The sequence below is a fragment of the Roseateles sp. FW305-36 genome, from assembly GCF_058787015.1.
The window spans coordinates 1-57671 of record NZ_JBYSZK010000003.1 but is presented as its reverse complement, the minus strand read 5'-3'; the positions used below and the strand labels follow the sequence as shown (position 1 = coordinate 57671).

Genomic DNA, 57671 nt, shown 5'->3' with positions numbered 1-57671 from the left:
CAGTCATTGTGCCGCCCGCGCATCCCCCGGGAATGGGGTCGTTGGCGAGTGCCCCCATGCTAGAGTGATCCGCGCTGTCTCCACCCCCTCTTTCAACTGATAGCTAGACGCCCGCAGTCAATGCCCTTCACGGCCCTGCGCCTGACCTTGGCTGGCGCCCTCACACCCGCTCTGGCACTGCTGCTTGGCTTGGCGCCGGACGCCCAGGCCCTGGGCCTGGGTCGGCCGCAGATCCATTCGGGCCTGGGCAAGGCACTGGATGCCAGCATCCCGCTGACGCTGGCCGAAGGCGAACAACTCCCGGATTCCTGCCTGCGTGCCGAGGTTTCGGCCGGCGATGCCCGCGTTCCGGCCGGTTTGTTGCAACTGCGCATCGAGGGCGAACCCGGTCAGCAACGCATCCGCCTGCAAGGCCTGGCGCGCATCGACGAGCCCGCCCTGCGCATGACGCTGGCCCTGGGCTGCCCGCTGCGGCTGACGCGCGAGTTCAATCTCTTCATCGACCCGCCGGGTGGCGTCACCGTGCCGCCGCCGGCGCCCACCACGCCTGTCCTGGCTGCCCCGGCCCCGGTCGCGCAGGCGCAGGCCGATGCGCCTGCACCGGCGCCCCGCCCGCGGCCGCGCCCCAAGCCGCGTGCCAGCGGCCCGCGTCTGGTGCTGGACAGGCCGGAGGTGCTGATGACCGAGGCGCCGCGGCCCGTGCAGCCCGCTGCCAGCGCCGCCGAGATGGAGCTGACGCCCGAGCTGGAAGCCCAGATCGCCCAGCTCGAGCAGACCGTGGCGCAACTGCGCGCCGAGATGGAGGCGCGGCTGCAGGCCGAAGCCGCGGCAGCCTCGGCGGCGGCCACCGAAGCCATTCCCAAGGCATCGGCGCCTGCCGTGGTGCCGCCGGCCGTGCCGGCGCCGCTCGTGCACGCGTCGCCCTACCGCGATCCCATGACCTGGCTGTTCACGCTGGGGCTGAGCCTGCTGGCCGGCGCCGCGGCCTTTTACGGCAGCCGCTGGCGCGACGACCGCGCGCGCCGTGAGCTGGCGTATTGGCGGGCCCTGCACGCCGCAGAAGGTGCGGCGGTGCCCATGGCGGCGCCGAAGCAGCCCTCGCCGGGCATGGCCCCCCCGGTCGTCAGCCTGGCCGCGTCCCTGCCGGACGAAGGCCAGCATCAGGTCACGCGACCCCAGCCTCGGCCCATGCCCTGGCCACCGGCGCCACTGGTGTCGCCGCCCCATATCGCGCCACCGATGGACATGCAGGCGACGCAGCCCATGGCGCCCCAGTCCGTGGCCGCGCCGGCGCTGGCCAACGAGCTGACCGTGGCGGACGAGCTGCTGGATCTGCAGCAACAGGTCGACTTCCTGCAGCTGCTCGGCCAGCACGAGGCGGCGGCCGACCTGCTCGCCACCCGGCTGGCGCGCGGCAATGCCGGCGCCATGTCCTATCTGATGCTGATGGAGCTCTGCCAGCAACGCGGCGAGCCCGAGGTGTTTGCCGAGCTCGTCAAGCAGTTCGAGCAGCGCTTCCGGGTGCTGGCTCCGTCATGGTCGCAAAGCCTGACGCGCGGGCGCAGCCTGGATGCCAGCGCCAGCGTCATCGCGCATCTGCAGGTGGTCTGGTCCGATCCGGGCTCCGCCATGCAGATGCTGCAGGACCTGCTGACCCGTGGCAGCGGCCCGGGCGTGCCCAGCTTCGAACTGCCGGCCTACCGCGACCTGCTGACCCTCTACAGCGTGGCGCGCGACCTGTTCGAGGCGGGCCTGCGCGGCGAAGAGGTCGATCTGATGCTGCCGATCGACTCCCGCTTTGGCAACAGCCAGCTTTAGCGCTGGCAGTCGCTACAGGTCGAAGTCGTCGGCTTCGCCGTTCATGGCCTTTTCGATGAGCCTGCGGCTCAGCCGGTCCGACAGCAGTTCGGCAAAGGCATAGACGTAGTTGCGCAGATAGGCGCCGCGCTTGAAGGCGATGCGAGTCACGTTGCTGCCGAGCAGGGCGCCCAGCGGCTTGGCGACGAGGTCGCTGCCGGCCGGCTCCTCGCGCATGGCCATCTCGGCCACGATGCCCACGCCCATCCCCAGGCGCACATAGGTCTTGATGACGTCCGAGTCGATGGCCTCGAGCACGACGCTGGGCGTCAGGTGGCGCGCGGCGAAGGCTTTGTCGATGCGGGTGCGGCCCGTGAAGCTGGGGTGGTAGGACACCAGGGGCTCGCCGGCCAGTTGCTCGAGGCTGATGCGCTCGGCGCTGGCCAGCGGATGGTCGCGCGGCACCACCATCACGTGCTGCCACTCGTAGCAGGGCAGGGTGACGAGCTCCGGGTACTGGGCCAGCGACTCGGTGGCGAGGCCGAGGTCGGCGGTCTCGTCGAGCAGCATCTTGGCGACCTGGTCGGGGCTGCCCTGGTGCAGGCTGATGCGCAGCTGAGGCAGGTTCTTGCGCAGCTGGGCTACCGGCGCGGGCAGCACATAGCGGGCCTGGGTGTGGGTGGTGGCGATCGAAAAAGTGCCGCTGTCCTGGCGCGAATACTCCTCGCCGATGCGCTTCAGGTTGCCGACCTCGCGCAGGATGATCTCGATGCAGGCCAGCACCTGCTGGCCCGGCTCGGTGATGCGGCGCAGCCGCTTGCCGTGGCGCGAGAAGATGTCGACGCCGAGTTCCTCTTCCAGCTCGAGGATGGCCTTGGACACGCCCGGCTGCGACGTGAACAGGGCCTTGGCCGTCTCGGTCAGGTTGAGGTTGCGGCGGGCGGCTTCCTGGACGAAGCGGAATTGGTGCAGATTCATTCGAGGACGGCCAGGCAGGCCAGGCTGATGGCGTGGAGCACAGCTTCTTGTTCGCCGAGAGGGGCGTGCAGCCGCCACTCGACGGCATGGCGTTCGCGCAGGCGGTCCAGCAGCGGCGGGATGTCGCGCCGCACATGGCCGCCGGTGCCGAGGAAGAGGGGCAGCACATGCACGAGCGTGCAGCCGGCGGCGACCAGCTGTTCGGCGGCTGCCTCGATGCCGGGCGACATGAACTCGAGATAGGCCACCACCAGCGGCGTGCCAGGCCGGGCCGCGCGCAGCCTCTCGGCGATGGCCTCGAAGGGCCGGGCCCAGGCTGGGTCGCGCGCGCCGTGGGCGAAGAGCAGCAGGCCTTCCATCAGCGGTATCTGACCAGCCAGGTGAAGGCGGCCATCGACAGGCCGAGGTAGAGCAGGCTGGGTGTGGCCGCGACGACCCAGGGCGTCCAGTTCTTCAGCAGGCCGAGATGGCCGGCCACGTTGTTCAGCAGGATGAAGCTGATGCCCAGCATGATGCCGCCGAAGACCTTGATGCTGATGCCGCCCGAGCGGCCGTGCAGATAGGCGAAGGGCAGGGCCAGGGCCACCATGACGAAGCAGGCGAAGGGATAGAAGGCCTTGCGCCAGAACTGGATGTTGTGGGCCTGGGCCGACTGCTCCTGGGCCGACAGATGCTTGGTGTAGCGGTAGAGCTCCAGCGTCGACATCGACATGGCCGGCAGCACGGCCGCGGCGATGACGCCGGCATGCAGGGAACTCTGCCAGTCGAGCTTGTCGAGCTGCTGCTCGCTGACGACGACATCGCCGACGCTGCCGCTGGCCGTCGCCGTGCCCGGGTTCCAGACCGTGCGCTTGACCGTCTGCAGATGCCACAGGCCCTGGGCATCGACATCGACCTTCTCCGCCTCGGTGCGCGACATCAGCCGGCCCTCGGCGTCGAATTCGAAGATGCGCACATCCTCGAGTTCACCGCCACCGCCGACGCGGCCGACCTTGACCGAATAGCTGCGCTCCTGGCCGTCGATCTTCTGGTGGTCCTTCAACCAGGCGCCGCGCTTGGAAGGGCTGTTGTCGTGGGCGAAGTTGGCGCGCATCTCGTCACTCTCGCGCTCGAAGCGCGGCGCCACGTAGTCGCCGACGGCGAAGGTCAGAACGGCGAACACCGCGGCCAGGCCGGCGAGCAGGCCCAACGCCCGCGCCGGGCCGAGGCCACCCGTGCGCAGGATGGTGAATTCGCTGCTCTGCGCCATGCGGGCCAGGGCGACGATGGCGCCGATCAGCACGGCGATGGGGAACATCTCGTAGAAGCGGCCGGGCAGCTCCATGGCGGCAAGCAGGGCGGCCTTGCCCGCGCCGGCGCCGATGCGCGTCATGCGTTCGATCTCGTCGACGAAGTCGATGAAGAAGAACAGCGACAGAAAGGCCAGTGCGACAAGCAGGACGGCGCCGGCGATGTCCTTGTAGAGCAGGGCTCGGACGGTTCTCATGGGTGCTCCCCGGTCGCCGGGCACAGCGACCGACCCTCCGAGAGGGCAGGACCTGGCTCGGGGCGGCCCAGCGCGTCGGCCCTCATGCCGTGGCCTCCTTGCCCGTGCGGCGGCGCAGACAGAAGCGGTTGGCGTTGTCGCGCAGCCAGATGATGGCGAGGGCGAGCAAGAGGGCACTGCCGTGCACCGTCACCAGGCCGCGGGCCAGGTCGGTGCGGCCATTGCCCACCCAGGACTGCGACAGGTTGATGAGGTTGAAGTAGACGATGAAGGCCAGCAGCGCGAACAGCAGGTTCCAGTTGCTGGCTCGGCGCGGGTTGGAGGCCGACAGGCCGACGCCGAGCAGGGCCATGTTGAAGCCGCCCAGGATCATGCCGAAGCGCCAGGCCAGCTCGCCCTGGTTCTTGGGGTTGGGCTGGCGCAGCAGGTCCAGCGTCGCCATCGCCTTGGGCGGCAGCTGGTTGGCATTGGCCAGCACCTGGGTGTCGGTCATGACCTTGTACTGCTCGAAGCGGGCCAGGCTTTTCTCGCCGGTCTTGCCCTGGGTCTCGTTGCGCTGGCCATGGTCCAGCACCAGGAAGCGGTCGTCGCCTTCCATTTCGAGACGACCGCGGGCCGAGGTGGTCACCGATTCGCGCTCATGCAGATTGGCGAGGATGAAGACATTGCGGCCGGTGGCGGCGTTGTCGCCGTCGCGCTCGATGAAGAAGACGCGGCTGCCGTCGCGGGAAGTCTGGAACTGGCCCGGCGCCACGCGCGAGAGATCGCCGCGCTTCTGGTAACGGTCGCGCAGCTCGGCGCTGTTCTGGTTGCCCCAGGGCCAAACCAGCAACTCCAGCACGACGACGCCCAGCAGCACCGGCCAGGCCATGCGCAGCACCGGCCGCACGAAGCGCGACAACGGCACGCCGCTGGCGAACCAGATCGTCATCTCCGACTCGCGGTAGGAGCGGCTCAGGGTGATGACGACGGCGACGAAGAGCGACAGGATGAGCATGGTCGCCAGGTGGGAGATGGTGGCGTAGCCCATCAGCAGCACGACGTCCTGCGGCGCGACATTGCCGCCCGCGGCCTGGCCCAGGGTGCGGATCAGGGTCGACGTCAACATGATGGTCAGGATGACCACCAGGGTGACGCCGAAGCTCTTGGCCAACTCCGATCGCGTGGATGAATCGAATAACATCAAACGCACTTCTATCTACTTCTAGTCATTATGGACTTCAAGATTCAAACCGCTGAGCTCGATGCGCTCGCGGGCGCAACGGCCGACGCCCTGGTCGTCGTGCTTGGCGGCGAAGCTCTCCCCAAGGGTCTGGATGCGGTGGTGGCCAAGCACGCCCAGGCTGCCATCAAGCTCGGCGACTTCGCGCTGAAGGGCGGCCAGGCGCTGACGCTGACGCACGCCGAAGGCATCAAGTCGCCTCGCCTGGTGCTCGCCGCCAGCGGCAAGACGTCGCTCGCCGCGGCGCGCGCCGCACTGGCCGCCGGCCTGGCCCAGATCAAGTCGCGTGGGGCGGTCAGCGCGGCCGTGGCTTTTGCCGGCTTCGACGCCGGCATGGCCGAGGCTCTGGCCGAGCAGGCGGCACTGGCTGCGACGGACGCGGTCTATCTCTACCGCCACACCAAACCCAGCGCACCCGCCGCATCCAAGCTGGCCAGGCTGGCGCTGCTGGTGGGCAAGGCCGATGTGAAGGCGGCCAAGGCGGGCCTGGCGCGCGGCGAGGCCATCGCCGCCGGCGTCGAGCTGGCGCGCGAATGCGCCAACCGCCCGGCCAACTACGCGACGCCGACCTATCTCGGCCACGTCGTGCAGGGCCTGGGCAAGACCCATGGCCTCAAGGTCGAGGTGCTGGACCGCAAGGCCGTCGAGAAGCTGGGCATGGGCAGCTTCCTGGCCGTGGCCCAGGGCTCCGACGAGCCGCTGCGCTTCATCGTCGCCCGCTACGAAGGCGCGGCCAAGACGGTGGCGCCGGTCGTGCTGGTCGGCAAGGGCATCACCTTCGACACCGGCGGCATCTCGCTGAAGCCGGGGGCCGAGATGGACGAGATGAAGTTCGACATGGGCGGCGCGGCCAGCGTCATCGGCACGCTGCGCGCGGTGGCCGAGCTCAAGCCCAAGCTCAACCTCGTCATGATCGTGGCGGCCTGCGAGAACATGCCCAGCGGCCATGCGGTCAAGCCGGGTGACGTCGTCACGTCGATGTCGGGCCAGACCATCGAGATCCTGAACACCGACGCCGAAGGCCGCCTCATCCTCTGCGATGCGCTGACCTATGCCGAGCGTTTCAAGCCGGCCGTCGTCGTCGACGTGGCGACGCTGACCGGCGCCTGCGTCATCGCCCTGGGTGGCGTGCGCAGCGGCATGTATGCCAGCGACGATGCGCTGGCCGCGTCGCTTGCCGCCGCGGGCGATGCCGCCCTCGACCCCTGCTGGCGCATGCCGCTGGACGACGACTACGCCGAAGGCCTGAAGAGCAACTTCGCCGACGTGGCCAATATCGCCGGCCGCGCGGGCGGCTCCATCACGGCGGCCAAGTTCCTGCAGCGCTTCGCCGGCAAATACCGCTGGGGCCATCTGGACATCGCCGGCACGGCCTGGAAGGGCGGTGCCGCCAAGGGCGCCACCGGTCGTCCGGTGGGCCTGCTGACCCACTTCGTGTTGAGCCACGCCAAGTAAGTGCCTATCCAGGTCAGCTTCTACAGCGACGCGGCCGACCCCCTGCAATACGCCTGCCGGCTGATCCGTCGCGCCCTCGCGTCGGGCAAGCCCGTGGGGGTCTGCGTGGGGCCGGCCCAGGCCACTCGTCTAGACGAGTTGCTGTGGAGCTTCGATGCGGCCGAGTTCATCCCGCATCGGCGTTGGGACGGCACCACGCCGCCCGCGCCGGGCGAGGTCCTCTTGGTTGATGACGCGGCGCGCCTGCCGCATCGCGGACTGCTGTTGAATCTGGGCGACGACATGCCTTCGGACGCGCTTGCATTTGAACGCGTGTTGGAGGTCATCGGCCAGTCGCCCGAGCGCGTTCAGGCCGGGCGTGCGCGCTATCGCGTCTATCAACAGGCCGGTGCCAAGCTGGACCACTTTTCAGCGGCGGGTTGACAACGCTGCGTCCACGCTTTCCCGAATGAGAGCCCCCCGGATTTGGGGTATGTTCAATTGGTTGAAAAATCAACAGTTGTCTGTTTGTTCCTTTCCATTTCAAACCGGAGTTGATCCATGCAAGTCAAATTGAATGTGGTGGTCGGTGCAGTGGCAGCGCTGCTCAGCGGTGCCGCAATGTCTCAGGATCTGGTGGTCAAGATCGGTCACGTCGGCCCGACCAGCGGCGCCATCGCCCACCTGGGCAAGGACAATGAGCTGGGTGCTCGCCTGGCCATCGAGGAACTGAACGCCAAGGGCGTCATGATCGGCGGCAAGAAGGCCAAGTTCGAACTGCTGGCCGAAGACGATGCCGGCGATCCGAAGCAAGGCACCGCCGCCGCCCAGAAGCTGGTGGACTCCAAGGTCAACGGCGTCATCGGCCACCTGAACTCGGGCACCTCCATCCCGGCCTCCAAGGTCTACAGCGACGCTGGCATCCCCCAGATCTCGCCGTCGGCCACCAACCCCAAGTTCACCCGCAACGGCTACAAGACGACCTTCCGCGTCGTGGCTGACGACGTGCATCTGGGTGGCACCCTGGGCCGCTACGCCGCCAAGGACCTGAAGGGCAAGTCCATCGCGGTCATCGACGACCGCACGGCCTACGGCCAAGGCGTCGCCGACGAGTTCGAAAAGGGCGTCAAGGGCGCGGGCGGCAAGGTCGTCGGTCGCGAGTTCACCAACGACAAGGCCACGGACTTCACCGCCATCCTGACCTCCCTGAAGGCCAAGAAGCCCGACGTGGTCTTCTTCGGCGGCATGGACGCCGTGGCCGGCCCGATGCTGCGCCAGATGAAGCAGCTGGGCATCGAAGCCAAGTTCCTGGGTGGCGACGGCATCTGCACGGGCGAACTGCCCAAGCTGGCCGCCGGCACCATGGGCGACGGCCAGGTCGTCTGCGCCGAAGCCGGTGGCGTCGAAGGCGAGGCCAAGAAGTCGATGGACGACTTCAAGGCCAAGTTCAAGTCCAAGTTCAACGTCGACGTGCAGATCTACGCGCCCTATGTGTACGACGCCGTCAACGTGATGGTTGCCGCCATGGCCAAGGCCGGCTCCGCCGAGCCGGCGAAGTACCTGCCGGTGCTGGCCAAGACCGCCGGCTACAAGGGCGTGACCGGCACCATCGCCTTCGACGAGAAGGGCGACATCAAGAACGGCGCCCTGACGCTGTACACCTACAAGGGCGGTGCTCGCGAGCAGCTCGCCGTGGTGCGCTGATCCAGCGACGCCGCAGAGAACGTCCGCCGCGGCGGACGTTGTTCGCGCCCAAGGGCCCGCCTCCGGCGGGCTTTTTCTTTTGCGGCACGCCGTTTTGAAATAGGCTATTCAAGGACGACAAATGCCGCGCTACTGCGACAGGGCTTTTGCCGGATTCGTGAATACTGCCCAGATGGATTTGCCGCAGTATTTACAGGCGGCGGCGTGACCGTGCTGGCGATGCACGGCCCATAAACCGGTTTCGTCGGATTTCAAAGGAGGGCGTGTGCGTTTCGCACGCTTTGAAGCGCAGTCGTCCACCTTGTCATGGTGCTGTCGCCCGCTTTCGGTTCTACTGCCGCCCGTTGTGAAAATGACCGTCGCGGCGCGCCGCGGCGGCGGCGGCCGCGACACGGATTCAAGGGGCAAGCCCCCTCTAAACGGGGGGCTTTCAAGCCTGGGGGGCAGAGGCATGATGCCGGCGCGATCAAGGGCTGGTCGGATATGTCCGTTGCTGCGTCAAGCCCGGGACTTCCACAGGCCAGTCGGGCGGTCTCCGAGGCAGTCCGCGACTGTCGGGCTGCCGCAAGGTGGTGATGCGACAGGCGGCCTGTGTGCGAGGGTGAATGGAATATCGATACTTTTCGAATTTCGTTAATCGGATTGCAAATGCGGAAAACGCCAGGCAGTAGTGATCGGGGATGCAAATGATTCGAATATTCAACCATTACCTGCACAAGCAGACCTTACTTCAGGTCTTCTTCGATCTTGGCCTGATTGTTTTTGCAGTCATCGCTGTCGTTCTCAGCCAAGGCGAGTCGGCGCAGACGGTGCTGCCCTTCGCGGCTTCGCACGGCCTCTCGCTGGCCGGTTGCATGTTCGTGATCAATTCGGCTACGGGCTTCTACCAACACGTTCACAACCGCTCGATCACCGAGTCCTGTGCCCGCGCCCTGTTCGGCCTGCTCTTCGGTCTGCCGCTGGCCTATGCCATCTTCAGCCTGGTGCCTTCCAACACCAGCCACCGCGACCTGCTGACCGTGGTGGCCATGATGGCCGTGGCCGCGGTGATGGTGCACCGCGTCTACGCGGCCCATTCGGGCGCCCAGGCGCGCCTGCGCAGTCGCATCCTGGTCTTCGGTACCGGCGTTGCGGCCCGCACCGTTGGCAATACCCTGCGCGCCTCCGACCCGCATGCCCAGATCGTCGGCTTCTACGCCGGTCCCAACGAGGACCAGCCCGAAGTGCCGCGCGACGAGATCATCAATGACGGCGCCAACCTGACCGAAGCCGCGCTGAAGCACAACGTCGATGAGATCGTCGTCGCCCTCAGCGAGCGCCGTGGCGGCAGCATGCCGCTGCGCCAGTTGCTGGACTGCAAGCTGTCGGGCGTGCGCGTGGTGGACATCGCCACCCATTTCGAGAAGACGCTGGCCCAGATCAATATCAAGCACGTCAACGCCGGTTGGCTGGTGTTCGGCGATGGCTTCAGCCAGGGCATGCTGCGCGCGGCGATCAAGCGCGTCTGCGACATCATCTTCGCCGCCCTGATCCTCGCAGTGACCTGGCCCATCATGCTGGTCACGGCATTCGCCATCCGCTTCGAGTCGCGCGGCCCGGTGCTCTACCGCCAGGAGCGCGTCGGCCTGAATGGCGTGCCCTTCAACGTCATCAAGTTCCGCAGCATGCGCACCGATGCCGAGAAGGATGGCAAGCCGCGCTGGGCGACCAAGAACGACGACCGCGTGACCCGCGTCGGCCGCTTCATCCGCAAGGTGCGCATCGACGAACTGCCGCAGCTCTTCAATGTGCTGTGGGGTGAGATGAGCATGGTCGGCCCGCGTCCGGAGCGCCAGTTCTTCGTCGACGAGCTGATCAGCAAGATTCCGTACTACGCCGTGCGCCACAGCGTGAAGCCGGGTGTCACCGGCTGGGCCCAGGTGCGCTACGAATATGGCTCGACGATCGAGGACTCGGTCGAAAAGCTGCAGTACGACCTGTACTACGTCAAGAACCACTCCCTCTTCCTCGATCTGCTGATCATGCTGGAGACCGTGGCGGTGGTGTTGACCGGCAAGGGCGCTCGCTGAGCGCGACGCCCCTTCGGCGTAAGCGCCGATGCCCGCCGGTCAGCGGCATGCTTGAATGACGCATGTCTTTTGTCTCCACTTTGGACTCTGCCCCCGGCGCCATGGTTGAGGCGCTGGCTCCTTTCTTCCCCTTGAGCAGCCTTGGCGATCTGATCTGCTGCGTGGCCTACGGGCTGTTTGCGCTCTATTTCGCGCTGCGCTTGCTGCGCGGCAACCTTCCCATCTCCCCGCTTGCCGTCGTTTTCCTGGCGGCGCTGGCGTTCAGTTCGATCTGGGCCGGGACGGCCCTGGTGGACGAGCAGCGGCACTGGTCGGATCGCCTGCCGACCTGGGTCGTGCCCAGCCTCGATCTGCTGCGCTTCGGCCTCTGGTTCGCCTTCATGCTGATGCTGCTGCCGCCGCCGCGGCGGGGCGGTGGCCTGGGCTGGATACGCCCCATTGCCGTCGCAGCGGTGCTGACGCGCCTGACCCTGATTGCCTTCGGCGAGTCGCTGCCGTCGGAGAGCATGGCCCGGCCCCAGGCCTTTGCCGCGCTGGGCCTGGCGGTGCTGGGCCTGGTACTGGTCGAGCAGATGCTGCGCAACGCGACCCCCGACGCACGCTGGAACGCCAAGCCGGTGTGCCTGGGCTTGGGCGCGATCTTCGTCTTCGACCTCTTCATCGGCTCTCAGGCGGCGCTGTTCCAGCGTTTCGACGGCGATGCCATCAGCGTGCGCTCGCTCGTCCACGCGGCGGCGGTGCCCTTGCTCTATGTGGCTTCCCGCCGGCATGCCGACTGGCTGGGCAAGTTGCATGTGTCGCGCGCGGCGGTCTTCCATTCCGCCACGCTGCTGCTGGTCGGAGCCTATCTGCTGGTCGTGGCTGGCGTGGGCTATTACGTGCGCTACACCGGTGGTGAGTGGGGGCGTGCCCTGTCGGTGGCGCTGGTGTTCGTGGCGCTGGTGGCGCTGACGCTGCTGATCGGCTCGGGCTCGATGCGTGCGCGGCTGCGGGTCTACATCAGCAAGAACTTCTTCAGCTACCGCTACGACTACCGCGAGGAGTGGCTGCGCTTCACGCAGTTGCTGTCGGGCAGCGCGGAGCCCCAGCACACGGCTGAGACGGTGGTGCGGGCGCTGGCCAACCTGGTCGAGAGTCCGAGCGGCATGCTGTGGCTGCAACGCAGCGCGGGAGGCGATTTCGCGCAGGCCGCCCGCTGGAACCTGCCGGCCCATCCGGTCGTTGAGGCGCGTGGCGGCCCGCTGGCGACGTTCTGGCGCGAGCGGGCCTGGATCGTCGACCTGGACGAATACCGCCAGCGGCCCGAAGCCTATCCGGGCCTGGAGCTGCCGGCCTGGCTGGCTGAGGAGCCGCGCTGCTGGCTGCTGGTCCCCCTGCTGGTGCGTGAAGCCCTGATCGGCTTCGCCGTGCTGGGGCGGCCGCGCGCCGTGGTGGAGCTGAACTGGGAGGTGCGCGACCTGCTGCGCACGGCCGCCAGCCAGGCTTCAGGGTATCTGGACCAGGCCCAGGCCACCGAGGCGCTGCTGGAGGCGCGCAAGTTCGATGCCTTCAATCGCATGTCGGCCTTCGTGGTGCACGACCTGAAGAACATCGTCACGCAGTTGTCGCTGATGATGAAGAACGCCAAGCGCCTGCGCGACAACCCGGAGTTCCAGCAGGACATGCTGGACACCGTCGAGAACTCCCTCGAAAAGATGCGTCAGCTGATGCTGCAGCTGCGCGAGGGCGACAAGCCGCATGGCGTGACCAGCGGCGTTGACCTGGAACAGATCGCCAAGCGTCTCGCCGCGGCAGCATCCAGCAAGGGCAGGGTGCTGGAACTGGAGCTGCAGCCGGGCGTCAGCACGCGCGGCCATGCCGAGCGCGTCGAGCGGGTGCTCGGCCATGTGGTGCAGAACGCCTTCGACGCCACGCCGGCCAGCGGGCGCGTCCTCCTGATGCTGGATGCCGAAGGCAGTCAGGCCCGCGTTCGCGTGGAGGACAGCGGCTGCGGCATGAGCGAGGATTTCATTCAGAATCGACTCTTCAAGCCGTTCCAGACCACCAAGGCCAGCGGCATGGGCATTGGCGCCCACGAGAGCTATCAATACGTACAGGAACTGGGAGGCAAGATCAGCGTGCAGAGTGAATTGAACCGGGGCACCACGGTGACCCTGCTGCTCCCGCTGTTCCATGCGCAGGCGGACGTACCCCTGACGGCCCTGGACGTCCAATGAGCACGCCCCGCCACGCGCCGCTGCTCATCGTCGAGGACGATCTGGCGCTGCAGAAGCAGCTCAAGTGGTCGCTGGACCGTTTCGAATCGGTCACGGCCGATGACGTGGCCAGTGCAGTGCTGCAGTTCCGCCGCAACAGCCCCGCCGTCGTCACGATGGACCTCGGCCTGCCGCCCGATCGCGACTCGGTGTCCGAGGGCTTCAAATGCCTGGAGAAGCTGCTCGAGCTGGACCCCGGCGTCAAGGTCATCGTGCTGACCGGCCAGAACGACCAGGACAACGCCCTGCGCGCCATCCGCATGGGCGCCTACGACTTCCTCGCCAAGCCCGTCGATCCGGACGTGCTCAGCCTGACCGTCGAACGGGCCTACCGCCTCTATGAACTGCAGCAGGAGAACCGCCGCCTGCAGATGCAGCAAAGCAGCGATGTCTTCTCGGGCCTGATCACACGCGATCCGGGCATGCAGCGCGTCTGCCGCATGATCGAGAAGGTTGCGCCCAGCGATGCCACGGTGCTGCTGCTCGGCGAGAGCGGCACCGGCAAGGAAGTGCTGGCCCAGGGCCTGCATGACGCCTCCAAGCGCAAGGGCCGCTTCGTCGCCATCAACTGCGCGGCCATCCCCGAGACGCTGCTGGAGAGCGAGCTCTTCGGCTACGAGAAGGGCGCCTTCACCGGTGCCACCAAGTCCACCCTCGGCAAGATCGAGACCGCCCATGGCGGCACGTTGATGCTGGACGAGATCGGCGACCTGCCCATGCCTTTGCAGGCCAAGCTGCTGCGCTTCCTGCAGGAGCGGGTCATCGAGCGCGTGGGCGGCCGGCAGGAAATCCCGATCGACGTGCGTGTCGTCGGCGCGACCCACCAGGACCTCAAGGCCCGCATCGCCGACGGCCGCTTCCGCGAAGACCTCTACTACCGCCTCGCCGAGATCGTCGTGGAGATCCCGCCGCTGCGTGAACGCCTGGGCGACCCGGTGCTGCTGTCGCACGCCTTTGCGCGGCGCTTCGCGACCGAGATGCGCCGCCCCGTGCCGACGCTGGCCGACGATGCCGTGCGCGCGCTCGAGGTGCATCGCTGGCCGGGCAATGTGCGCGAATTGCAGAACATGCTCAAGCGTGCCGTCATCATGTGTGAGGACGACCGCATCGCCGCACTGGACCTCGGCCTGCGCGCCAGCCCTGAGCCGACCGACGACAACGCGACGCTGGACCTGCGCACTGTCCGGGAAAACGCTGAGCGCCAGGCTGTCATCACTGCGCTCGCCCGTACCGATGGCAATATCGTCCGTGCGGCCGAATTGTTAGGCATCAGCCGCCCGACCCTCTACGACATGATGAACCGGTTGCAGATCAAAACATGAGCAATATTTTCAAGCTGGGTCTGTTGCCTTGTGCCCTTGTCGCATCCGCGTTGCTGTCGGGATGCTGGGGAAAGAGTCCGGCTCAGTTGATCGAGTCCAGCAAGGTCCTGATGCAGAAGAAGGACTACGGGGCTGCCGCCATCGAGCTGAAGAATGCGTTGCAGCAGGACGCCAACAATGCAGAAGCGCGCTTCCTGCTCGGCAAGAGTCTGCTCGAGGCTGGCCGTGCGTCGGAAGCCTTGATTGAACTGTCCAAGGCTCGTGAGCTTGGGTATCCCGTCGCGCAACTGGCCGCACCGATAGGCGCAGCAATGACGGCCAACGGCGAGGCCGAACAGTTCATTACCGAGTTTGCGGGCCTGCAGATCGACGAGCCCAAATTGCGTGCCGAGCTCAAGGCCACTTTGTCGAGAGCCTATGGCGTGCAGCGCAAGTACCAGCTGTCTCGTGAAGCCGCCGATGCCGCATTGCAGGCGGATCCGAAAAACGTCACGGCGAACCTGCTGGTGGCGCAACTGCTGCATGTCGCCGGGGACGATGCCGGTGCTCTGGCTCAGATCGAACGAACGATCACGTTGGCGCCGGAATCCGGCGACCCCTGGGTGGCCAAGGCTGAACAACTGCTGGCCTCCGGCAGGGATTCGGCGGCGGTGCTGGCCGCTTATCGTGAGGCACTTCGGCGCATGCCCGACAACGCGCAGGTCCACGTCGGCATTGCCCAGGAGCTGATTCGTCAACGGGACTTTGATGGTGCGCAACGTGAACTGGCCCAGTTGGAGAAGGTGCAGCCCAGGAGCGTGCAGGGCCGCTACTTCTCGACGATGATCGCTTACGAGCGGAAAGACCTGAAGACCGCCTTCGAATCCGCCCAGGAACTGCTGCGCGTCGCACCGAACAATCCGCGCTTCCTGCATCTGGCCGGCGCGATCGAGTACGAACGAGGCAACTACCTGCAGGCGGTCGCTCATCTGGGCAAGGCGCTGGCCGATTCGCCGGCGCCGGATGCCGTCCGCCTGCTGATGGCTCGCGCTCAGATGCGGGCTGGCGAGCCGGCCAAGGCGCTGAGCTTCCTGCAACCCCTGCTCGACGGCAGTCGGCGTGTGCCCGCGGAGGTCTATTCGCTGGCCGCAGAGTGCTATCTGCAGAAGGGGGACAGGGAGGCCGCGAAGAAGATGTATGCCAGGGCGGTGGCGAGCAACCCGGCAGACGAGCGCGGGCGAACCGCAATGGCGTTGTCCGCACTGGAGGAAGGTCGTGCCGAGCAGGGCATGTCCGAGTTGAAGTCCATTGCTGGCTCTTCCCGTGGCATTGACGCCGAGATCGCCATGGTCATGGCCCATGCGCGCAACAATCGCCTGGATGACGCCCTGGCGGTTCTGGATGACGTGGAACGCAAGCAACCCGGTGGTCCTGTTGCTCCCTATCTGCGCGGCCGTATCGAACAGACGCGCGGGCACCGCGACAAGGCGCGCGAGTTGTATGAGCAGGCCGTCGCTCGCCAGAGCTCCTATTCGCCCGCCGTCATTGCGCTGGCCGTGTTTGATCTGGATGACGCCAAGCCGGCCAGTGCCGTGGCGCGCTACGAGAAGCTCGTCGTTGCGGCGCCGAAGGACGTCGGCGCTCGGCTGGGCCTGATTGCGGCCCGGGCGCGGGCGGGTGCCAAGCCGGAGGAAGTCCGCGCGCAGCTCGAAGAAGCCGTGAAGCTCTTCCCTGACTCCGAATCGGCTCGCGTCACTCTCGTCGGCACCCTGCTTGACCAGCGCGATTCACAGGCTGCACTGAAAGCGGCCCGGGATGGTCTGGCGCGTTTTTCCGACAGTGTGGGCCTGATCGAAGGCCAGGGGCTGGCGGAACTGTCGCTCGGCAATTACAACCAAGCGGCCCAGTCGTTCTCGAAAGCTGCCACGTTGAAGCCGAATGCAGTGGAGCCCCTGATGTATTTGGTGGACGTGGAAATGGCTCGCAAGGACCTGCCTGCGACCATTGCCCAGTTGCGCAAGGTGATCGCACTCAAGCCCGACTACATGCCTGCGCAGGTGCGGCTGGTTTCGCTGCTGGCCCGTTTGAGCAAGACAGAGGAGGCCATGAGCGTCGCGAAGGGTGTGCAGAAACAATTCCCGAGCGACCCGACGGGCTGGTCTCTCGAGGGGGATCTGCTGACGATCAAGGGTGATCGTGTCGGTGCCACGGCGGCATTGAAGGCGGCATTCTCCAAGCGCCCTTCCGATGAAGCCGTCGTCAAGTTGTACAAAGCCATGAAGGCTGCTGGCCAGGCGGCGGAGGCCGACAAGCTTGCCAACGATTGGCTGGACAAGCACCCGGACTCGCCCATGTTCAACGTCTATCTTGGCGAGTCGGCCGTCGGGCAGGGGGACTATGAGCGCGCCGAGAAGCATTTCCGCAAGGCGGTCGCGACTCAGCCGGCAAACGCGCTCGTGCTGAACAATCTTGCCTGGGTGATGTACCGCACCGGCAAACCCGGGGCGCTCGAGATGGGTGAGAAGGCTCTGGCCCTTGCGCCTGATGTGGATGCAGTCCTCGACACGGTGGCTGAGATCCAGGCGGCTTCGGGGCGGCTTGACAAGGCTTTGGCTCTGCAAAAGCGAGCGTTGGAGCGCAACCCCAACATGCCCATCCTCCGCCTGCACTTGGCGCAGTACTTGATCAAGAATGGGCAGAAGCCTGAAGCGCGTGCGGAGCTCGAGCGCCTGGCCGCATTGGGCAGCAACTTTGAAGCGCAGGACGCGGTTCAAAAACTCCTCGCCTCCCTGTAGCAGATCTGGCGCGCGCACCTTCGAAAGCTGAGTCGAATGCAGATCAAGCAAGCGAGTTTTCGCAAGCGGATGCACCAGCTGATGCGTCGGGCATTTGCTCGGCTGCCTCGGGATACGCGCCACGGCATCTATCGCGCCATGATCGACTGCGATCCGGCGCCGGATGCGCGGCTGGAACTCAAGGTCGCCGAGACCCGCGAGGAACTGGAGGATTGCTTCCGCATCCTGCACGACGCCTATGTCGCCAGCGGCTTCATGAAGCCCTCGCCGTCGGGCCTGCGCGTCACGATGTATCACGCGCTGCCGACGACGACGACGCTGTGCGCCAAGTACGACGGCCGCGTGGTGGGCACGATGTCCATGATTCGCGAGGGCGTGTTCGGCTTTCCGCTGCAGTCGGTCTTCGACCTCAGCGAAGTGCGTGCCAAGCAGGGGCAGATCGCCGAGATCTCGGCGCTGGCGGTGCATCCGGACTTTCGCAAGACGGGCGGCGCCATCCTGTTCCCGTTGATGAAGTTCATGTACGAGTACTGCACCGAGTACTTCGATACCCGCCACCTCGTCATCGCGGTCAACCCGGACAAGATCGAGCTCTACGAATCGCTGCTCTTCTTCGAGCGGTTGCAGGAAACCGTCGTCGACAACTACGACTTCGCCAATGGTGCGCCCGCGGTTGGCGCGACGCTGGACCTGCCGGTGGCCAAGGAGATCTTCCGGCGCGTCTATGGCAAGCGCAAGGAACGCAAGAACCTCTATCACTACTTCGTGCAGCTGCGCCTGCCTCACATCAAGCTGCCCAAGCGCCGCTACTTCACGACCAACGACCCGGTGCTGACGCCCGCCATCCTGGACCACTTCTTCAACCAGCGCAGCAAGGTCTTCGAGGAGCTCGATGACCGGCGCAAGGCGCTGCTGTGGTCCATCTACGACCAGCCCGAGTTCCGCGCCGTGCTGCCCATGATGAGCGGTTCGGCGACGGGCTTTCATCCCATGCGCCGCCATCAGCGCTTCTCGCTGCGCTGCCCGGCCGAGCTGCGCTTGCGGGTGGACGGCGGCGAGCGCTCCATCGTGATGACGGTCATCGAGATCTCCCTGTCGGGTTTTCAGGCCCAGTCCAAGCTCGACATCCCGGTCGGCGTCGACGGCGCGGTCTGGGTCGAGCTGGGCGTTCAGGACAAGGCCTCCCTCGATGTGAAGGTGATGCGACATCACCACAGCGACACGGGTGAGTTCTACGGCTTCCGCGTGGATGAGCCTGACGAGGTCTGGCGCCGCGCCGTCAGCGCGCTGGAGACTGAATACGTCGCTGGTGAGCTGTGACAAGCCTTGACCGCAGATCATTGCTCGTGCTTGCGGCTTGCTGCGCTGGTGCGGGTGCTTCGGCCGCAACATTGCCGGAGTTGGTGGTTCGGACCAAGCCTTCGGTCGTTCTCGTTGGCAGCTACGGCCTGATGGACAGTCCTCGCTTTGGGTTTCGTGGCACTGGGTTCGCTGTGGCGGATGGCTTGCACGTACTCACCAACGCGCATGTGATTCCGCCGGAAGAGCCGGGCCGTATCGACCGCAGCGTCGCCGTTCAGGTGTGGAGCGCGGCTTCGCAGTGGCAGCTTCGCAGTGCCAGGGTGATCGCCAGGAGGCCGGAGCGAGACTTGGCGCTGCTGCAGATTGATGGGCCGGCGGTGCCGGCATTGCGATTGGCGGTCCAGGAGGCCCCGGAAGGGCTGCCGATTGTGCTGATGGGCTTCCCGCTTGGGGGTGCCCTGGGCTACTCGCACGTCACACACCGGGGTATCGTCTCCGCACGTACTGCCATCGCACCCCCGGCAGTTGGCGCCCAGAGCCTGAGTGAGCGGTCCGTGAAGCAGTTGCGTGAGGGCGGCTTCGACGTGCTGCAGCTCGATGCCACGGCCTATCCTGGCAACAGCGGTGGTCCTGTGCTGGATGCTGAAACCGGCGAAGTCGTCGGGGTGATCAGCATGGTGCTCGTCAAAGGCACCAAGGAGGCGGCCCTCAGCTTTCCGAGTGGCATCTCCTATGCGATTCCTGCCCGATTTGCCGCCGAGTTGCTGAAGGACGTCGCGGCGCCCTAGTCGCTGCTTCGCGGGACTCTGTTGGATTGTTGCGCTCGCGGCACTTCGCCGTGTGCTCCTCCGTCCGCCCGCCAATCGCGCCTCGCCCAAGGATGTCGAAATACTTTACAGCGATGCAGGTTGGTGACTTCGTCGAATTTGAATAGCTCTTTGTTTTCAATGAGTTAGCAGTCTCAAGATGGGTTGGCATGGGGTTTACTAACTTACAGCCGAGTCCAACAATTCCCTCCAAGGAGTTCACCATGTCGATCCTGAAGCAAAGTTTGAAAGCTCTCGGCGCGGCCATCGGCATCGCCGGTGCCATGTCCGCCAACGCCTACGTGGTTGGTGGCGTCGATTTCGGCACGTCTCTGGGTGCCGCCCACCTGGAAACCGCGACGCTGGCCCAGACCTTCGTCAATGGCAACGGCCAAAACGCCGTCAGCTATGGCTACGTGTCGACGGTGAACGGCAACAACAATTACTGCGCTGGTGGCGGCAACTGCGGCCTGTACTACATCACCACGCTCAACACCTCGCAGAATTTCACGGGCGCCTCCGTGGAATTCCTGTCGGCAACCACCACGATCTATTTCAACAATAGCTTCGTGAACCTGCTCGGTCAGAACTCTGTTGCCAACCTGGCTCAGATCTCGAGCATGTCGGCATGGTTGACCCTGTCGGGTCACGGCAGCCTGGGTGGCGGCGCTTCCTCCAACGCCGTTCAACTGATCGGCAATGGCGCCCTGACCGGTGCTGTGCTGAACGGTTTTGGCCGCGGTCTGTTTGACGTCAATCTGGGTGGCGCTGGTCAGGCGGCTGTCAAGACGGCCTTCGACACCAACACGGTGGGCGATGCTGGCGGCGGCTTCGCTGACGTCGAACTGAACTCTTCGTTCAGCAACTTCGTCCTGAATGCCAACGACGTGTCTGGCGGCCTGGCCAATGGTTGCAAGAACGGCACCGCTGCCGTCGGCGCCTGGTGCTATCAGGGCACGACGAATCTGCGCGGCGAAATCCTGACCGTTCCGGAGCCGGGTTCGCTGGCCCTGGTTGGTCTGAGCCTCGGCCTCACCAGCCTGGTGGTTCGCCGCCGCCGCTCGTCCAAGTAAGCTGGACAGCGCAGTTGTCGCCGACAAGGTGACAACGTCTCAAAAAAGGCGTCCCGATGGGACGCCTTTTTTATTTTCCGGCGATCTTGCGCCGGATGTGACAAGGCGAGGGGATGGGACGGAGCGAGCTGAGTTTTGTCAGGCGCTATGGATCGTTGCGGCGCAGGGCTGCTTGAGGTCTCCAGCAAGCGGCTGCGGTCAACCGGCGGACCGTTTTGCTGCGTGGCGTCGGGCGCGGCTCCTTTGCCCCGATCCGTGTGGCGCTGGTGTAATGACCTGACTGTGGAGCGCCGTCAAACGTAGCGGTCGGGCGAAAGCAGGTTGTGCGGATCCAGCGCATGCCGCAACCGCTGGACGAGACGGGCGGAATGCGGATGGCGTTTTGCATGCGCCTCCATGCCGTCGATGTGGAGGCGATACGGATAAAAGCCAAGGGCCCGCCCGCCTTCGGTCAGTCGCGCAAGGCATTCACGTGCCGCTTCGCTGGCTTTGTCGTCTTTCAGATCAAACAGCAACGGGATGGTGCTGTCAAAGAGCCGATCGCCCTGGCTGGTCAGCGTGATGAGGGGTTCGAGGCTATGTTTGACCAGCTCCGCGGTTGCAAATTCAATGAAGCGGCGGACATCCTTGGCGCGCATCGGCACCAGCGGCGCATACCAGAGCAGGCCGCAGCCATCACGAGCGGGATTGCGTCCTTCGCCAGGCTGCGCGGTGTTGGAGCGCCAATATGCCAACGGCAAGGCCGTTTCGTTGGGCCGTCCCTCGACGAGTTGCAGCGACGAGCTCAGGGTGCGGGCTGTCTTGCCCAGGCGTTCGCCCAGTTGCCCTGGCAGGCGGGCGGCGATCAGGGACAGCCAGCGTGCCTGTGTCGATGACAGGAACACGAGGCGGGTTGCAACGCCCTTGAGGGCGCGCCGAATTTCCTTTTGGGCGGCGGAGACGACGCGCTTGCGGCCGTATAGCGTTGCGTATCCGGTCCATGGGCCAATCTGGTATTGCTTCCCCAGGGCGGCTACCAATTCGGGGGGCATCAAACCCTGCGCATCACGCTGTTCCACAGGTGGGTAGGGCGCCGACATGGCCAGGACGCGATGCCGATTCATCAAGTTGATGCCGCCCAATATGCCGGGCAGTCCCCTGAGCAGTTCTCGAATACGGGTTGCGGCTTCGTCCAGAAGATCGTCGCTGGGCAGGTTGAAAACGCAAACTTTGCAGCACTCGGGGCGAGGGGCCAGTTGGATACTGACTTGCGTGACGACGCCGAAGCCGCTTTGGGAAAACAGGCCGTTCACGTATGGGCCGATGCCCCACCGGAAAAGTCGGGCCAGCTCCTTGCCGCCGGCCTCCTGCAATGCGCTCTGGTAGATGCTGCCGTCGGCCAGCACGGCTTCGAGATCGGTGACGGCACCGAAATGATCGACATAGGGCGTGATGCCGTAGCCACGTTCCAGTGCGTTTGCGAGCAAGCTGGCACTCGGACCGGCGCCCGTCGTGGGCACCATGTAGTCATGCTTGTTCCGATCCAGAAACTCGGCCAGCTTGCCCTGGGTGACGCCCGGCTCCAGGGTGACGATGCCAAGATCTGCGTCGAAGTGCAGGATTTTGTCCAGTCCACTCAGATCGAGGATGGCGGCGCCACTGACCGGGGGGAGTGCGCTGCCGTACCCCCAGTTGTTCCCTGTGCTGATGGGGTGAATGGGAATGCCGTGTGCTTGTGCGATGCGAAGCACTTCAGGGACTTGCTTGGCCGTGCTGACCTTCAGCACCGTGGCCAGGTGGCGAGGGGTCCTGCTCGTATCGGCCGTGAAACGCTGGGGAATATTGCCCTCCAGGTGCACGTGTTCTGCCCCGAGCAGTTGCTGCCAGGCCTGCTGGGCGGCGGCCATGGATGGCGTAGGCATGGAATCCCCTGTGTGCGATCGGCTCGCGTGATTGTCATTCAGTCGGAGCTTCCATTCGTCAAACCAGCACGCCTCAGAGAGGACGGGGGGCAATCTGCTGTTTGATGGCGGCGACTTGGTAGCTATTGCCACCGTGCCATGGCTTTGGGGGCGGTATTCGATACGGCCAATCTCATGGCGCTGGGTCGCTTGAACCTGGCTCAAGCCCCCCTCGGCTGAGTGGGGTTTCGGGCCTGCAAGGCCCGTGTGAAAGTCCGCGATACGGGGGGCGGCCCCCGATTTAGGTTGCCTGACATCGGGTAGGCCTATGGCATCATTCCAAGGCTTTGGCCCTTGGTGATGGCAGGTTTTGCCGTTCCCTCTCGATTGCAACGGTTTGCGAGGGCCTTCGATGAACAGACCCACAGAGGACTCGCCTTGAACGCTTCGAACACCCGTGATGCGCAATTGACGTCGGCAAGAGGCTCGCAGAAGGCGGGCAAGGCTGCCGGATGGCTGGGGCGTGCGTTGGCGGCTCTGGCCATCGGCGTGCTGGCCGGTTGCGCCAGCACCAGCTACCCGCCGGCACCGCCCGCGGTGGCCAGCGACGACTACAGCTACATCATCGGCGCGGGCGACAGCCTGAACATCCAGGTCTGGCGCAACCCCGAGCTGTCGATGTCGGTGCCCGTCCGCCCGGACGGCAAGATCGCCGCACCGCTGGTCGACGAGATGGTCGTGCAGGGCAAGACGTCGGTGCAGGTGGCGCGTGAGGTCGAGAAGCAGCTCAGCAAATATGTGCGGGACCCGGTCGTGACCGTCATCGTCACCAGCTTCATCGGCCCCTACAGCGAGCAGATCCGCGTTGTCGGCGAGGCTGCCAAGCCGCAGTTCCTGCCCTACAAGCAGAAGATGACGGTGCTGGACGTGATGATCGCCGTGGGCGGCCTGACGGACTTTGCTTCCGGCAACAGCGCCACCATCCTGCGCACCGCGGAAGGCAACAAGCAGTATTCGGTGCGCCTGAAGGACCTGATCAAGCGCGGCGACGTGTCGGCCAATGTCGAGATGCGCCCGGGCGACATCCTCATCATTCCGCAGAGCCTGTTCTGAATTGAAGGGGAGGGCGCAGGCCTGCACTCGCTCCCTCCTTGCGATAGCTTTAACCGAGACTGTTCTCCATGGAATTGCTGATTGGTCAGCTTCTGATCATCGTCCGGCGGATGTGGAAGTACCGCTGGGTCGGCCTGGTCGTCGCCTGGGTGGCCGGCCTGGTGGGTGCCGTGGTGGTGTTCGTGCTGCCCGACCGCTACGAGGCCAGCGCGCGTATCTATGTGGACACGCAGTCCATCCTGAAGCCGCTGATGTCGGGCCTGGCCGTTCAGCCCAATGTCGAGCAGCAGGTGACGATGCTGAGCCGCACGCTGATCAGCCGACCCAATGTCGAGAAGCTCGTGCGCATGGCCGACCTGGACCTGAAGAATCAGTCCAAGGCCCAGCAGGAAGCCACCATCGAGACGGTGACGAGCAACCTGTCCATCCAGAGCAGCGGGCGGGACAACCTCTACATCCTGGGCTATCGCGACAGCGACCCCGAAACGGCCAAGCGCGTCGTGCAGGCGCTGGTGTCGATCTTCGTGGAGTCCAGCCTCGGCCAGACCCGGCAGGGCACGTCGACCGCGACGACCTTCATCAACGAGCAGATCAAGGCCTACGAGGCCAAGCTGGAAGAGGCCGAGACGCGGCTGAAGGAATTCCGGCTGAAGAATCTGTCCAATGTGGGGGGCGGCGACGGCAAGGATTCGGCATCCCGTATCGCCGAGCTCGGAACGCAACTCGAGCGTTCGCGCCTTGAATATCGCGAGGCCGTGAATGCCCGCGATGCCGCCAAGGCGCAGCTGGAGGCCGAGAAGGCCCGCGGCGGTGGTCAGACGACGGTGCAGAGCCTGATGCAGGAGTCCAGCGCCAACGTCAGCACGCCCGAGCTGGATGCGCGCCTGGCGGAACTGCGGCGCAACCTCGACGCGCTGTTGCAGCGCTACACCGACCAGCATCCCGACATCATCTCGACGCGCAAGCTCATCAAGGACCTGGAAGAGCAGAAGAAGCGCGAGATGGCCGAGCTGCGCAAGCAGGCGATGAACGTGCCGACGGCTTCCGTGGGCCAGAACAACGGTGGCAGCCTGGCTGTGCAGGAACTGGTGCGCATCATGGCCACTGCCGAGGTCCAGGTCGCCGCGCTGAAGGCGCGCGTGGATGAATATTCCAGCCGCTACGGTGCCGCCATGGCCGCGATGAAGACGGCGCCGCAGGTCGAGGCCGAGGCGGCCCAGCTCAACCGCGACTACGCCATCCACAAGCGCAACTACGAGGATCTCGTGCAGCGCCGTGAGCAGGCATCGATTTCCGGTGAACTCGACGTGGCCTCCGGTGTGGCCGACTTCCGCGTCATCGATCCGCCGCGGGCCAATCCCAAGCCCGTGGCGCCCAACCGCCTGCTGCTGCTGGCCGGTGCCATGGCCGCCGCGCTGGGCGTGGGTCTGTTCACGACCTTCGCCGCCAGCCAGCTGCGCCCGGTCTTCCATGACGCCAACGACCTGCGCACTCGCGTGGAGCTGCCCATCCTGGGCGTCGTGACGCGCCTGGTGACCGACGCGGATCGTGCCCGCCAGCGTGTCGAGCTGATCCGTTTCTCCGCGGGTGCCGGTGGGCTGCTGGCGATGTTTGCCGTCGCATTGACGGTCTTGGCTGTGCAACTGAGCCGGCAGGTGGTTTGACATGACGAGCTTGATTGAACAAGCCGCCCAGCGGCTCGAGCAACTGCGCCAGGCCGGCGTGGTGCTGCCCGGCGACGAACAGGCCGCGCAGCCGGCAGCGGATCGGCCGCCCGTCGCCGCGCAGCCAGTGGCGCCCGTCGCCACGGCGGCCCAGCCCGCGCCGGCAGATCCCGCCTCATCTCGGCCCCATGTCGGCATCTCGATCCAGGACGATGGCCATCATCCGTCGTCCAAGAAGGTGGAGCTCGACGTCGTGGCCCTGGCGGCCCAGGGCTTCCTGATGCCGCATACGCCGCGTTCCCAGACCGGCGACCAGTACCGCGTCATCAAGCGCCCCCTGATCAAGAACGCGATGGGCAAGGGTGCGGCCACCATCAATCATGCCAACCTGATGATGGTGACCAGCGCCCTGGCAGGCGAGGGCAAGAGCTTCACGTCCATCAATCTCGCCCTCAGCATTGCGGCGGAGCTGGACAACACGGTCATGCTGGTCGATGCCGACGTGGCGCGCCCCTCCGTGCTGCGCATGCTGGGCCTGCCGCAGGGCCCGGGCCTGTTGGACGTGCTGGAAGAGCGCGTCGACATGTCCGAGGTGCTGCTGCGCACCAACGTCGAGAAGCTGACCATCCTGCCGAGCGGCACGCCGCATCCGCGCGCGACGGAACTGCTGGCCAGCGACGCCATGAGTCATCTGCTCGACGACATGGCCAAGCGCTATCCGGACCGCATCATCATTTTCGATTCGCCGCCGCTGCTGTTGACGACCGAGTCGCGCGTGCTGGCCTCCCACATGGGCCAGATCATCATCGTCGTCCATGCCGAAAAGACCGCCCAGAGCGCCGTCCAGCAGGCCTTGGCCGCGATCGAGAACTGCCCGGTGAAGATGATGCTGCTCAACCAGGCCAGCCCGAACGCAGCCGGTGGGTATGGCTACGGATACGGCTACGGATACGGCTACGGCTACGGCTACGGTTATGGCAGCAATGACTCGGCTCAGACCTGAGCCGCGCCATCTGCCCCTGGCCCTTGCGCTCTGTGCGCTGGCGGCCCAAGCCCAGCAGGGCGAAGGAGGCGGTGCGCCTCCCTCTCCCATCCAGCCGCGCATCGGTTTCTCGCAGACCTGGACCGACAACCTGCGGCTGAACGATCGCGAGAAGGATGCTGCACTGATCACCACGGTGTCGCCCGGCATCAGCATCATCCGCAACACCGGCACGCTGCGCGGCAGTCTGGACTATTCGCTCAATGGCATCACGTATCTGAAGACCACCTACGGGTCACAGGTGCAGAACGCGCTGACCGCCAACGCCCAGGCCGAGATCGTCCCGCGCACCTTCTTTGTCGACGCCCAGGCCAGCATCGGCCAGCAGAACCAGTCGGCCTTTGGCGCGCAGTCGGCACCCACGCTGGGCTCGCAGGGGTCGGTGTCGGCGCTGGACAACCCGAATCGCCACGAGACCGGGACCCTGACCGTCTCGCCGCTGCTGCATGGCCAGCTCGGCGGCCTGGCCAGCGTTGACCTGCGGGGCAACTTCTCCATGACCGAGGTGCGCGGCAGCGCGCTGGGAGACAGCCATGGCAGTGGCGGTTCCCTGCGCGTGGCCCAGCTCAATGCCGGTCTGCTGAGCTGGTATCTGCAGGCCAATACCCAGCAGCTACGGCCCAAGATCGCGCTGGCCAACCGCAACAGTTCCCTGACTGCCGGGCTGAACTACCGGCCCAATCCCGACCTGGTCTTCAGCGTCAATGCGGGCCAGGAGCGCAACGACTACCTCAGCGGCAGCGGCAGTGAGCAGAGTGGCTTCACCGGCGGCGTGACGGCGGACTGGACGCCCACGCCGCGGACCCGCGTCAACGGCAACTGGCAGAAGCATTCCTATGGCGACAGCCATGGCCTGAGCTTCGAGCACCGCATGCGCAATTCGGTCTGGCGCCTGTCGGACTCGCGCGCCGTGACGCTCGGCAATACCGGTGCGGCGGGTGGCGCGCGGACGAACTACGACCTCTACTTCCTGCTGTTCGCGTCGCTGGAGCCCGATCCTGTCAAGCGCGACACGCTGGTGCGCGCCTATCTGCTGTCGCAGGGGATGTCGCCCGACGCCCAGGCCGCCCTGGGCTTCCTGTCCAGCGGGCCGAGCGAATTGCGCAACCAGATGCTGAGCTTTGCGCTGCAGGGCGTGCGCAGCAACGTGACTGCAACCGCCAGCCGGTCCGTCACCACGCGCCTGGGCGACAACCTGAACCAGGGTGATCTGGCCAACAACCCGCGCATCGAGCAGCGCTCCTATTCGCTGTCCGGCAGCTATCAGCTCTCGCCGGTGTCGGGCATTTCGCTGACGGCTTCGCGCCAGGAGACCGTTGCCACCGCGAACAACCCGCGCGCGCAGCTGACCAGCCTGATGCTGAACTGGAACACCCGCCTGGGCATGCGCCTGAGCGTGCAGCTTGGGGCGCGCCACAGCAGCTTTGAAGGTGTCACGCCGTATTCCGAGAATGCGGCCTACGCCAATCTGACCCAACAGTTCTGAAGCGATGTACGAAGCCTTTTACGGCCTGAGCAGCAAGCCTTTCCAGCTCAGCCCGGACCCGAACTTCTACTACGGCAGCAAGCAGCATCGCCGGGCCAAGGCCTACCTGGACTATGGCGTGCTGCGCAATGACGGCTTCATCGTCATCACCGGCGAGATCGGCGCCGGCAAGACGACGCTGCTGCGCGGCCTGCTGGACAGCCTGAACCGCAGCAATGTCGTCATCGGCAATGTCGTGACGACCCAGCTCGACGCCGAGGACACGCTGCGCATGGTGGGCGCGGCCTTTGGCGTGCGCGTCAAGGATGCGCCCAAGTCCGAGCTGCTGATGACGCTGGAGGCCTTCTTCGTCAACCAGGTCACCCAGGGCAAGCGCTGCCTGCTGATCGTCGACGAGGCGCAGAACCTGACGCCGCGTGCGGTGGAAGAACTGCGCATGCTGTCCAACTTCCAGTTCGCCAACCAGTCGCTGCTGCAGACCTTCCTGGTCGGCCAGCCCGAGTTCCGCGGCATCCTGCAGAAGCCCGAGATGGAGCAGTTCCGCCAGCGCGTCGCGGCGACCTGCCACATCGGCCCGCTGGACGAGGACGAGACCCAGCGCTACATGGAGCACCGCCTGAAGTGCGCGGGCTCCACCGGCAAGCCCACCTTCGACCACGACGCCTTCCCGGCCATCCACAAGGCCAGCAACGGCATTCCGCGCCGCATCAACCGGCTCTGCGACCGCCTGCTGCTGCTGGGTTTCATGCAGGGGCGCAGCCATCTGACGCTGGCCGACGTGAAGGAAGTGCTGCGCGACATCGCCCAGGAAAGCGAGACACCGCGCCACAGCGACGCCAGCCCCCTGGACAGCGTGCCAGCCAAGCTGCCCGACAGCCGACCAGCCGCCCTCGACAGCGCGCCTGGCGCGCTCGACGTGAGCAAGCTGAAGCTGAGCCCGGCCGAGGTCGATGGCCTGTCCACCGAGATCGCGGCGTTGAGCGCCGACCACCACACCGACCGCCTGCAACGCCTGGAGCGGAGCATGATGCGCCTGGAGCGCATCAATCTGCAGACGCTGGCGCTGCTGCAGAAGCTGGTGGACGCCGTCAAACAGCATTGACAGAAGGTTTGCCATGCTGATGCCTACCAAGACCCCGGCCCTGCGCAATGCGATGAGCATTGACGTGGAGGACTATTTCCAGGTTTCCGCCTTCGCGCCCTACATCCGCCGCGAGGACTGGAACGGCCTGGAGTGCCGCGTCGAGCGCAACATCGAGCGCATCCTGGCCCTGCTGGCCGAGAAGCAGGTCAAGGCCACCTTCTTCACGCTGGGCTGGATTGCCGAGCGCTATCCGCAGGTCGTCAAGGCCATCGTCGCCGGCGGCCATGAGCTGGCCAGCCATGGCTATGGCCACGAGCGCGCCAGCGACCTGAGCCCCACCGCCTTCCTGGACGACATCAGCCGCGCCAAGCAGATGCTGGAAGACCTGGGTGGCGTACCCGTCGTCGGCTACCGCGCGCCCAGCTTCTCCATCGGCAAGGGCAACCTCTGGGCCTTCGACGTGCTGCGCGATGCGGGCTACCGCTATTCCAGCAGCGTCTACCCCATCGCCCACGACCACTACGGCATGCCCGACTCGCCGCGCTTCGCCTACCCGGTGCGCGAGGGCCTGCTCGAGATCCCGGTGACGACGCTGCGCATGGGCTCGAAGAACCTGCCGAGCAGCGGTGGCGGCTACTTCCGCCTGCTGCCCTATGCGCTGTCGCGCTGGATGATCCGCCGCGTCAACGAGATCGATGGCGAGCCGGCGGTCTTCTACTTCCATCCCTGGGAGATCGACAGCGAGCAGCCTCGCGTCCCCGGCATCGACGCCAAGACGCGCTTCCGCCACTATGTCAACATCCCGCGCACCCATGACCGCATCGCGCGCCTGCTGGAAGATTTCCGCTGGGGCCGGATGGACGAGATCTTCCTCGGCCGGGACGTGCGCCCGCGCGCCGAACCGCTGAGCGCCTGAATGCCGGGCCCCGTTCGCATTGCGCGCCTGGCCGCGCAAGACAAAGCCTTGTCCGCGCGTTGGGACGAGTTCGTGCTGGCCCACCCACAGGCCACCTTCTTCCATCGCAGCGGCTGGCTGCGCATCATCGAGGGCGTGTTCGGCCACAAGGGCTTCTTCCTCTACGCCGAGCGTGACGGCGTCATCGAGGGCGTGCTGCCCTTGGCCGAGGTCAAGAGCCGCTTGTTCGGCCACTCGGTCTCCAGCCTGCCGTTCGGTGTCTACGGCGGTGTCGCCGCGCTGAACGATGAGGCCGCCGCGGCGCTGGAGGCCGAGGCCGAGAAGATCGCGCGAGGGCAGGGCGCCGAACACCTGGAATACCGCAACCTGGGCCCCACCCGCCACGCCGACTGGCCGCGCCAGGACCTCTACGTGACCTTCCGCAAGGAGATCCTGGCCGACGAGGAGGCGAACATGCTCGCCATCCCGCGCAAGCAGCGGGCCATGGTGCGCAAGGGCATCAAGAACGAGCTCAAGGCCGAGATCGACGCCAACGTCGATCGCTTCTTCGACCTCTACGCCGACAACGTGCACCGACACGGCACGCCGGCCATGCCCAAGAAGTATTTCCAGGCGCTGCTGGATGAATTTGGCCCCGACGCCGAGGTGCTGACAGTCACCGCCCCGGACGGCAAGCCGCTGTCCACGGTGCTGACCTTCTACTTCCGCGACGAATGCATGCCCTACTACGCCGGTGATGACGAGGCCGCGCGCGACCTTGCCGCCAACGACTTCAAGTACTGGGAGCTGATGCGCCGGGCCTGTGCCCGCGGTCTCAAGGTCTTCGACTACGGCCGCAGCAAGCAGGGCACCGGCCCCTATGCCTTCAAGAAGAACTGGGGTTTCGAGCCGCAGCCGCTGAGCTACGAATACCGGCTGTTCAAGCGCGACGCGATTCCCCAGAACAACCCGAACAACCCCAAGTACCAGCTGATGATCAAGGCCTGGCGCAAGCTGCCCATCGGTGTGGCGAACTGGCTGGGGCCCTTCATCGTCAAGAACTTGGGCTGAGGCGTCGCGTGAAGATCCTCTACCTCGTCCACCGCCTGCCCTACCCGCCCAACAAGGGCGACAAGGTGCGCTCCTACCATTTGCTCAAGCATCTGGCGGCACGGCACGAGGTCCATCTCGGCACCTTCGTGGACGATCCCGACGACGAGCAGCACCTGCCGCGCGTGCAGGCGCTGTGCAAGAGCATGCACGCGGCCCGGTTGAGCCCGCGCTCGGCCAAGCTGCTGAGCCTGCGCGGCCTGCTCAGCGGCGAGGCCTTGAGCCTGCCCTATTACCGCGACGCCGGCCTGCAGGCCTGGGTGGACGAGACGGCAGCCCGCGTGGGCTTCGACGCCGTCGTCGTCTTCAGCGGCGTGATGGCCCAGTACACGGCAGGCCTGAAGGGCGTGAAGACCTTGGTGGACTTCGTCGACGTCGACTCTGCCAAATGGCGCGACTATGCGCCCGAGCATGCCTGGCCCCTGTCCTGGCTGTATCGCCGCGAGTTCGCCAAGCTGCTGGGTTTCGAGCAGCGCGTGGCCGATGGCGCGGCTTGCAGCTTCTTCGTCACCGACAACGAAGTGGCGCTGTTCCGCGAGCTCAGCCCGGGGTGCGACATGCGCCTGGCGGCCCTGGGCAATGGCGTCGATGCCGACTTCTTCACGCCGGACCCCACGCGTGCCAGCCCTTTCACGAAGGACGAGCTGCCGCTGGTGTTCACTGGCGCCATGGACTACTGGCCCAATGTCGACGCCGTGACCTGGTTCGCGAGCGACATCCTGCCTGCGCTGCGTGAGCGCTTCCCGGCTCTGCGCTTTCACATCGTCGGCCGCAGCCCGGCGCCGGCCGTGCAGGCCCTGGCGGGCGAAGCCATCAACGTGACCGGCACCGTGCCCGATGTGCGGCCCTATCTGCAGCATGCGGCCGCCGTGGTCGCGCCGCTGCGCCTGGCTCGCGGCATCCAGAACAAGGTGCTGGAGGCGATGGCCATGGCCCGACCCGTCGTCGCGGCCGGCACTTGCGTGCGCGCCATCACGGCCGACCTGCAGGCCGGCCTGCAGCCCGCCGAGACCGAATCCAACTACGTCGAGCGCCTCGGTGCGCTGCTGGCTGACCCGGACGCTGCCCAGGCCGCAGGCCGCACTGCACGCGATTTCGTGCTGGGCGCCTACAGCTGGGACGCTCATCTGGCCGGCCTGGACCGCCATCTGGAGGCTGCTTGATCCATCTGCCCAAACCCTGGCGACTCCCCCTTCTCGGCCTGGTCCTGGCCTGGGGGCTGCTCGCCGTTCTGTATTTCGCCACCGGCGCGGCCATGGTCGAGATCTGGAACCGCTCCGAGACCTTCGCCCACGCGTGGGTGGTGCCGCCCATTTCGGCCTGGCTGGTCTGGCGCCGCCGCGCCGAACTGGCGTCCATCACGCCCCGGCCGGCGCCGCTCTGGCTGTTGGCCCTGGTGCCGCTCGGCTTGCTGTGGGTGCTGGGTGACCTGGCCGCAGCCAATGCGGCCACGCAGTTCGCGCTGGTAGGCATGGGCGTCGTGCTGGTGCCGGCGCTGATCGGAACCCAGGCCGCGGGCCTCATCACCTTCCCGCTGGGCTTCCTGTTCTTCGCCGTGCCCTTCGGTGACTTCCTGACACCCCTGCTGGTCGAGCGCACAGCCGACTTCACCGTCGTCGCCTTGCGCGCCACCGGCATCCCGGTGTTCCGTGAAGGCACCCAGTTCGTCATCCCGACCGGCTCCTGGTCCGTCGTGCAGGCCTGCAGCGGCATCCGCTATCTGATGGCCTCGCTGATGGTGGGGACGCTGTTCGCCTACCTGAACTACCGCACCAACAAGAAGCGCTGGGCCTTTGTCGGCGTGGCCATCGTGACGCCGCTGATCGCCAACTGGTTGCGGGCCTACATGATCGTCATGCTGGGCCATCTGTCCGGCAACAAGCTCGCCGTTGGCGTGGATCACATCATCTACGGCTGGGTCTTCTTCGGCATCATCATGCTGGCGATGTTCATGATCGGCGCGCGCTGGGCGGATCCCGATCCGGAACCGGTGCTGGCCTCGTCCGGCGAGGGCGGATCAACCGGTTCGCGCAATCTGTATGTGGCCGTGCTGCTCGGCGCGTTGCTTGTCGTGGTGCTGCCGGCCGGTCTGCGCGTCCAGGTCGATCGCGCCGGCGCCCATGGCCAGCCCAGTCTCGCGGCGCCCAGCCTGCCCGGCATGAACTGGGTGGCGGAGCCGATGAGCAGTTGGAAGCCGCACTTCAAGAACCCGGCGGAGACGCTGCACGGGCGCTTCGAGCCAGCGGCAGGTGGCCCGGCCATCGGTGTCTACGTTGGCTACTACCGCGACCAGCGATATGGCCGGCAGCTCATCACCTCGGTCAACGATCTTGTCAACGACGAGGAAGACAAGGAATGGTCACGCACCGCCGCGGGCACCAGTGGCGTTGACGGTCAGCTTTGGCGTACTGGCGAGCTGCGTGGGCAGGCGCTTGATCGGGTCAGCGGCGGCGGCAATCTGGCGCCCCGGCTGCGCGTCTGGCAGATCTACTGGATCAATGGCCGTCCCTTCGTCAGCGACTGGCAGGCCAAGCTGTACGGCGCAGTGCGCAAGTTGACGGGGCAGGGTGACGATGCAGCCGTTGTGCTGATCTATGCCGACAGGGCTCGCGTCGGTGAGGACGATGCACTCCTTCGAGACTTCATCAAGCAGCATTGGGCCGCCATTGACACCGCTTTGCGGGGCGTCCGCGACCGCGATGCGGCCCGTCAGCAGTGACAATCACGCGCCTCCGGAAAACTACAGCAACGAGAACCTATCCATGAATACGCTCGCAGTCATCGGCCTCGGCTATGTGGGCCTGCCCCTGGTGGTGGAATTTGGCAAGCAGATGCGCACCATCGGCTTCGACATCGCCAAGAACAAGGTCGAAGCCTGCCAGCGTGGCACGGACCCGAGCCGTGAGTTGACGGACGAGGAAGTCCAGGCCGCGAAGCTCGCCGTCTATACCGACGACCCCAAGATGCTGGCCGAGGCCGACGTCATCATCGTCGCCGTGCCCACGCCCGTGGACGAGGCCCATATCCCCGACTTCCGCCCGCTGATCGGTTCCTCCACCAGCGTCGGCCGCCACATGAAGAAGGGCGCCATCGTCGTCTACGAGAGCACCGTCTACCCCGGCGCCACCGAGGAGGTCTGCATCCCCGTGCTGGAGCGCGAATCGGGCATGAAGTGGAAGCAGGACTTCTTCGTCGGCTACAGCCCCGAGCGCATCAACCCGGGCGACAAGGAACACACGCTGACCAAGATCCTGAAGATTGTCTCCGGCGACACGCCCGAGACGCTGGAAACGGTCGCCAAGGTCTACGAGAAGATCATCATCCCCGGCGTGCACCGCGCGTCCAGCATCAAGGCCGCCGAGGCCGCCAAGGTCATCGAGAACACCCAGCGCGACCTCAACATCGCGCTGATGAACGAGCTGTCCATCATCTTCGACAAGCTCGGCATCGACACGACCGAGGTGCTGGAAGCCGCCGGCACGAAGTGGAACTTCCTGAAGTTCAAGCCGGGCCTTGTCGGCGGTCACTGCATCGGCGTGGACCCCTACTACCTGACCCACAAGGCCGACATGCTGGGCTACCACCCTCAGGTCATCCTGGCCGGCCGCCGCATCAACGACGGCATGGGCAAGTTCATCGCCGAGCAGACCATCAAGCAGATGATCGCCAGCGGCAGCTACATCAAGGGCGCGCGCGTCAACGTGCTGGGCCTGACCTTCAAGGAGAACTGCGGCGACCTGCGCAACTCCAAGGTCATCGACATCATCAACGAGCTCAAGACCTATGGCGTCGAGGTCTTCGTGACCGACGCCCAGGCTGAGGCCGAAGAGGCCATGCACGAGTACGGCGTGCGCCTGATGCCCTTCGACGAGCTGCCCCGCGCCGACGCCATCGTCGCCGCCGTCTCGCATCGCGAATATGCGGCGCTGTCGGTCGAGGACATCGGCAAGAAACTCACCAAGGGCGGCGCCTTCATCGACGTGAAGGCGGCCTTCGACAGCAAGGCGCTGCAGGACGCGGGCTTCCGTCTCTGGCGTCTGTGATGTCTGCCAGCGGCGGCGATGCACGGCCTCTGGTCGTGCACCTGCTGCACCGCTTCGACACCGGCGGGCTGGAGAACGGCGTCGTCAACGTCATCAACCACCTGCCGGACTTCCGGCATGCCGTGGTGGCGGTCACCGAGATCACCGCCTTCAAGGAGCGCGTGAAGGCACCGGGCACCCAGTTCATCTCATTGAACAAGCCGCCTGGGCAGGGCTTCTGGCTCTATCCGCGCGTCTACAAGCTGCTGCGCGAACTGCGCCCGGCCGTCGTGCACACGCGCAACCTCGGCGCCATGGAATTCCAGCTGCCGGCCTGGGCGGCCCGCGTGCCGCTGCGCGTGCACAGCGAACATGGCTGGGACACCAACGACCTCGGCGGCGTCAGCCGCACCAACCAGCGGCTGCGCCGGGTCTACGGGTTTGGCACACATCGTTTCGTGGCCCTGTCCAAGGCCATCGAGGCCTATCTGACCGGGCCGGTCGGTTTTGCGCGCGAGCGCGTGCTGCGCATCTGCAATGGCGTGGACACGCAGCGCTTTGCGCCTGCGACCGCCGCGCCCGAGGCCTGGCCCTATCGCCGTGGCGAGCACCTCGTCATCGGCGCGGTGGGCCGCATGCAGGCCGTCAAGGATCCGCTCAACCTCGTCGACGCCTTCCTGCGCCTGCGCGAGCTCTGCCCGGCCGACTGGCCGCGGCTGCGCCTGGCCATGCTCGGCGGCGGCCCACTGCTGCCGGCGGCCGTGGAACGCCTTCAGCAGGCCGGCGCGTCGGACCAGGCCTGGCTGCCCGGTGATCGCAGCGACGTGGCGGCCCTGCTGCCGCATTTCGACATCTTTGCCCTGCCTTCCCAGGCCGAGGGCATCAGCAACACGCTGCTGGAGGCCATGGCCTGTGGCTGTGCGCCGGTGGCGACCGATGTGGGCGGCAATCCGGAACTGGTGGAGAGCGAGGCCAACGGCCTGCTCGTGCCGTCGCAGAACAGCGCTGCGCTGGCTGCTGCGCTGGCCCGTCTCGTCAACGAGCCGGCCCTGCGCCAGCGCCTGGCCGATGCGTCGCTGGCCCGTGCTCGGGCCCAGTTCAGCCTGGACGGCATGATCGCCGCCTACGGCTCTCTGTACGCGTCAGCGCGCGCGTAGTTCAAACGCCGGGAAGCCGCCGGCATCCACCGGCCCGCTGATCGCGTAGCGTGCCGCCAGGTGCTCCCGCAGCTTGTTGCGCGGCAGGCCTGCCTGCGCCACCTGCATGACCGGGCCTCGCCAGTCCTCGTCGTCCAGGGCTCGGAACACCAGCACGCGGCCGCCGCGCGCCAGCGTTGCATCGACATGCGCGTCCAGCCGCGCCAGCAGGGCGGCAGTGTCGGCCTTGGTCTCGTTCAGCTGCACAAGGTCGATGTTGAAGCGCTCGATGCCCGGCGTGTCGAACAGGCTGCTGTCGGGCTCGCCGGGGTAGGCGGCGAAGCCGACGTACAGGCCTTGCGGGCCAAGCGCCGTCTGCAGGGCCTGCTGGCGCTCGGCCAGCGCAAAGCGGGCCTTGGGGACGCCGTACCCTGCCATGTTGACCACCAGCAGCACCGGCAGCGTCACACCCAGCAGCAGTGCGTCCAGCCAGCGCCGGCGCAGTTGCAGTGCCAGCAGCGCCACGGGCATCGTGAACTGGAACCAATGCTCGGGGTCGTTGAGGTTGTAGTAGTACGAGAAGGCCGCGGCGCCCAGCACGAAGGCCCAGGGCGAAAGCAGCCCCGGCTCGGCCTTGCGCAGCGCCTGGCGGGCACCGATGACGAAGGTGGACAGCAGCAGGCCACCCACCAGTGCCGCCAGGGCTGCCTGGCCCAGCAGGGACGGCAACACGGGCTTGACGTCTGGCAGCCAGCCCCACATCCAGGCGCGGCCCAGCGTGCCCAGCGACGGCAGGAAGGCGAAGTTGTTGATGAGACTGAACGCGAAGCGCAGCGGCATCTCCTTCCAGGAGACCAGCCAGGTCTGCAACTCTTGCTTCTCCTTGAGCCCGCCGATCGTGAAGCTCACGAGGTCGCTGGCATGCGTGGTGTCGGTCTGGCGTGCCGTCATATAGGCGGCCAGCAACAGCGTGAAGCCGACGACGGTCAGCGTGACCGCATAGGGCAGCACGTGGCGCACGGCCTTGAGCAAGCCGTGCCGGCGCGCGCTGCGGATGAGCATGAACAGCGCCAGCAGCATCGCCTGCGGCAGCACGCTGACGAGCAGGTTCACGCCCACGCCTGACCAGACCGCGCTCCAGACCATGTCGCGGGTTCCGGAGTCGCCCGCGGCTTCGGCCCGCTCCCAGCGCAGTGCATGGTGCAGCGCCAGCGCCAGCGGCGGGAAGACCATCAGCTTGATGTGTGCCGTGGGTCCCAGCGTGACGAGGTTGAAGCTGATCGCGACGAAAGCGACGGCGGCCGCGCTCTTCAGCGCCGAATGCCCGGCTTCTCGCAGCGTGGCGAAGAACACCGCACAGCCCAGTGCCACCGAGACGACGTTGATGGCCTCGAGGCTGTGGTTGATGCCCAGCACGCCGCCGCTGGCGCGGTACAGCAGCATGGCTAGCGGCTGCATCCACAGGTGGCCCAGGTCCCAGAAGAAGCTGTTGGCGCCCAGTTCGTACCAGTAGCGCTCGACGTCGTCGACCTTCAGGGCCGAGCACAGCCAGGCATAGGCCAGCGCGACGACGATGCCGACGGCGACGAGATGAGCCGCCCGGGGCCGGTCGAGCCTGGCGATCACTGCTGCCCCCAGTGACCGGTGATGGCCTCGACGTGGAAGCGCGGCCGCTGCTTGCTGGCCTCGTAGACCTTGGCCAGGTATTCGCCGATGACGCCCAGGCCCAGCAGCTGGATGCCGCCGAGCAGATACATCGGGATCACCGTGGACGCCCAGCCGGGCAGGGCCACCTCGGTGAACAAGCGGATGAAGAGGGCCCACAGGCCGAAGGCGACGCTGATCAGGGACACCATGGCCCCCAGGCTGGTGATGGCCCGCAGCGGCGCGGCAGAGAAGGAAGTGACGCCCCGCCAGGCCAGCGACAGCATCTTGGACAGCGGGTATTTGGATTCGCCGGCAAAGCGCTCGGCGCGGTCGAAGGCGACGACGCTGCTACGGTAGCCGAGCTGGGGGATCATGCCGCGCAGGAAGAGGTGGGTCTCTTCGTAGTGGCGCAAGGCCTCCAGCGGGCGGCGGCCCATCAGGCGGTAGTCGGCATGGTTGAAGACGACCTCCACGCCCATCCACGCCAGCACCTTGTAATAGCCCTCGGCGGTGAAGCGCTTGAAGAAGGTGTCGGTGTCGCGGCGGCGGCGCACGGCATAGACCAGCTCGTCGCCCTTGCGGAAGGCGCGGATCATGTCCGGGATGATGGCCAGGTCGTCCTGCAGGTCGGCGTCCAGGCTGATCAGCGCGTCGCCGCCGATCGACATCAGGCCGCACAGCAGCGCGTTCTGGTGGCCGCGGTTGCGGCTGAGCTTGATGCCGCAGGCGTCGTTGCGCTCGCGGGCCAGCGTCTCGATGAGGGCCCAGGTGCCGTCGCGGCTGCCGTCGTCGACGTAGTAGGCCGAGCTGGCCGGCGCGATCAGGCCCTCGGCCTTGAGCTCACCCAGCAGCACGCCGAGGCGGCTGGCCGTCTCGCGCAGCACGGCTTCCTCGTTGTAGCAGGGCAGCACGAAGTTGACGACCGGCGCGTTGGCGCCGGCCCAGCTGGCACGGTGGAATTGGTTGGGGTCGATCAGTTCCATGGCGGGATGACGGTCAGGATTTGCGGAACACCCAAAGACGGCTGAGCGTGAAGTTGCTGGCCAGCACGCCCGTGGTGGCGAGGAGCTGGTTCAGGATGGGATGCAGACCGAGCGAGACGCCGATGCGCAGCAGGCCGGCATTGAGGGCGCAGCCCAGGGCCACCATGGCCACGAAGCGCAGCTGCTGCGAGCGGTCGCGCACCGGGCTGCCCTGGCGGGCAAAGGTCAGCCGGGCATTGGCCCAGTAGTTGAACGCGGCGCTGACCAGGAAACCCACCGTCGACGCCGGCACGAGCGGTAACCAGCCCGCCAGCACCAGGCCGGCCGTCAGCAGGTACTGCAGCGCGGTGGCAAGCACGCCGACCGACAGGAAGGACAGGAGTTGCGCGATCAAGGCAGGAGGGCTGTGGAAGGGCAGGGCGGGTGGGGGCGCCGAAGTATCGGCGCTTGTGGGCGGGCTCCGGCCCCGCCTTCCGAGGGCCGGACATCCCCCGGACGGGGGGTTAACCCGTGCCTGACATCACACCGGGGACAGCAAAGCGCTGGCGCGGTCACCAAGCTCGGTAAGAATCCGCCTTTCTCCGCGCCTTGCTGTTTCGGCAGGCGTGGTTCTCTCCAATGATTGGCTGAACCAGGTCTCAACCCCATGTGCGGCATCACCGGTCTGTTCGATACCCGCGGCCAGCGCCTCCCAGAGCGCGAGCGCCTGCACCGGATGAACGAGTCCCAGCACCATCGCGGGCCTGACGAGGGTGACCTGCACATCGAGCCCGGCGTGGGCTTCGGCCACCGGCGCCTGTCGGTCATCGACATCGCGACCGGCCAGCAGCCCATCTTCAACGACGACAAGTCGGTGGCCCTGGTGTTCAACGGCGAGGTCTACAACTACCTCGAGCTGATGGACGAACTGCGCGGCCACGGCTATGTGTTCCGCACCAAGAGCGACTCCGAAGCCATCGTGCGCGCCTGGGAGCACTGGGGTGAGGACTGCGTGCACCACCTGCGCGGCATGTTCGCCTTCATGATCCATGACAAGCGCCGCGACTGCCTGTTCATGGCCCGCGACCGCCTGGGCGTGAAGCCGCTGCACTACGCCATGACCGAGGACGGCTGGCTGCTGTTCGGCTCCGAGCTGAAGAGCCTGATGGCCCACGGCGGCCTGCGCCAGGACATCGACCCGCGCGCCGTCGAGGCTTATTTCGCGCTGGGCTATGTGCCCGACCCCTGGACCATCTACCGCCATGCCCAGAAGCTTGCCCCCGGCCACCGCCTGCTGGTCAAGCGCGGCCAGCCCCTGGGCACGCCGCAGCGCTACTGGGACGTCAAGTTCACGCTGGACGCCAAGATCGGCGAGGAAGAGGCCGCCGAGGAACTGCGCCGCCGCCTGAAGGAGTCGGTCAAGCTGCGCCTGAAGGCCGAGGTGCCGCTGGGCGCCTTCCTGTCCGGCGGCGTGGACTCCAGCGCCGTCGTGGCCGCCATGGCCCAGCTGGACGACCAGCCGGTCAACACCTGCTCCATCGGCTTCGACGACCCCAAGTTCAACGAGACCGAGTTCGCCCAGCAGGTGGCCGACCGCTACAAGACCAACCACCGCGTCGAGGTCGTCAACAGCGACGACTTCGGCCTCGTCGACCTGCTGGCCCACCTCTACGACGAACCCTATGCCGACTCGTCGGCCATTCCCACCTATCGGGTCTGCGAGCTGGCGCGCAAGCATGTGACGGTGGCGCTCTCCGGTGACGGCGGCGACGAGAGCCTGGGTGGCTACCGCCGCTACAAGATGCACATGATGGAAGAGCGCATGCGCAGCGCCTTCCCGCTGGCCCTGCGCAAGGGCGTGTTCGGTCCGCTGGCCAGGCTGTATCCCAAGGCCGACTGGGCGCCGCGCGTCTTCCGCGCCAAGACCACCTTCCAGGCCATCGCTCGCAACTCGGTCGACGCCTACTTCAACACCATGGGCCTGGTGCGCGACCCGCTGCGCCAGGAACTCTTCAGCGACGGCTTCAAGCGCGACCTGCAGGGCTGGCATGCCAGCGAGGTCTTCCACCACCACGCCCAGCGTGCCAACACCGACGACCCGCTGGCCCTGATCCAGTACCTGGACATCCACACCTATCTGCCGGGCGACATCAACACCAAGGTCGACCGCGCCAGCATGGCGCACAGCCTGGAAGTGCGCGAGCCGCTGATGGACCACCAGCTGGTGGAGTGGGTCGCCTCGCTGCCGTCCGACCTCAAGCTGCGCGGCCAGGAAGGCAAATACCTGTTCAAGAAGGCGCTGGAGCCCATGCTGCCCAACGACGTGCTCTACCGGCCCAAGATGGGCTTCGCCGTGCCGCTGGCGCGCTGGCTGCGCGGCCCGCTGCGCGAGCAGACCCGCCAGGCCCTGCAGCAGGGCGCGCTGGCCCAGACCGGCTGGTTCAACCCCAGCGTCGTCGGCCGCCTGCTGGACCAGCACGAGCGCGGCACCATGGATCACGCCCAGCCGCTGTGGGTTCTGCTGATGTTCGACGCCTTCCTGCGCAATGCGGGCCTGGGCGCCGCGCCGGCACGCGCCGCGGCCTGAACGATTTCAAAGAGATAAAGGGACGACATGAAGGTTTCGGTTTTCGGTCTCGGCTACGTCGGTGCGGTGTCCTGCGCCTGCCTGCCCGAACTCGGCCACGACGTGGTGGGCGTGGACATCAACCCGCTCAAGGTCGAGCTGATCGCCTCAGGCCAGTCGCCCGTCGTGGAAGAGGGCATCGAGGAACTGATCGGCGCCGCCGTCAAGGCCGGCAAGCTGACCGCCACGCGTGATGTCGCCGCGGCCGTGCGCGACACCGAGATCTCGCTGATCTCGGTCGCCACGCCGTCCCTGCCCAACTACATGCCCGATCTGACGGCGCTGGACGCCGTCGTCGGCCAGATCGGCGCCGAGATCGCCAAGAAGGACGGCCAGCACACCCTGGTGATCCGCAGCACCGTGGCGCCCGGCACCACGCGGGCCCGCATCGCGCCGCTGCTGGAGAAGGCCGCCGGCCGCAAGATCGGCGACCGCCTGAGCCTGGTCTTCAACCCCGAGTTTCTGCGCGAAGGCTCGTCGGTGTCCGATTTCCACAACCCGCCGCAGACCATCGTCGGCAGCCTGGACGAGGCCGGCGTCGAAGTCATGAAGCGCCTGTACACCGGCGTGCCCGGCAGCTTTGTCGCCGCCGACGTCGGCGTGGCGGAGTCGGTCAAATACCTGTGCAACGTCTTCCATGCGCTGAAGATCGTCTTCGCCAACGAAGCCGGTGCCGTGCTGAAGGAAGCCGGCCTGGATTCGCGCGACGTGCTGGCCCTGTTCTGCGAGGACAAGCAGCTCAACATCTCCAAGGCCTATCTGCGCCCCGGCTTCGCCTTCGGCGGCTCCTGCCTGCCCAAGGAGGTCAAGGGCTTCCTGACCATCGCCCGCGAGCAGGGCGTCGAGATCCCCGTGCTCGGCTCGCTGCTGACCAGCAACGACGCCCACATCGGCCGCGCCTACGACCTCATCGCCGCCCAGGGCCGCAAGCCGGTGGCCCTGTTCGGCCTGGCCTTCAAGCCCGGCACCGACGACCTGCGCGATTCTCCGCTGGTGGTGCTGGCCGAGAAGCTGCTGGGCAAGGGCTTCGACCTGTCCATCTACGACAAGTTCGTCAAGATCGCCCGCCTGCTCGGCAAGAACAAGGAATACATCGACCGCGAGATTCCTCACCTCGACAAGCTGCTGCACGAGACGCCCGACGCCGTGCTGGCGCGCGCCGAGATCATCGTCGTCGGCCATGCCGACGCCGAGACCCGCCGGCGCATCATCGCCCTGGGCAGGGGCGCGCGTGTCGTGGACCTGAACGGCTATGCCGACCTGCGTGAGGCCGGTTTCGCTCAGTACGAGGGCATCTGCTGGTGATGAGCCTGGCCCCGACGCGCGAGGCCGCCGCGGCGGATGCCGCGACCCGGCAGCGCCCGCTGAAGGTCGCGTTCGTCTCGCCGGTCTTCCTGTTCCCGGCCGATGCCGGCGGCAAGATCCGCACGGGCAATATCCTGCGCGGGCTGGAGGAGAGCGGCCGGTTCGACATCACGCTGCTGTCGCCTGCCACCGCCGAGCAGCAGCGCGAATGGCGGGGCGAACTCGACCGTCTGTGCGGGCGCTTCATCGGCTGGCAGCCCAGCGAGGCGCGTCCGCGCTGGCGGCGCGCGCCCGACCTGCTGTCGTCCCTGCCCATCAATGTGGTCAATGACCGCACGCCGGCCGCCGTCGCCGCCGTCGAGCAGTTGCTGGCCGCGGAGAACTTCGACGTCGTGGTCTTCGACTTCGTCCATGCCGCCGTGCTGCGCCCCGAGACGCTGAAGGGCGCGACGGTCTGCTTCACGCACAACGTCGAAGCCGAGATCTTCGAGCGCCATGCCAAGACGGCCGCCAGTGCACCGCTGCGCTGGCTGTGGGCCTCGCAGGCTGCCAAGATGCGCCGCTTCGAGCGCGAGGCACTGTCGGCCTTCACGCGCGTCGTCGCCGTGTCCGAACGCGACGCCAGGATGTTCGAGAAGAACGACGGCCTGAAGACGGCCCGTGCCATCCCGACCGGCGTGGACCTGGACTTCTTCTCCTGGCAGGCCCCGGCCGACGGCGCACCGACGGTCGTCTTCACCGGCTCCATGGACTGGGAAGCCAATGTCGACGGCATCCGCTTCTACATCGAAGAGGTCTGGCCGCGGGTGCTTGCCCAGGTGCCTGAGGCCAAGCTGCGCGTCGTCGGCAAGAACCCGCCGGCCTCGCTGGTGCAGCGCAATGTGCCGGGCGTCAGCTTCACGGGCTTTGTCGACGATGTACGTGACCATGCCCGCGACGCCCAGGCCTTCGTCATCCCGCTGCGCGTCGGTGGCGGCACCCGCATCAAGGCCTTCGAGGCCATGGCCATGGGCCTGCCCGTCGTGTCGACGAGCATCGGCATCGAGGGCCTGGACGTCGAGGACGGCACGCATTTCCTGTGCGCCGACGGCGTCGAGGCGCTGGCCGAGGCCACGCTCAAGCTCATCGCCGACGGCGCCCTGCGCCTGAAACTGTCGCGCGCCGCCCGCGAGCTGGTCGAGGCGCAGTTCGGCCACCGCGTCGCTGCCGAGGTCTTCGGCCGCATCCTCATCGAAGCTGCTGAAGCCGTGGAGGCCGCAGCGTGAAGAAGCTGAAGGTCCTGACCTTCTCCACGCTCTTTCCCAGCAGCGTGCGGCCGAGCCACGGCATCTTCGTGGAGACGCGGCTGCGCGAGCTGATGAAGAGCGGCCAGGTCGAGTCGCGCGTCGTCGCGCCCGTGCCGTGGTTCCCGTCGACGAATCCGCGCTGGGGCGACTACGCCAAGTTCGCCGCCACGCCGGCGCGTGAGCAGCGCAATGGGCTGGACGTGTTGCATCCGCGCTATCTGCTTGCCCCAAAGGTCGGCATGACCTCGGCGCCGCTGACGCTGGCCCTGGGCGCACGCGCCGCGGTGCGCAAGCTTATAGCCGAGGGCTTCGATTTCGACCTCATCGACGCCCACTACTACTACCCGGACGGCGTCGCCGCCGCCCTGTTGTCCAAGTGGTTCAACAAGCCGCTGACCATCACGGCCCGCGGCACCGACCTGAACCTGATCCCGGAGTACCCGCTGCCCAAGCGGATGATCGAATGGGCTGCCAACCGCGCGTCGGGCTCCATCGGCGTCTGTGCGGCACTGATGGACGTGCTGCGCGGCTGGGGGCATGACTCCGCCAAGCTGAACACGCTGCGCAACGGTGTCGACCTGGAGCGCTTCCGTCCGCTGCCTCAGGACCAGATGCGCGTCGAGCTGGGCGTGGCGGGCGAACCGCTGCTGCTGTCGGTGGGCCACCTGATCGAGCGCAAGGGCCATCACGTGGCCATCGAAGCCCTGGCCGAACTCGTCAAGCATCGCCCCGGTGCCCGCCTCGTCGTCATCGGCGAGGGGGAGGAGAGGGCGGCGTTGACGGCCCTGGCTGCCCGCCTGGGCGTGAGCGACAAGGTGAGGCTGACCGGCTCCCTGCCCAATACCGAGCTGCTGAAGTGGTACAGCGCCGCCGACGTGCTGCTGCTGTGCTCCAGCCGCGAAGGCTGGGCCAATGTGCTGCTGGAGTCCATGGCCTGCGGCACGCCGGTCGTCGCCACCGACATCTGGGGCACGCCCGAGGTGGTGGGGCGCCCCGAGGCCGGTCGCCTGGTCGCCAAGCGCGACGGCGCTTCGTTCGCAACGGCTGTTGCCGAATTGCTGAGTGCCGGCGTGGACCGTTCCGCCACCCGCCGCTATGCCGAAGGCTTCAGCTGGCAGGCGACAACTGACGGCCAGCTGGCGCTGTTCCGGTCCATCACGGGAGCCGCGCCCCATGCGTGACCTCACCCTGCTCGCCATCCTGGTCTGGATCATCATCCAGGCCTTCCGCCGGCCCTGGATCGGCATCCTGGGGTGGACCTGGATGAGCATCATGAACCCGCACCAGCTCACCTGGGCGCTGCGGACCATGCCCTTTGCCGCCGCCATCGGCGGGGCGACGCTGATCGGCCTCTTCATCACCAAGGACCGGCGCGACTACTCGCTGAACCGCGAGAACGTCACCTTGATGCTCTTCATGCTGTGGATGTGCATCACGCTGCCGTTCTCGCTGCTGCTGGACGAGAGCTTCGAGCTGTGGAAGCGGGTCATGAAGATCGACCTGATGATCCTCGTCACCATCGTGCTGCTGCACAGCAAGCGCCACATGATGCTGCTGACCTGGGTGCTGGTCATCTCCATCGGCTTCTTCGGCGTCAAGGGCGGCGCGTTCACGGTGCTGACCGGCGGCAGCTACAAGGTCTGGGGGCCGGAGAACACCTATATCGAGGGCAACAACGAGATTGCGCTGGCCATCGTCATCGTCATTCCCTTGATGCGTTTCCTGCAGATGCAGATGACGGCCAAATGGGCCAAGACCACGATGACCATCTGCATGGTGCTGATGGCGATGGCGGCCCTGGGCAGCCATTCCCGTGGCGCGCTGCTGGCCATTGCCGCGATGGCCCTGGTGCTGTGGTGGCGGAGCAAGAACAAGCTGGTGGGGGCCATCGGCATGGTGGTCGTCGCGGTGGCCCTGCTGTCGCTGATGCCTGCGGAATGGTGGGAGCGCATGAACACCATCAAGACCTACCAGCAGGACGAGTCGGCCATGGGCCGCATCAATGCCTGGGGTATGGCCTGGAACCTGGCGAAGTCCAACTTCTTCGGCGGTGGCTTCATGATCTGGACGGGCGTCATCTTCCAGATTTACGGTCCTGATCCCAACGACGTGCACGCGGCGCACAGCATCTATTTCATGGTGCTGGGCGAGCAGGGCTTTGTCGGCCTCTTCCTGTTCCTGACGCTGTTCACCATGGTCTGGTTCACGGCCGGCAATCTGCGGGTCAAGGCGCGCGGCAAGCCCGAGACGCAGTGGCTGTCCGACCTCGGCGGCATGTTGCAGGTCAGCTTGGCCGGTTATGCCGTGGGTGGCGCCTTCCTGAGCCTGAGCTATTGGGACCTGCCCTACAACATCCTGGTCCTGGCCGTCGTCGGCCAGCGCTGGCTGCAGCGCAAGGAATGGCTGCGCGAGAAGGAGGAGCCGGTCATTTACTGGCCCGAGTTCCTGAAGAAGCGTTTCCAGAAGAAGAAAAGCATCCCGCTGCCATGACACCGCTGCTGCAACTGCTGTCCCCGGCCGGCGCGCGCGCGCGGCTGAACGTGCTGATCTTTCACCGCGTGCTGCGCGAGCCCGACCCGCTCTTCCCCGATGAGGTGGACGCGGCGCGCTTCGACGAGATGCTGGGCTGGGTGAAGTCCTGGTTCCAGGTGCTGCCTCTGGACGAGGCGGCCCGCCGCCTGCAGGAGGGCAGCCTGCCGGCCCGCGCCGCGGCCCTGAGCTTCGACGATGGCTATGCCGACAACCATGACGTCGCGCTGCCCCTGCTGCAAAAGCATGGCCTGCCCTGCAGCTTCTTCGTCGCCACCGGCTTCCTGGACGGTGGCCGCATGTGGAACGACACGCTGATCGAGTCCGTGCGGCTGAGCGCCAAGCCCCTGCTGGACCTGCGTGGCCTGCAGGACGGCCGCGGCGAGGATCTCGGCCAGCACGCCCTGGGCGACACGGCCAGCCGTCGCGCGGCCCTGGGCAAGCTCATCGAGCGCGTGAAATACCTGCCGCCCGAGCCTCGCGTGGCCTGCGTCAATGCCATCGCTGGACGCGCCGAAGTGCGCCCGCCCGACGACCTGATGATGAGCAGCGAGCAGGTGAGGGCGCTGCGCCGCGCCGGCATGCAGATCGGCGCGCACACGGTCAGCCATCCCATCCTGGCCACGCTGGACGCCAGGCAGGCGGCCGACGAGATGGGCCGCAGCCGCGACACGCTGCAGGCGCTGCTGGGCGAGAAGGTCGGCGTGTTCGCCTATCCCAACGGCAAGCCGGGCACCGACTATCTGCCCGAGGTGCATCCCGCCATCGCCCGCGAGCTGGGCTTCGACGCCGCCGTCTCCACCCGCTGGGCCGCGGCCCGGCGCGGCGACGACATCTTCCAGATCCCGCGCTTCACGCCCTGGGACCGCGGCCGCCTGAAGTTCGGCCTGCGCCTGGCGCGCAATCTGTCCAACTGATGCGCCGGGTTCTCGTTCTCGCTTTTCTGTTTCCGCCGATCGCCAACTCGGGCACGCGGCGCAGCCTGAGCTTCGTCAACAACCTGCCCGACTGCGGCTGGGAGCCGCTGGTGGTGGCGCTGGAGCCCGATGGCGCCTCGAGCGTGGAGCCCGAGATGCTGGCCGAATTGCGGCCTGGCACCCGCGTCGAGCGCGTGCCGTTGCGTTCGCGCGCGCTGGCCCGGCGCTTGGCGGGCTGGCTACCCGGTGGCCTGCGCGAGCGCGCCGTCGAAGGCCTGGCCTGGCGGCTGCGCGCTCGCGAGAATCTGCCCGACAAGGCGGCCGGCTGGCTCCAGCCCGCCGTCGAGCGGGCCATGCAGTTGCATCAGCGCGAGGGTTTCGACGTCATCTACGCCAGCGGCTGGCCCTGGACGGCCTTCCTCGCCGCCCGCGAGCTGTCGCGCCGCACCGGCAAGCCCTATGTGCTGGACTACCGCGACCAGTGGACGCCCAGCGGCGACATGGCCTGGGAGCAGGCCACGCCGGAGCAGTTGCGCGACAACCCGGCGCTGGAACGCATGGCCGCCCAGGACGCGGCGGCCGTCATCACGGTCACGCACGCCCTGGTGGAGAGCGTGGGCCGCGACTGCGGCCGCGACGACCTGCACCTCATCACCAATGGCTTCGAGCCCGCTGACTTCGCGGGCGAGGTCGAGCTGCCCGCCGATGGGCTGTTCCGCATCGCCTACACGGGTGTCTGGCGGCCCGGCTACGGCCTGCAGGACCTCTACGCCGCCATCGCGCTGTTGAAGGCCCAGGGCGCACCCGAGCTGGCGCGGCTGCGCGTGCAGGCGGCCGGCTTCAAGCCCGGCGCGGCGGCTGAGGCCGGCGTGACCGAGTGGGTCCGCGAGCTGGGCCCCGTACCCCATGGCCAGGCCGTCACGCTGATGAAGCAGGCCGACCTGCTTTATCTGCCGGTGCCCAGCGGCTACTACGCCATCGCCTCGCTGCCCGGCAAGCTCTTCGAATACCTGGCCTGCGGCCGCACCATCCTGGCCGTCGTGCCCGAGGCCAGCGAGGTCGCCCGGGTGCTGGAGGAGACCGGTGGCGGACTGCGCGTCGAACCAGGCGACGTGGCCGGCCTGGCCCGGACCCTGCTGACGTGGCTGCGAGGGCAAGGCTGCGTCGAGCCGGCACGGGACATCGAGCGCTACAGCCGCGCCTCCACGACGCGCCGCCTGGGCCAGGTGCTGGACGCCGCCGCCGATGGCCGCCAACTGGAGCCCCTGAAATGAGCGGCGTGCGCAGCGCGCTGCTGTTCTCCTTCGCGGAGCGGTATGCGCTGATCTTCATCAATCTGGTCAGCAACCTGCTGATCGCGCGGCTGCTGACGCCCGACCAGATCGGCGTCTATTCGGTGACGCTGGCCGTCATCAGCATCGCCCAGGTGCTGCGCGACTTCGGCGTGGCCAGCTACCTGATCCAGGAGAAGGACCTGACCGACGAGCACATCCGCACGGCGCTGGGTGTCACCTTGATCATCGGTATCGGCCTGGGCCTGGTCGTCTTGGGCGCAGCGCCCTGGGTGGCCGACTTCTACCGCGAGCCGCGCATGCGCGACCTGCTGTGGCTGGCCTCGCTGAACTTCCTGTTGTTGCCCTTCTCGACGATCTCGCTGGCCCTGCTGCGCCGCCGCCTGGCTTTCAAGCCGCTGGCCGTCGTGAACCTGATGGCGACGCTCGCCGGTGCGCTCACCAGCGTCGGCCTGTCCTGGGCCGGCTTCGGCCCGGTCGGCCTCGTGGCCGGCACGCTGGTCGTGAGCGCCACCACCGGCTTTGCTGCCTGGTGGGCCCAGGGCGAGCGGCGCCTGCTGAGACCCGGCCTGTCGCAATGGCGCAGTCTGTTCAAGTTCGGTGCCCAGAGTTCGCTGGTGGGCGTCGTCACCTCGGTATCCATGGACATCAACGACCTGGCCGTGGGCAAGCTGATGGGCTTCACGCCCGTCGCCTTGATCAGCCGCGCCCAGGGCCTGATGAATCTCTTCCATCGCGACCTGATGGGCGCCGTGCGCAATGTGGCCTATCCCGCCTATGCCAAGGCGGTGCGCGAACAGCAGCCCATGGAGCCGCTGTACATCTCCAGCGTTACCTATGTCTGCGTGGTGGCCTGGCCCTTCTACGGTTTCGTGGCGCTGTACGGCTTGGAGACCCTGAGGCTGCTGTTCGGGCCGCAGTGGGATGCGGCGGCGCCGCTGGTCCCCATCTTCTGCCTCGCGGGTGCGCTGGCCGCGGCGATCAGCCTGATCGGCAATCTGATGGTGGCCATGGGACGCATGGACCTGCTGACCCGGATGGAGGTGGTCTTCCAGCCGGGCCGCGCGGTCCTCATCGTCGCGGCAGCGGCCTACTGGCGGGAGCCCTGGGCCTGCGCAGCCGGCCTGGTGGCGGCCAATCTGCTGCAGCTGCCGCTGGTCTATGCGGTGAAGGGCAGGTTCCTGCCCAACGACTGGCGGGTGCTGCGTGGCCAGCTTTCGCGCAGCGGGGCCGTGGCCCTGCTGTCCCTGGCCCTGCCGGCGCTGCTGCTGTGGCTGCACCCGCGCGAGCCCGGCCAGACCCTGCCCATCCCCTGGTTCGTGCTGGCCATCCTCAGCTGCTGCGTGTCGTGGCTGCTGGCGCTGGCCTGGTGCCGCCATCCGCTGGCCGCCGATCCAGCATTTGCAAGACTGACGCGCTTCTGGCGGCGATCTGCCGACAATGCCGCCTAAACCGACACAGACAATCTACAGGTGAACCGCATGCAACAGCCCCGTCCTCCCGTCACCGGCCGCCTGGTCCGCTTTGCGCTGATCGGCTGCGGCCGCATCGCGCAGAACCACATCGAGGCGATCAAGAAGCACGCCGAGCGCGCCGAACTCGTGGCGGTGTGCGATACCGATGCCACCGCGCTGCAGGCCGCCGTCGCCAAGACCGGCGCGCGCGGCTTCGCGTCGCTGACCGAGTTGCTGGCCGCGAAGGGCGAACTGCGCATCGACTGCGTCGTGCTGACGACGCCCAGCGGCCTGCATCCCCGCCAGGCCATCGAGGTCGCCGCCGCCGGCATCGACGTGATGACCGAGAAGCCCATGGCCACGCGCTGGCAGGACGGTCTGGCCATGGTCAAGGCCTGTGACGACGCCGGCGTGCGCCTCTTCGTCGTCAAGCAGAACCGCCGCAACCCGACGCTGCAGCTGCTCAAGCGCGCCGTTGCCGAGGGCCGCTTCGGTCGCCTCTACAACATCGCCGTCAACGTCTTCTGGACGCGCCCGCAGAGCTATTACGACAGCGCCGAATGGCGCGGCACCTGGGAGTTCGACGGCGGCGCCTTCATGAACCAGGCCAGCCACTACGTCGACCTGCTGGACTGGATCTGCGGCCCGGTCGAAAGCGTCATGGCCTACACCGGCACGCTGGCCCGCAACATCGAGGTCGAGGACAGCGGCGTGGCGGCGCTGAAGTGGCGCAACGGTGCCATGGGCACGGTCAACGTCAGCATGCTGACCTATCCCAAGAACCTGGAAGGCTCCATCACCCTGCTGGGCGAGAAGGGCTCGGTGCGCGTCGGCGGCCTGGCCGTCAACGAGATCCAGCACTGGGAGTTCGAGGCGCCGCACGACATGGACGACCTCATCAAGGACGCCAGCTACCAGACCACCTCGGTCTATGGCTTTGGCCATCCGCTGTACTACGACAACGTCATCAAGACGCTGCGCGGCGAGGCCCATCCCGAGACCGACGGCCGCGAGGGCCTGAAGTCGCTGGAGCTGCTGATCGCCCTTTACATGAGCGCCCGCGACGGCAAGCGCATCAACCTGCCGCTGGCCTACTGATCATGGCGACGACCATCCACGCCTCGGCCATCGTCGACGAAGGCGCTCAGCTCGGCGCGGATTGCCGCGTCTGGCATTTCGTGCATATCAGCGCCGGCGCCCGCATCGGCGCCAAGTGTTCCTTCGGCCAGAACGTCTTCGTCGGCAACGACGTCAGCATCGGCAACAACGTCAAGATCCAGAACAACGTCTCCGTCTATGACGCCGTGACGCTGGAGGACGACGTGTTCTGCGGCCCCAGCATGGTATTCACCAATGTCTACAACCCGCGCTCGGCCGTCACGCGCAAGGACGAGTACCGCCGCACCCTGGTGAAGCAGGGCGCCACGCTGGGTGCCAATTCAACAATAGTCTGCGGCACGACGGTGGGCCGCTACGCCTTCATCGGCGCCGGCGCCGTCATCAACCGCGACGTGCCCGACTTCGCGCTGATGGTGGGAGTGCCCGCCAAGCAGATCGGCTGGATGAGCCGTTTCGGCGAGCGCCTTGAACTGCCCGTCGCCAGCGAACAGCCCGTCGACGCCACCTGCCCCCACACCGGCGACCGCTACCGTCTGAGCGGCAATCGCCTGGAGATCATCTGATGGACTTCATCGACCTCAAGAGCCAGTACGCGGCCCTGCGCGACAACATCAACGCCCGCATCCAGAAGGTGCTGGACCACGGCCAGTACATCCTCGGCCCGGAGGTCAAGGAGATGGAAGCGGCGCTGACCGCCTACACCGGCTCCAGGCACTGCATCAGCGTCGCCAGCGGCACCGAGGCCCTGCTGATCTGCCTGATGGCCCTGGACCTGGAGCCGGGTGACGAAGTCATCACCAGCCCCTTCACGTTCGCCGCCACGGCCGAGATGATCGTGCTGGCCGGTGGTGTGCCGGTGTTCGTCGACATCCAGCCGGACACGGCCAACATCGACCCGACCCTGATCGAGGCCGCCATCACGCCCAGGACCAAGGCCATCATGCCGGTCAGCCTGTATGGCCAGGTGGCGGACATGGACGCCATCAACGCCATTGCCGCAAAGCATGGCCTGGCCGTCATCGAAGACGCCGCCCAGAGCTTCGGCGCCAGCTATCAAGCCAGGAAGAGCTGCAACACCTCCACCTTCGGCTGCACCAGCTTCTTCCCCAGCAAGCCGCTCGGCTGCTATGGCGACGGCGGCGCCATCTTCACCAATGACGACAAGCTGGCCCAGGCCTGCCGCGAGATCCGCACCCACGGCCAGAGCCAGCGCTATCTGCACACGCGCATCGGCGTCGGCGGCCGCATGGACACGCTGCAATGCGCCGTCGTGCTGGGCAAGCTGGACCGCTTCGAGTGGGAAGTGCGCCGCCGCCTGGAGCTGGGCGATGCCTACCGCGCCAAGCTGAGCGCCGCCATCCCGGGCCTGCAACTGCTGGCCGTGCGGCCGGACCGGGACTGCGTCTGGGCGCAATACACCGTCTTCGTCGACAACCGCGAGGCCGTGCAGGCCAAGCTCAAGGAGGCCGGCGTCCCGACCGCCGTGCACTACCCGCGCCCGCTGCACCACCAGCCCGCCTATGCCAAATACGGCAAGCCCGAGGACTGCCCGCACAGCGTCGCCGCGGCGGCTCGCGTCATGAGCCTGCCCATGAGCGCCGACCTCACCGAGGAGCAGCAGGACCAGGTCGTCGCCGCGCTCGCCCAAGCGCTGGCCTGACCCCCGCGTGAAGTTCCGGCCCGACATCGAGGGACTGCGGGCCCTGGCGATCATGCCGGTCGTGGTCTTCCACGCCTGGCCGTCGCTGCTGCCCGGCGGCTTCGTCGGTGTCGACGTCTTCTTCGTCATCTCGGGCTATCTGATCACGAAGCTGCTGCTGCAGCGCTTGTCGACAGGCAGCTACAGCATCGGCGCCTTCTATGCCGCGCGCATCCGGCGCATCTTCCCGGCGCTGTTCGCGATGCTCGCCCTGGTCGCGCCGGCCTGTCTGCTGTTGCTGGAGCCGGCCGCCCTGCGCGAGTTCGCGCGGCTGCTGGGAGCCACGGGCCTGTTCGCCTCCAACATCGAGCTCTACCGCACCACCGGCTACTTCGAAGGCGCGGCCGAGCTGAAGCCGCTGCTGCACACCTGGTCGCTGGCGGTGGAGGAGCAGTACTACATCCTCTTCCCGCCGCTGCTGGCGCTGCTGTGGCGCTTCGCGCCGCGCCGCATCGGCATAGCCCTGCTGCTGGTGGGTCTGGCCTCGCTGGCCTGGTGCCTCAGGCTGATGCCCTACGACCCCGAATGGGCCTTCTTCGCTGCACCGGCGCGCACTTTCGAGCTGATGATCGGCTCCGGCCTGGCCTGGTGGATGAGCCGCGAGCCTGAAGCTCCCGCACGGCCGGCTTGGCTCGATCAGGCGGTGGGCGGGGCGGCCCTGGCCGCCCTCGTGGCCGCGCTGCTGCTGATGCGCGCCGACCATGCCTTCCCCGGGCCTGCGGCGCTCTGGCCCTGCCTGGCGACGGCGACGCTGATCTGGGTGGGCGACTCGCGCCGGGCGCTGGCAACGCGCTGGCTGTCGGTCGCACCGCTGCGCTGGATTGGCGCGCATTCCTTTTCCCTCTATCTGTGGCACTGGCCGGTGCTGGTGCTGACCCGCCACCTTGTGCTGGACCAGCCCACGCCCGTGCAGGCGGCCCTGGCTGTCGTGCTGTCCGTGCTGCTGGCCTGGGCCTCGCTGCGCTGGGTGGAAGCGCCGGTGCGCCAGTCCAGGCTGGCCCAGCCCGTCATGCTGATGGCGGGCGCTTCGACCATCGTGACCAGCCTGGCGACGGCCTGGACCCTGACCGCAGCCGCAGACCACCGCGCCGCGCAGCCAGGGCGGGATGCGGTGTTGCGCGCTGGCGCCTCCGACTTCAGCGCCGACCGCAAGCGCTGCCATTCCAGCGGCAATCGCTGGCTGGACTACGACGCCCGCTGCCTGTTCGGGCCCGGGACCGCCGGCAAGACCCTGGCCGTCTGGGGCGACAGCCATGGCGTGGAGATCGCCCGCGCGCTCGGTGACCAGGCCACGGACCGCCGCATCGCCGAGCTGACCGGCTCCAGCTGCCCGCCGGCGCTGGACTACACGCCCCCGGGCCGCCCGCGCTGTGCCGAGGTCAACCGCGGCTTCGTCGAGCGCCTGAGCCAGGACGCCAGCGTCGACACGGTGCTGCTGGTGGCGCGCTACGAGTTCTATCTGAACGCCAGGGGCGCTGCGGCCTTCGAAGCCGGCCTGGCCAGCAGCGTGAAACGGCTGCACGAAGCCGGCAAGCAGGTGCTGCTGCTGGACCCGGTGCCGACCTATCGCTATCCCGTTCCTGCGGCGCTTGCCCTGCGCTGGCGACGCGGAGACGAGCCGGCCGCGCAGGGCCAGATGGCGGCCGACTACCGCATCCGGCAGGCCGAGTCGCTGGCCCTGCTGCAGCGGCTGACCGCTGATGGGCAAGCCGAACGTGTCGAGCTGGGCCCGTTGCTGTGCGGTGGCCCGCGTTGTCAGGTGTTGGAGGGAGATGCCAGCCTGTACTTCGACGACAACCACCTCAGCATGAGGGGCGCCGCAAAGGTCGCCCCCGCCGTGCTGCGGTTGCTGGAGGTCAAGACGACCGCAACTGCGGCTGGGCCCGGTCTCCTCCGGTGACTGCGTGCCGGCGAAGGGATCGCCAGGCCGGCTGCTGTCGCGAACCGGGCCTCAGCGCAACGCGAGATCACGGGGTTTCAAGCTGCGAAATGTACAGGTAGCGTCCGTGTGTAAGCGGGTCACCTCATGGCGAGGGTGTTTCATGTCCCGCGCACCACAAAAAAAGCTCCCGTGAACTTGCGCTTCATGGTGAGGCACTGACGTTTTTCCTAGATATCTTGGCTGAGGCTCCCATGCGTGTCTTTCATCACCGGCTGCTCGCGGTATTGCTCGGTGCTTGCATCAGTTCGGCGGGCCTTGCGACCAACGACGCGCGCGCTGCGGAATTCATTGCGACATGGCGTCAGATCTCGACGACCAACGCGCCGCAATGGCGCGAGTGGAGCGCCATGACATGGTCGGACTCGCTCAATCAGGCGGTTTTGTGGGGTGGGGCCGGCGGCGGAAGCTACCTCAACGATGTCTGGACTTTTGATCCTGCGGCCAAGTCATGGACGATGCTTCAGCAGAGCAACAGTTGCGCGGGCATGACTTCGTTCGATCGACCCAATGGCTCGGACGAAAGTGGCGTGGTATTTGATCCCATCAACAACTATTTCTGGCTTTGGAATGGTGGGAGTGGATACCGGTGTGGCAGCCAGCAGGTTTATACGCGCTCTGCGGGTGCAGGTTCGACGGGTACGACGGTGGTAGATGCCACGTTGCCGGCCACGACGAATGACTACTACAAGGATTGGCTCGTGCAGAAGGGCGGCAGCGCTACTGCCACGGTCCTCTCCTACGACGCGGCCCTCAAGACGCTGGTGTTGGACCGCGATATCGGGATCACCGCCGGTGCGGCCTATACCGTCTACGCGGACTTCGGAAACGGCGCCTGGTCATACTCCCTGAGTACTGGGCAGTACACCAAGCTGATGGCGCGTCACTGGGGCTATACCGGATTGGAACCCACCGATCACAAAAGCACGGGGTTCGCCGGTGACGGTGCCAATGCCTATATGTTCGGAGGGGCCAGCAACGATAACGCACTGTATAAGCTGGATTTCTCGACCAAACAGTTCACGCTTGCAATTCCTGCGGGTCAAGGCACTTCGCCTGAACCTCGCGGCCAGATCGAGAATCAGTTTGTCTATGACGCCTTCAGTCGTCAATTCGTGCTGTTTGGAGGGGTGTGTTACGACCGGCAGTCGGTGCGCTGCATCAACAGCACCTATTTGAACGACACGTGGCTGTACGACCCTGCAACCAATAGTTGGACGGAAGTCACCGGAGCGGTTGGCCCGAGCGCACGCAGCTACGGGCAGATGTATTTCGACTCGAAGAACGGAGTCGTCGTCTTGTTCGGTGGCGTTTCGCCTACCGGTGCGGCATTGGACGATCTTTGGACTTTCGACACGAGGACCCTCTTGTGGACCGAGGTGCGCGTGCCGGCCACAAACCCGGGGAACGTGTCTCTTGGGCTGACGACTTTCGCACCTTCCACGGGGTGCGGCTACTCGGTGTACGGCCATTCCAGGGGCTCGGCGATGTTCGGCATCTGGGAGCTTTGCCTGCAGCCGAACACGCCCCCCGTGGCAGTCATCACCGGGCCCGGCAATTTGTCGGCCGGCGTGTTTGCGACGTTCTCCGCTTCGGCGAGTACGGATGCTGAAGCCAACATCAAAAGCTATGCTTGGGATTTTGGTGACGGCACGTCCGCGGTGGGGGTTTCAGCCAAGAAGGTTTATGCAAACCCGGGAACTTACACGGTCCAGTTGACGGTGACCGACTCCCTGGGGGCGATATCGACTGTGACCCAGCAGGTTGTGGTTTCGGCAGGGACATTTTCACCACCGACGGCGAATTTCTCTGTTCAGCCGAGTGCTGGAGTCGCAGGTGTGGCGACGCAGTTCACGGATGCTTCCAGCGCTGCACCCAATGCCTCCATCGTGTCCTATGCCTGGGATTTCGGTGATGGCACGACCGGTACTGGCGCCAGTGTCGCAAAGACCTACCAGTACATCGGCAAGTACACCGTCACCTTGACGGTGACGGATAATCACGGATTGAGTTCCGTCAAGACCGCGCCGTTTACGGTTGGCGTGCCTCCGGGTATCCCCACGAATGTGGCATTGGCCGCCAACGGTGGCATTGCGACTGCCTCCAGTGTGTATGACACCCGTTATCCGGTTGAATCCATCAATAACGGCGACAGAAAAGGCTTGAATTGGGGCGCCGGCGGGGGGTGGAATGATGCTACGCCCAGCGTCTACCCTGACTGGGTTCAGATTGATTTCAACGGCGCCCAGACTATTGGCGAAATTGACGTATTCACCTTGCAGGACAATCGCGACGCGCCGGCGGTGCCTACGCTGGGGTTGACCTTTGCTACATACGGCATCACCCAGTTCGAAGTCCAATATTGGGATGGCGGCGGATGGGTAGACGTGGACGGCGGCAGCGTCACCGGAAATGACAAGGTGTGGCGGCAATTTGTATTTGCGCCGGTAAGCACGACCAGTATTCGAGTTCTGGTAACCGGTGCGCTGAACAACTTCTCGCGCATCGTCGAGGTGGAGGCGTGGACGCCGGGAGGCGTGGGCAACCAGGCGCCGGTGGCCAGCATCAGCGGCCCGACGAGCGGACAGGTGGGTGCGAGCCTGAGCTTCTCCGGCGCGGGCAGTACCGATGCCGAGGGTCCCATCGCCAGCTATGCGTGGACGTTCGGCGACGGCACGAGCGCAACCGGGGTCTCGGCCGCAAAGACCTACGGCGCGGCGGGCAGCTACACGGTGACCTTGACGGTGACCGATGCCGGAGGCCTGACCAACAGCAAGACGCAGACGGTGGTGATCACGGCGGCGGCCAACCAGGCGCCGGTGGCTGCCATCAGCGGCCCGACGAGCGGGCAGGTGGGCGCGAGCCTGAGTTTCTCGGGTGCGGGCAGTACTGACGCGGAAGGCCCCATCGCCAGCTATGCGTGGACCTTTGGTGACGGCACCAGCGCAACCGGGGTGTCGGCCACAAAGACCTACGGCGCGGCGGGCAGCTACACGGTGACCTTGACGGTGACCGATGCGGGAGGGCTGACCAACAGCAAGACGCAGACCGTGGTGATCACGGCGGCCAACCAGGCGCCGGTGGCCGCCATCAGCGGCCCGACCAGCGGGCAGGTGGGCGCGAGCCTGAGCTTCTCCGGCGCCGGGAGCACGGATGCCGAGGGTGCCATCGCCAGCTATGCGTGGACCTTTGGCGACGGCACGAGCGCCAGCGGGGTGTCGGCCACAAAGACCTACGGCGCG

At 66.6% G+C, this 57671-nt stretch carries 43 protein-coding genes; 35 read left to right on the top strand and 8 right to left on the bottom strand.

From position 1 onward, the window contains the following. Positions 1-120 precede the first annotated feature (120 nt). The gene (locus AC3WOE_RS06920; protein WP_492689275.1) at positions 121-1818 is read left to right on the top strand and encodes a type IV pilus assembly protein FimV; all 1698 of its coding nucleotides are present in this window, start codon (positions 121-123) and stop codon (positions 1816-1818) included. A 12-nt stretch (positions 1819-1830) separates the two neighbouring features. Here the strand turns inward: AC3WOE_RS06920 and AC3WOE_RS06915 are convergent, their stop codons facing one another. The 4 genes from AC3WOE_RS06915 to lptF all read right to left on the bottom strand — a co-directional run bounded on the left by AC3WOE_RS06915 (position 1831) and on the right by lptF (position 5444). Further along, on the bottom strand, positions 1831-2775 hold the full coding sequence (locus AC3WOE_RS06915; RefSeq protein WP_492689273.1) for a CysB family HTH-type transcriptional regulator: 945 nt from the start codon (positions 2773-2775) through the stop codon (positions 1831-1833). Beyond that, entirely contained in the window at positions 2772-3134 is a 363-nt protein-coding gene (locus tag AC3WOE_RS06910) for a sirohydrochlorin chelatase (protein ID WP_492689271.1), read from the bottom strand. Before AC3WOE_RS06910 ends, AC3WOE_RS06915 begins: the two co-directional genes overlap by 4 nt. Beyond that, a complete protein-coding gene (lptG, locus tag AC3WOE_RS06905; protein ID WP_492689270.1) occupies positions 3134-4261 on the bottom strand; it encodes an LPS export ABC transporter permease LptG in 1128 nt (375 codons plus the stop codon). The genes AC3WOE_RS06910 and lptG overlap by 1 nt, the downstream gene beginning before the upstream one ends. An 82-nt stretch (positions 4262-4343) precedes the next feature. Beyond that, complete coding sequence (gene lptF / locus AC3WOE_RS06900) at positions 4344-5444, bottom strand: LPS export ABC transporter permease LptF (protein WP_492689268.1); 1101 nt, start codon at positions 5442-5444, stop codon at positions 4344-4346. Between the two features lie 30 nt (positions 5445-5474). Here lptF and AC3WOE_RS06895 point away from each other — a divergent pair, with 30 nt between their 5' ends. From AC3WOE_RS06895 to AC3WOE_RS06850, 10 genes are all read left to right on the top strand, one after another. Further along, complete coding sequence (locus AC3WOE_RS06895; RefSeq protein ID WP_492689267.1) at positions 5475-6938, top strand: leucyl aminopeptidase; 1464 nt, start codon at positions 5475-5477, stop codon at positions 6936-6938. Further along, positions 6939-7361, top strand: a complete 423-nt coding sequence (locus AC3WOE_RS06890) for a DNA polymerase III subunit chi (protein ID WP_492689266.1) — start codon at positions 6939-6941, stop codon at positions 7359-7361. A gap of 117 nt (positions 7362-7478) precedes the next feature. Next, positions 7479-8621, top strand: coding sequence for a branched-chain amino acid ABC transporter substrate-binding protein (locus AC3WOE_RS06885; protein WP_492689265.1), 1143 nt, complete (start codon positions 7479-7481; stop codon positions 8619-8621). Between the two features lie 686 nt (positions 8622-9307). Next, the gene (locus tag AC3WOE_RS06880) at positions 9308-10690 is read left to right on the top strand and encodes a TIGR03013 family XrtA/PEP-CTERM system glycosyltransferase (RefSeq protein ID WP_492689263.1); all 1383 of its coding nucleotides are present in this window, start codon (positions 9308-9310) and stop codon (positions 10688-10690) included. Between the two features lie 131 nt (positions 10691-10821). Beyond that, positions 10822-12906, top strand: coding sequence for an XrtA/PEP-CTERM system histidine kinase PrsK (gene prsK / locus AC3WOE_RS06875; protein WP_492689262.1), 2085 nt, complete (start codon positions 10822-10824; stop codon positions 12904-12906). Continuing rightward, positions 12903-14267, top strand: coding sequence for a PEP-CTERM-box response regulator transcription factor (gene prsR / locus AC3WOE_RS06870; protein WP_492689261.1), 1365 nt, complete (start codon positions 12903-12905; stop codon positions 14265-14267). Before prsK ends, prsR begins: the two co-directional genes overlap by 4 nt. Next, positions 14264-17041, top strand: coding sequence for an XrtA/PEP-CTERM system TPR-repeat protein PrsT (gene prsT, locus AC3WOE_RS06865; protein ID WP_492689260.1), 2778 nt, complete (start codon positions 14264-14266; stop codon positions 17039-17041). Before prsR ends, prsT begins: the two co-directional genes overlap by 4 nt. A gap of 36 nt (positions 17042-17077) precedes the next feature. Further along, positions 17078-18361 (top strand): GNAT family N-acetyltransferase, encoded by a 1284-nt coding sequence (locus AC3WOE_RS06860; RefSeq protein ID WP_492689259.1) that lies wholly within the window; start codon positions 17078-17080, stop codon positions 18359-18361. Positions 18362-18492: 131 nt separating this feature from the next. Continuing rightward, positions 18493-19131, top strand: coding sequence for a S1C family serine protease (locus AC3WOE_RS06855; RefSeq protein WP_492689258.1), 639 nt, complete (start codon positions 18493-18495; stop codon positions 19129-19131). A 242-nt stretch (positions 19132-19373) separates the two neighbouring features. Further along, positions 19374-20222: a PEP-CTERM sorting domain-containing protein gene (locus AC3WOE_RS06850; RefSeq protein WP_492689256.1), complete on the top strand. Its 849-nt coding sequence runs from the start codon at positions 19374-19376 to the stop codon at positions 20220-20222. 293 nt (positions 20223-20515) lie between these two features. Here the strand turns inward: AC3WOE_RS06850 and AC3WOE_RS06845 are convergent, their stop codons facing one another. Continuing rightward, entirely contained in the window at positions 20516-22123 is a 1608-nt protein-coding gene (locus AC3WOE_RS06845) for an FAD-binding oxidoreductase (protein WP_492689254.1), read from the bottom strand. Positions 22124-22651: 528 nt separating this feature from the next. On the opposite strand from AC3WOE_RS06845, the gene AC3WOE_RS06840 reads away from it, so the two are divergent. From AC3WOE_RS06840 to AC3WOE_RS06790, 11 genes are all read left to right on the top strand, one after another. Beyond that, the gene (locus tag AC3WOE_RS06840) at positions 22652-23215 is read left to right on the top strand and encodes an XrtA/PEP-CTERM system exopolysaccharide export protein (RefSeq protein ID WP_492689735.1); all 564 of its coding nucleotides are present in this window, start codon (positions 22652-22654) and stop codon (positions 23213-23215) included. Positions 23216-23283: 68 nt separating this feature from the next. Next, positions 23284-24879 (top strand): XrtA system polysaccharide chain length determinant, encoded by a 1596-nt coding sequence (locus tag AC3WOE_RS06835; protein ID WP_492689253.1) that lies wholly within the window; start codon positions 23284-23286, stop codon positions 24877-24879. 1 nt (position 24880) lies between these two features. Next, on the top strand, positions 24881-25882 hold the full coding sequence (locus AC3WOE_RS06830; RefSeq protein ID WP_492689251.1) for an XrtA-associated tyrosine autokinase: 1002 nt from the start codon (positions 24881-24883) through the stop codon (positions 25880-25882). Beyond that, positions 25854-27407 (top strand): TIGR03016 family PEP-CTERM system-associated outer membrane protein, encoded by a 1554-nt coding sequence (locus tag AC3WOE_RS06825; protein WP_492689249.1) that lies wholly within the window; start codon positions 25854-25856, stop codon positions 27405-27407. Before AC3WOE_RS06830 ends, AC3WOE_RS06825 begins: the two co-directional genes overlap by 29 nt. Before the next feature lie 4 nt (positions 27408-27411). Beyond that, positions 27412-28509: an XrtA/PEP-CTERM system-associated ATPase gene (locus AC3WOE_RS06820; protein ID WP_492689248.1), complete on the top strand. Its 1098-nt coding sequence runs from the start codon at positions 27412-27414 to the stop codon at positions 28507-28509. A 13-nt stretch (positions 28510-28522) separates the two neighbouring features. Further along, positions 28523-29407, top strand: a complete 885-nt coding sequence (locus tag AC3WOE_RS06815) for an XrtA system polysaccharide deacetylase (RefSeq protein ID WP_492689247.1) — start codon at positions 28523-28525, stop codon at positions 29405-29407. Next, positions 29408-30457, top strand: a complete 1050-nt coding sequence (locus AC3WOE_RS06810; protein ID WP_492689246.1) for a FemAB family XrtA/PEP-CTERM system-associated protein — start codon at positions 29408-29410, stop codon at positions 30455-30457. Positions 30458-30465: 8 nt separating this feature from the next. Continuing rightward, positions 30466-31659 carry a TIGR03087 family PEP-CTERM/XrtA system glycosyltransferase gene (locus AC3WOE_RS06805; RefSeq protein ID WP_492689244.1) on the top strand — a complete coding sequence of 398 codons (1194 nt, stop codon included), beginning with the start codon at positions 30466-30468 and terminating at the stop codon, positions 31657-31659. After that, the gene (gene xrtA / locus AC3WOE_RS06800; protein ID WP_492689243.1) at positions 31656-33215 is read left to right on the top strand and encodes an exosortase A; all 1560 of its coding nucleotides are present in this window, start codon (positions 31656-31658) and stop codon (positions 33213-33215) included. Before AC3WOE_RS06805 ends, xrtA begins: the two co-directional genes overlap by 4 nt. A gap of 43 nt (positions 33216-33258) precedes the next feature. Beyond that, on the top strand, positions 33259-34539 hold the full coding sequence (locus AC3WOE_RS06795) for a nucleotide sugar dehydrogenase (RefSeq protein WP_492689242.1): 1281 nt from the start codon (positions 33259-33261) through the stop codon (positions 34537-34539). Next, positions 34539-35675 carry a TIGR03088 family PEP-CTERM/XrtA system glycosyltransferase gene (locus AC3WOE_RS06790; protein WP_492689241.1) on the top strand — a complete coding sequence of 379 codons (1137 nt, stop codon included), beginning with the start codon at positions 34539-34541 and terminating at the stop codon, positions 35673-35675. Before AC3WOE_RS06795 ends, AC3WOE_RS06790 begins: the two co-directional genes overlap by 1 nt. Here the strand turns inward: AC3WOE_RS06790 and AC3WOE_RS06785 are convergent. From AC3WOE_RS06785 to AC3WOE_RS06775, 3 genes are read right to left on the bottom strand one after another with little or no spacing between them, the layout of a single operon-like run. Beyond that, a complete protein-coding gene (locus AC3WOE_RS06785; protein WP_492689239.1) occupies positions 35661-37280 on the bottom strand; it encodes a hypothetical protein in 1620 nt (539 codons plus the stop codon). The two genes, AC3WOE_RS06790 and AC3WOE_RS06785, sit on opposite strands and share 15 nt — an antisense overlap. Continuing rightward, positions 37277-38284: a glycosyltransferase family 2 protein gene (locus tag AC3WOE_RS06780; RefSeq protein WP_492689237.1), complete on the bottom strand. Its 1008-nt coding sequence runs from the start codon at positions 38282-38284 to the stop codon at positions 37277-37279. Before AC3WOE_RS06780 ends, AC3WOE_RS06785 begins: the two co-directional genes overlap by 4 nt. A gap of 13 nt (positions 38285-38297) precedes the next feature. Further along, positions 38298-38678: a GtrA family protein gene (locus AC3WOE_RS06775; RefSeq protein ID WP_492689235.1), complete on the bottom strand. Its 381-nt coding sequence runs from the start codon at positions 38676-38678 to the stop codon at positions 38298-38300. Between the two features lie 252 nt (positions 38679-38930). Here AC3WOE_RS06775 and AC3WOE_RS06770 point away from each other — a divergent pair, with 252 nt between their 5' ends. The 13 genes from AC3WOE_RS06770 to AC3WOE_RS06710 form a co-directional block, all read left to right on the top strand. Then, positions 38931-40850: an XrtA/PEP-CTERM system amidotransferase gene (locus AC3WOE_RS06770; protein WP_492689233.1), complete on the top strand. Its 1920-nt coding sequence runs from the start codon at positions 38931-38933 to the stop codon at positions 40848-40850. Between the two features lie 27 nt (positions 40851-40877). After that, positions 40878-42194, top strand: coding sequence for a nucleotide sugar dehydrogenase (locus AC3WOE_RS06765; protein WP_492689231.1), 1317 nt, complete (start codon positions 40878-40880; stop codon positions 42192-42194). Continuing rightward, complete coding sequence (locus AC3WOE_RS06760) at positions 42194-43459, top strand: glycosyltransferase family 4 protein (RefSeq protein ID WP_492689230.1); 1266 nt, start codon at positions 42194-42196, stop codon at positions 43457-43459. Before AC3WOE_RS06765 ends, AC3WOE_RS06760 begins: the two co-directional genes overlap by 1 nt. Before the next feature lie 5 nt (positions 43460-43464). Beyond that, positions 43465-44661 (top strand): glycosyltransferase family 4 protein, encoded by a 1197-nt coding sequence (locus AC3WOE_RS06755; RefSeq protein ID WP_492689733.1) that lies wholly within the window; start codon positions 43465-43467, stop codon positions 44659-44661. Next, the gene (locus AC3WOE_RS06750; protein WP_492689229.1) at positions 44654-45970 is read left to right on the top strand and encodes a putative O-glycosylation ligase, exosortase A system-associated; all 1317 of its coding nucleotides are present in this window, start codon (positions 44654-44656) and stop codon (positions 45968-45970) included. The genes AC3WOE_RS06755 and AC3WOE_RS06750 overlap by 8 nt, the downstream gene beginning before the upstream one ends. Beyond that, positions 45967-46926: a polysaccharide deacetylase family protein gene (locus AC3WOE_RS06745; RefSeq protein WP_492689227.1), complete on the top strand. Its 960-nt coding sequence runs from the start codon at positions 45967-45969 to the stop codon at positions 46924-46926. The genes AC3WOE_RS06750 and AC3WOE_RS06745 overlap by 4 nt, the downstream gene beginning before the upstream one ends. After that, positions 46926-48200, top strand: coding sequence for a glycosyltransferase (locus AC3WOE_RS06740; RefSeq protein WP_492689226.1), 1275 nt, complete (start codon positions 46926-46928; stop codon positions 48198-48200). Before AC3WOE_RS06745 ends, AC3WOE_RS06740 begins: the two co-directional genes overlap by 1 nt. Next, positions 48197-49669 (top strand): lipopolysaccharide biosynthesis protein, encoded by a 1473-nt coding sequence (locus tag AC3WOE_RS06735; protein ID WP_492689225.1) that lies wholly within the window; start codon positions 48197-48199, stop codon positions 49667-49669. Before AC3WOE_RS06740 ends, AC3WOE_RS06735 begins: the two co-directional genes overlap by 4 nt. 30 nt (positions 49670-49699) lie before the next feature. Then, entirely contained in the window at positions 49700-50770 is a 1071-nt protein-coding gene (locus AC3WOE_RS06730; protein ID WP_492689223.1) for a Gfo/Idh/MocA family protein, read from the top strand. Positions 50771-50772: 2 nt separating this feature from the next. Further along, a complete protein-coding gene (locus tag AC3WOE_RS06725) occupies positions 50773-51354 on the top strand; it encodes an acyltransferase (RefSeq protein WP_492689222.1) in 582 nt (193 codons plus the stop codon). Next, the gene (locus AC3WOE_RS06720; RefSeq protein WP_492689220.1) at positions 51354-52451 is read left to right on the top strand and encodes a DegT/DnrJ/EryC1/StrS family aminotransferase; all 1098 of its coding nucleotides are present in this window, start codon (positions 51354-51356) and stop codon (positions 52449-52451) included. The genes AC3WOE_RS06725 and AC3WOE_RS06720 overlap by 1 nt, the downstream gene beginning before the upstream one ends. A 7-nt stretch (positions 52452-52458) precedes the next feature. After that, positions 52459-54390, top strand: a complete 1932-nt coding sequence (locus AC3WOE_RS06715) for an acyltransferase family protein (protein WP_492689219.1) — start codon at positions 52459-52461, stop codon at positions 54388-54390. A gap of 233 nt (positions 54391-54623) precedes the next feature. Further along, the coding region (locus tag AC3WOE_RS06710; protein WP_492689217.1) for a PKD domain-containing protein at positions 54624-57671 on the top strand (3048 nt) is incomplete at its 3' end.

Bases quoted from the DNA above. Each gene is read 5' to 3' on its own strand.
- AC3WOE_RS06920 (WP_492689275.1), top strand. From the start codon at position 121: ATGCCCTTCACGGCCCTGCGCCTGACCTTGGCTGGCGCCCTCACACCC.
- AC3WOE_RS06915 (WP_492689273.1), bottom strand. From the start codon at position 2,775: ATGAATCTGCACCAATTCCGCTTCGTCCAGGAAGCCGCCCGCCGCAAC.
- AC3WOE_RS06910 (WP_492689271.1), bottom strand. From the start codon at position 3,134: ATGGAAGGCCTGCTGCTCTTCGCCCACGGCGCGCGCGACCCAGCCTGG.
- lptG (WP_492689270.1), bottom strand. From the start codon at position 4,261: ATGAGAACCGTCCGAGCCCTGCTCTACAAGGACATCGCCGGCGCCGTC.
- lptF (WP_492689268.1), bottom strand. From the start codon at position 5,444: ATGTTATTCGATTCATCCACGCGATCGGAGTTGGCCAAGAGCTTCGGC.
- AC3WOE_RS06895 (WP_492689267.1), top strand. From the start codon at position 5,475: ATGGACTTCAAGATTCAAACCGCTGAGCTCGATGCGCTCGCGGGCGCA.
- AC3WOE_RS06885 (WP_492689265.1), top strand. From the start codon at position 7,479: ATGCAAGTCAAATTGAATGTGGTGGTCGGTGCAGTGGCAGCGCTGCTC.
- AC3WOE_RS06880 (WP_492689263.1), top strand. From the start codon at position 9,308: ATGATTCGAATATTCAACCATTACCTGCACAAGCAGACCTTACTTCAG.
- prsR (WP_492689261.1), top strand. From the start codon at position 12,903: ATGAGCACGCCCCGCCACGCGCCGCTGCTCATCGTCGAGGACGATCTG.
- prsT (WP_492689260.1), top strand. From the start codon at position 14,264: ATGAGCAATATTTTCAAGCTGGGTCTGTTGCCTTGTGCCCTTGTCGCA.
- AC3WOE_RS06860 (WP_492689259.1), top strand. From the start codon at position 17,078: ATGCAGATCAAGCAAGCGAGTTTTCGCAAGCGGATGCACCAGCTGATG.
- AC3WOE_RS06855 (WP_492689258.1), top strand. From the start codon at position 18,493: ATGGACAGTCCTCGCTTTGGGTTTCGTGGCACTGGGTTCGCTGTGGCG.
- AC3WOE_RS06850 (WP_492689256.1), top strand. From the start codon at position 19,374: ATGTCGATCCTGAAGCAAAGTTTGAAAGCTCTCGGCGCGGCCATCGGC.
- AC3WOE_RS06845 (WP_492689254.1), bottom strand. From the start codon at position 22,123: ATGCCTACGCCATCCATGGCCGCCGCCCAGCAGGCCTGGCAGCAACTG.
- AC3WOE_RS06835 (WP_492689253.1), top strand. From the start codon at position 23,284: ATGGAATTGCTGATTGGTCAGCTTCTGATCATCGTCCGGCGGATGTGG.
- AC3WOE_RS06830 (WP_492689251.1), top strand. From the start codon at position 24,881: ATGACGAGCTTGATTGAACAAGCCGCCCAGCGGCTCGAGCAACTGCGC.
- AC3WOE_RS06825 (WP_492689249.1), top strand. From the start codon at position 25,854: ATGGCAGCAATGACTCGGCTCAGACCTGAGCCGCGCCATCTGCCCCTG.
- AC3WOE_RS06820 (WP_492689248.1), top strand. From the start codon at position 27,412: ATGTACGAAGCCTTTTACGGCCTGAGCAGCAAGCCTTTCCAGCTCAGC.
- AC3WOE_RS06815 (WP_492689247.1), top strand. From the start codon at position 28,523: ATGCTGATGCCTACCAAGACCCCGGCCCTGCGCAATGCGATGAGCATT.
- AC3WOE_RS06810 (WP_492689246.1), top strand. From the start codon at position 29,408: ATGCCGGGCCCCGTTCGCATTGCGCGCCTGGCCGCGCAAGACAAAGCC.
- AC3WOE_RS06795 (WP_492689242.1), top strand. From the start codon at position 33,259: ATGAATACGCTCGCAGTCATCGGCCTCGGCTATGTGGGCCTGCCCCTG.
- AC3WOE_RS06790 (WP_492689241.1), top strand. From the start codon at position 34,539: ATGTCTGCCAGCGGCGGCGATGCACGGCCTCTGGTCGTGCACCTGCTG.
- AC3WOE_RS06780 (WP_492689237.1), bottom strand. From the start codon at position 38,284: ATGGAACTGATCGACCCCAACCAATTCCACCGTGCCAGCTGGGCCGGC.
- AC3WOE_RS06770 (WP_492689233.1), top strand. From the start codon at position 38,931: ATGTGCGGCATCACCGGTCTGTTCGATACCCGCGGCCAGCGCCTCCCA.
- AC3WOE_RS06765 (WP_492689231.1), top strand. From the start codon at position 40,878: ATGAAGGTTTCGGTTTTCGGTCTCGGCTACGTCGGTGCGGTGTCCTGC.
- AC3WOE_RS06760 (WP_492689230.1), top strand. From the start codon at position 42,194: ATGAGCCTGGCCCCGACGCGCGAGGCCGCCGCGGCGGATGCCGCGACC.
- AC3WOE_RS06750 (WP_492689229.1), top strand. From the start codon at position 44,654: ATGCGTGACCTCACCCTGCTCGCCATCCTGGTCTGGATCATCATCCAG.
- AC3WOE_RS06745 (WP_492689227.1), top strand. From the start codon at position 45,967: ATGACACCGCTGCTGCAACTGCTGTCCCCGGCCGGCGCGCGCGCGCGG.
- AC3WOE_RS06740 (WP_492689226.1), top strand. From the start codon at position 46,926: ATGCGCCGGGTTCTCGTTCTCGCTTTTCTGTTTCCGCCGATCGCCAAC.
- AC3WOE_RS06735 (WP_492689225.1), top strand. From the start codon at position 48,197: ATGAGCGGCGTGCGCAGCGCGCTGCTGTTCTCCTTCGCGGAGCGGTAT.
- AC3WOE_RS06730 (WP_492689223.1), top strand. From the start codon at position 49,700: ATGCAACAGCCCCGTCCTCCCGTCACCGGCCGCCTGGTCCGCTTTGCG.
- AC3WOE_RS06725 (WP_492689222.1), top strand. From the start codon at position 50,773: ATGGCGACGACCATCCACGCCTCGGCCATCGTCGACGAAGGCGCTCAG.
- AC3WOE_RS06720 (WP_492689220.1), top strand. From the start codon at position 51,354: ATGGACTTCATCGACCTCAAGAGCCAGTACGCGGCCCTGCGCGACAAC.